This window comes from Kitasatospora sp. NPDC057015, assembly GCF_042673745.1.
Lineage (GTDB): Bacteria > Actinomycetota > Actinomycetes > Streptomycetales > Streptomycetaceae > Kitasatospora.
Genome location: NZ_JBHUSG010000012.1, coordinates 1 through 56656, shown reverse-complemented (window position 1 = coordinate 56656; position 56656 = coordinate 1). Strand labels below are relative to the sequence as shown.

The window sequence follows — 56656 nt, the reverse complement described above, 5'->3', positions numbered from 1 at the left end:
CTCGGGGGTGGGGAAGCGCGCGGCGAGCGCGTCCTCGGCCTGTTGCCAGCAGCGGTGGACGACGCCGGGCGCCTCGCGTCCGGCGCGTCCGGCGCGCTGCCGGGCGGCGGCCAGCGAGGCCCGGACCGTCACCAGGGCGGAGAGGCCGCGGGCGTGGTCGGTGCGCGGTTCGCGGGCGAGGCCGGAGTCGACGACGATCCGCACCCCGGGGACGGTCAGGGAGGATTCGGCGACCGAGGTGGCCAGGATGACGCGGCGTCCGCCGCCCGCGGTGAGCGCGGCGTCCTGGACGGCCTGCGGGGCCCGGCCGTGCAGTTGCAGCACCTCGGCGCCGAGCTGCGGGCCGCCGCCGAGCAGTCCGGCGACCCTGGTGATCTCGCCGGTGCCGGGCAGGAAGCAGAGCAGGTCGCCGGGCCGCTCCGCGAGGGCGTGCCGGACGGTGGCGGCCACGTGGTCGAGCAGCAGCGGGTCCGTCCGGGTGCCCTGCGGGGGGCGTACGGCGCGTGGCGGGGGCGCCCAGCGGATGTCGACGGCGTGCGAGCTGCCGTGCGCCTCGATCACCCGCGCAGGTCCCTCCTCACCGCCGAGCAGCCGTGCCCAGGCGTCGGTGTCGGAGGTCGCGGAGGCGCAGAGCACCCGCAGCTCGGGCCGGAGCGTGGCCCGCACGTCGAGCAGGAAGGCCAGCGCGGTGTCCGCGTCCAGGTGCCGCTCGTGGCACTCGTCCAGCATCACCGTGTCCACGCCGGACAGCTCCGGGTCGCGCTGCAGGCGCTGCAGCAGCACGCCGGTGGTCACCACCTCGACCACGGTGTGCGGCCCGGTCCGCCGCTCGCCCCGGATGGTGTGGCCCACCCGGCCGCCCGGCTCCTCGCCGAGCAGCCAGGCCATCCGCCGGGCGGCCGCCCGCACCGCCAGCCGGCGGGGTTCGGCGACCAGCACCCGCCGGCCGGGCCCGGCCGGCCCCGGCCCTCCCGGGCCGTCCAGCAGCCCGGCCAGCGCCAGGGGCACCAGGGTGGTCTTGCCGGTGCCGGGCGGGGCGGCCAGCACCGCCACGCCGCGCCCGGCCAGTGCGCGCCGCAGCTCGGGGACGGCCGCCCGGACGGGCAGGTCGAACCGGGCGTCGGCGGGGTCGGGCGCGGGTGCGGCGGGGCCGGCGGAGTCGGTCACGGCCGGATCAGTCCCGCCGCGAGACGAAGATCGCGGTGCCGGGGATCAGCCGCCCGCGCAGCGGGCTCCAGCCGCCCCACTCCTGCTCCAGACCCGCCGGCCACTCGGGCTCCACCAGGTCGAGCAGCCGGAACCCGGCGGCGGTCAGCTCCCGCACCCGGTCGCCGATCGTGCGGTGGTGCTCGACGTAGGTGGCGCGCCCCTGCTCGTCCTGCTCCACGTACGGGGTGCGGTCGAAGTACGGCGCGGTGGCGGTCAGGCCCTCGGGGCCGGGCTCGTCGGGGAAGGCCCAGCGGATCGGGTGGGTGACCGAGAAGACCCAGCGCCCGCCCGGCCGCAGCACCCGGTGCACCTCGCGCATCAGCTGCTCGGTGTCGGCGCTGAAGGGCACCGCGCCGTAGGCCGAGCAGGCCAGGTCGAAGGAGCCGTCGGCGAACGGCAGCACCGCCGCGTCGGCCTGCACGACGGGGACGACGGGACCGCCGCGCCCGAGGTCGATCCGGCGGGAGTGCTGGAGCTGGCGGTAGGAGATGTCCAGGGCGACCGGCCGCGCGCCGCGGGCGGCGAGCCAGCGCGAGCACTGGGCCGCGCCCGCGCCGATTTCCAGGATGTCCGCGCCGGCCAGCGAGGCGGGGTCGCCGAGCAGTCGCGCGTCGGCCTCGTCCAGGCCCTCGGGGCACCAGGTGAAGCGGTCGTCACCGAGGAACTCGCCGTGCTCGTCCTGGTATTCGTCCGCGTTGCGGTCCCACCAGTGCCGGCTGGCCCGGCTGCTCTCGCCGGCCTCGGCCTCACGTCGCAGGGCGTCGTCGTCGTCCTCGTCCGGCAGCGTTCCGGGTGCCGGTTCGAGCAGAGGATCAGGGGTGGTGGCCAAGGTGGTAGTGCCCGTCGCGTAGGGTGTCGTCTGCGGAAAGCGCCGCTGCTCCGGAACCGCCCTCAGAGGTCGGGTCGGGAGTGGTGGCATCCGGGGAGCGGGCCCCTGCGGCTGCCACCCGGTACACCGGTTCCGACCGGAGTACTCGGGGCGCGATTGCGAGGATATGGCCTGATCCACACCGGCCTCCACCGTCTCGCCTTCGTTGGCGTTGACCGTGCCTGGCTGTCCCCGTATGCTACAAGTTGCGCTGCGGGCCTGCGCGCCTCGGACGGAGCAGGTCGCGCTCGCATCTGTCGAAGACCCCACGGTCGCAAGACGGACACCGGTTCTCGGATTTTCTGGGAAGCACCGGTGCGCCGTGCCTTTGGCTGTCCGGCTTTCGGTGGGAGCGATACGGGCCCTCCGCGTGGCATTACCTACGACTTCATGTCCGTACCGGAGCCCTTTTCCTAATGACGAGCCCCACCGACTCCTCCCTCAGCACCACCCCGCAGGTTGCGGTCAACGACATCGGCGACGCAGAGGCCTTCCTCGCGGCGATCGACGAGACCATCAAGTACTTCAACGATGGCGACATCGTCGAGGGCATCATCGTGAAGGTCGACCGTGACGAGGTCCTCCTCGACATCGGTTACAAGACCGAGGGCGTCATCCCGTCCCGCGAGCTCTCGATCAAGCACGACGTTGACCCGCACGAGGTCGTCAAGGTCGGCGACGAGATCGAGGCCCTGGTTCTCCAGAAGGAGGACAAGGAGGGTCGTCTGATCCTGTCCAAGAAGCGCGCACAGTACGAGCGCGCCTGGGGCACGATCGAGAAGATCAAGGAAGAGGACGGCATCGTCACCGGTACCGTCATCGAGGTCGTCAAGGGTGGTCTCATCCTCGACATCGGCCTCCGTGGCTTCCTGCCGGCCTCGCTCGTCGAGATGCGCCGCGTCCGCGACCTCCAGCCCTACGTGGGCAAGGAGCTCGAGGCCAAGATCATCGAGCTGGACAAGAACCGCAACAACGTGGTCCTGTCCCGCCGTGCCTGGCTGGAGCAGACCCAGAGCGAGGTCCGCCAGACCTTCCTCACCACCCTGCAGAAGGGCCAGGTGCGCTCCGGCGTCGTCTCCTCGATCGTCAACTTCGGTGCCTTCGTGGACCTGGGTGGCGTCGACGGTCTCGTCCACGTCTCCGAGCTGTCCTGGAAGCACATCGACCACCCGTCCGAGGTCGTCGAGGTCGGCCAGGAGGTCACCGTCGAGGTTCTCGACGTGGACATGGACCGCGAGCGCGTCTCCCTGTCGCTGAAGGCGACCCAGGAGGACCCGTGGCAGCAGTTCGCCCGGACCCACCAGATCGGCCAGGTCGTCCCGGGTAAGGTCACCAAGCTGGTTCCGTTCGGTGCGTTCGTCCGCGTGGACGAGGGCATCGAGGGTCTGGTCCACATCTCCGAGCTGGCCGAGCGCCACGTGGAGATCCCGGAGCAGGTCGTCCAGGTCGGCGACGAGATCTTCGTCAAGGTCATCGACATCGACCTCGAGCGTCGTCGCATCAGCCTCTCGCTGAAGCAGGCCAACGAGTCCCTCGGTGCCGACCCGGCGTCGGTCGAGTTCGACCCGACCCTGTACGGCATGGCTGCCTCGTACGACGACCAGGGCAACTACATCTACCCGGAGGGCTTCGACCCCGAGGCGAACGACTGGCTGCCCGGCTTCGAGAAGCAGCGTGAGGAGTGGGAGCGCCAGTACGCCGAGGCGCAGACCCGCTTCGAGCAGCACCAGGCCCAGGTCATCAAGAGCCGCGAGGCCGACGCCGAGGCCGCTGCCGAGGGTGGCGACGCTGTTGCCGCCGCCGCCGGTGGCTCGTACTCCTCCAGCAGCGACGAGGGCTCCGGCGCTCTCGCTTCGGACGAGGCGCTCGCCGCGCTGCGTGAGAAGCTGGCGGGCGGCCAGAGCTGAGCTCTCGCCCCCCACCGCTCTCGGCTCCGCTGAGCTGAGCGACGGCTGACAAGAACCCCCGCCCGGGTCTCCGGGCGGGGGTTCCTGCATGTCCGGGCACGGATCGCGGAGGCCGTGCGGGTCGACCGGCATTCCGTGGCGGGGGTCTTATCTGTTCATTATGTGAATGAATAGTGTGATATGGGGCTCATCGGAACTCTATGGGCCTTTCATGCCGCAACGCCTACCTTGGGGTGAGTTGCCCGATCGGGCCCACCCGCCCCTGACGCAAGGCACCCCCCGCATATGCGCCGAAGCTCCGCAGTGACCACCGACGTTCCTGCGTCAGACGTTCCGGCGTCCGGCGATCCCGCGGTGGGCGGCCGGCTGGCCGCCCTGGGGCGGTTCTGCTTCCGCCGCCGCCGCTGGGTGCTCGGCCTGTGGGCCGTCGTCCTGGTGGTCGGTGTGCTGATCGGCGGACGGGTTTTCGAGGGCACCGTCGCCGGCGCGGCCGGCAGCTCCGAGGCCGACCGCGGCGCCGCGGTGGTCACCGCCGCCGACCCGGCCAAGGGCTCCGTCACCGCCGTCGTGGACGGCGCGCCGGTGGAGGACCGGTCGGTGAAGGACGCGGTCACCCGGGCCACCGCCGAGATCGCGGCCCTGCCCGGGGTCGCCTCGGTCACCGACGCCTACGGCTCGGGCCCGGGCTCCGGACCGGCCCAGCGCTCCGGCGACGGCAACGCGAGCCTGGTCACCGTACGGATGACCGACGCCAGCAGCAACGCCCAGCTCTCCGCCGTCACCCAGCGGCTCTCCGGGATCACCGCCGACGGGGCGCACGTCACCGTCGGCGGCGACCTCGTGCTGCAGCAGGAGGTCAAGAAGCAGACCGAGCGCGACACCCGGTTCGGCGAGATCGTCACCCTGCCGCTGACCCTGGTCGTCATGGTGCTGGTCTTCGGCGGCCTGGCCGCCGCGAGCCTGCCGGTGATCGGCGCGGTCGCCTCGGTCGGCGGGGCCCTGCTGGCCATGTTCGGATTCAGTCGGATCATGGACATCGACACCAGCGTGCTGCCGATCGCCACCGTGCTCGGCCTCGGCCTCTCCATCGACTACGCGCTGCTGATGGTCAACCGCTTCCGCGAGGAACGCGGCCACGGCGCCGCCATCGCCGCCGCCGTGGAGCGCACCGCCGCCACCGCCGGCCGTACCGTCGCCTTCTCCGGGCTGACCGTCGCGGTCGCGCTGGCCGGCCTCTTCGTCTTCACCAGCCCGGTGCTGGCCGCCGTCGCCGCCGCGGGGGTGAGCGTGGTGGTGATCGCCGTCGCGGCCGCCCTCACCCTGATCCCCGCCCTGCTCGGCTTCGCCGGCCACCGCATCAGGACACCGGCCGCGCCCGTCCCCGACGAGGGCTTCTTCAGCCGTACGGTGCGCCGGGTCCGCAGGAAGGCGGTGCCCGTCGCGCTGGTCTGCACCGCTCTGCTGGTCGCGGCCGGCGCCCCGTTCGCGGGCGCCGAGATGCGCAACTCGGGCGCCGCGGTGCTCCCCGCCTCCTCCGCCGGCCGGCAGGTCGCGGAGAGCGTCGAGCAGCGCTTCCCGCAGGTCGCGCCCGCGCCGGTCACCGTGGTGGTCCGCGGCGGCGCCGCGGTGGCCCAGGCCTACGCCGACGACGTGGTGGCCGAGCTGCCGGGCGTCAGCGGGGTCCGCGCGGTGACCCCGGTGGGCGAGCAGCTCAGCACCGTCGACGTGCTGGTGCACGGCGATCCGCAGGGCGCCGCCGCCAAGGACGTGGTGAAGGAGCTGCGCGCGGAGCGGGGCGGCCTGACCACGTACGTGACCGGCGGAGCCGCCTCGGTGGTGGACTTCCAGCACGAGCTGCTGACCCGCGGTCCGGTGGCGCTGGGCCTGGTGGCCCTCGGCACCCTGATCCTGCTCTTCCTGATGACCGGCTCGGTGGTGATGCCGGTCAAGGCCCTGCTGATGAACCTGCTCTCGCTGGGCGCCTCGCTCGGCGCGCTGACCCTCGTCTTCCAGGACGGTTGGTTCAGCGGACTGCTCGGGTTCACCCCGGTCGGCGGTCTGGAGACCTTCATTCCGGTGCTGGTCTTCGCCTTCGCCTTCGGCCTCTCGATGGACTACGAGGTGTTCCTGCTCGCGCGGATCAAGGAGCTGCGGGACCGCGGCCACAGCAGCAGCCGGTCCGTGGAGCTCGGGCTGCAGCGCAGCGGGAAGATCATCACCTCGGCGGCCCTGCTGATGGTGATCGTCTTCGCGGGCTTCGCCGCCGGCGACATGCTGATGGTGAAGCAGATGGGGATCGCGCTCGCCGTCGCGGTCGCGGTGGACGCCACCCTGGTGCGCTGCCTGCTGGTCCCCGCCGCGATGACGCTGTTCGGGGAGTTCAACTGGTGGGCGCCGACCCCGCTGCGCCGGCTGCACCGGCGGTTCGGCCTAAGCGAGCACACCGAGCTGCCGCCGATCGCCGCCGCCCTCGCCCTGCCGGCCCAGCGTCGGCCGGCCGCGGAGCCGGCCGACGGGACCTCCGCCGAGCAGTCCGCGGGTCCGGGTGGGGAGCCGTCGGTCGAGCCGGGCGGGGAGTCGGGCCGGGGCCCGGCCGCGGAGCAGCCCGCCGACCGGGGCCGGGTCGGCCGCGGCCGCCCGGGCCGGGTGGTCGCTCCGGGCGCCGCCACCCCCTGATCCGCCACCCCTGATCCGCCGGGTCGTCCGGTCCGGGCCGTTCGGTCCGGTCCGGCGCCGGTCCGGGACGGGGTGGCCGAGGGCGACGTCGAGGCGGGCGGTCGGGGTGACGTCCCCGACCGCCCGCCTCGACGCAGGTCAGCCGATCCGCCGGAGCAGCTCCACGCTCCGCCGCAGCACCAGCTGCTCCTCGGGGGAGAGCCGCTCGGCGATCGCGGCCGCGATCTCGCCCTCGCGCCGGGCCCGCTGGGCGTGCAGGGCGGCGGTGCCGGCCTCGGTGGCGGCGATCAGCAGCTTCCGGCCGTCGGTGGCGTGGCGCTCCTGGCGGACCAGTCCGGCCTCGGTGAGCAGCGTGATCGTGCGGGCCATCGACTGGTGGCGGACGCGCTGGCGCTCGGCGAGCTCGCTGGTGGTGTGCGGGCCCTCGCGGACGAGCAGGCCGAGGACGCCGGCCTGGTTCTGCGGCAGCTCGTCGCCGACCCGCAGCGCACGGACCAGGTTGCCGAGGGCGGTGCGCAGGTCGGCGGCGAGTTCCAGGGGGTCGACGGCGAGTTCCGGCCGGTCGTCGGGGGAGGCGGGGACGTTCATGGGATCAGCGTACCCGGCAGGTGTACAGCAAAACTGCACAGCATTGCTGTAGGGTTTGCTCCATGAAGCTGACCAAGCTCGGCCACGCCTGTGTCCGCCTGCAGCAGGGCGACACCACCATCGTCATCGACCCCGGGATGTTCACCGAGCCCGAGGCGCTCGCCGGCGCGGACGCCGTCCTGATCACCCACGAGCACTTCGACCACTTCGTCGAGGCGCAGCTGCGCGCCGCCCTGGTGGCCGACCCCGCACTCCGCGTCTGGACCAACGGCTCCGTGGCCGCGCAGCTGGACGGCGTCCGGCAGCGGGTCACCGTGGTCGGCGAGGGCGACGCCTTCGAGGTGGGCGGCCTGCGCGTCACCGTGCACGGCGAGTGGCACGCGGTGATCCACCCGGACATCCCCCGGGTCCACAACATCGGCTTCACGGTCGACGGGCGGCTGTTCCACCCCGGCGACGCGCTGACCGTGCCGCCGCACCCGGTGGACACCCTGCTGGTGCCGACCGGCACGCCCTGGAGCAAGGCCTCCGAGCTGATCGACTACGTGCGGGAGGTCGGGCCCGCGCACGCGATCGGGATCCACGAGGCCGTCCTCAGCGAGGTGGGTCAGCAGCTCTTCGGCCGCCTGCTGGGCGAGGGCGGTCCGGGGACGGGCGCGCCGCTGCGCCGGCTCGCCGCCGGCGAGCAGGTCGACCTCGGCTGAGCCCGTCGGGCGCGGCCCGTCCCGGACCGCCGTCCGCCACCGGGCGGGCGCTGACCGGGCGGGCCGCTGCCGGTAGCCTGGCGCCATGCTGAAGATCGGACTGACCGGCGGGATCGGCGCGGGCAAGAGCGAGGTGTCCCGCCTGCTGGCGTCGTACGGGGCCGTGGTGGTGGACGCCGACCTGATCGCCCGTGAGGTGGTCGCCCCGGGCACCGAGGGGCTGGCCGCCGTGCTGGCCGAGTTCGGCCCCGGGGTGCTCCGGGCGGACGGCGAACTGGACCGGCCCGCTCTCGGGGCGCTGGTCTTCGCCGACCCCGAGCGGCTGCGGGCGCTCAACGCCATCGTCCACCCGCTGGTCCGGGCCCGCTCCGCCGCCCTGGAGGAGGCCGCCGCCCCGGACGCCGTGGTGGTGCACGACGTCCCCCTGCTCGCCGAGAACGGCCTCGGACCGCTCTACGACCTGGTCGTGGTGGTGGACGCCGCCGACGAGGTGCGGCTCGACCGGCTGGTCCGGCTGCGCGGCATGGCCCGGGCGGAGGCCGAGGCCAGGATGGCCGCCCAGGCGACCCGGCAGGACCGGCTCGCCATCGCCGACATCGTGATCGACAACGGCGGGTCGCTGGAGACGCTGGCCCCCCGGGTCCGCGAGGTCTGGGAGGACCTGGCGGGCCGCTGATCCCGCCCGCTGATCCCGCCCGCTGATTCCGGGCCCCGCCCGGTGCACCGGACGGAGCCGGTCCGCGGAGCCGGCGCGGGCGGGGTCGCGTCGTTCAGCGCGGCTGGATCAGGTCCCAGCGGTTGCCGTAGAGGTCCTCGAAGACGGCCACCGAGCCGTACGCCTCGTGCCGGGGCTCCTCCAGGAAGGTGACTCCGGCGGCGGTCATCCGGCGGTGGTCCGCCTCGAAGTCGTCCGAATGGAGGAAGAGGCCGACCCGGCCGCCGGTCTGGTCGCCGATCCGGGCCACCTGCTCGGGCTTGGCGGGCCGGGCCAGCAGCAGCCCGGTCTCCCGCGAGCCGCGGGGGGCGACCACCACCCAGCGGTTGCCGTCCGGGCGCGGGGTGTCCTCGCGCAGCTCGAATCCGACGGCGTCCACGTAGAAGGCGATCGCCTCGTCGTAGTCGCGTACCAGCAGGGTGGTCAGTCCGATGTGGGCCATCAGCCGATCCTGCCACAGCTCCGCCCGGGTGATCACGACCGGCCGTCCCGACGCCCCGCCCACCCCCCGACCCGCCGCGCCGGCGGCCGTCAGGGCTTGCGGCCGACCCCCGCCCAGATCGCGACCTCGGCGTCGGTCGGCGCCGGGTCCCGGTCCGGGCGCCAGAGCGGGGCGGTGACCAGCCCGGGCTCGGCCAGCTCCAGGCCGTCGAAGAACCCCAGCACCTCCTGGCGGGTCCGCATGGTCAGCTGGGCGCTCGCCGCGCGGTAGATCGCGGGGCCCTTGGCGGCGGCCTCCGGGGCGGTGAAGTCGCCGGTGGCGTGCGAGAGCGCCAGGTGGCTCCCGGGCGGCAGGGCGTCGACCAGTCGGCGGACGATCGCGTGCGGGTCGTCCTCGTCGTCGACGAAGTGCAGGACGGCGAAGAGCAGCAGGCCCACCGGCCGGCCGGCGTCCAGCAGCCGGCGCACCTCGGGGGTGGCGAGCACGGCGTCCGGGTCGCGCAGGTCGGCCTGGACCACGGTGGCGCTGCCCTGGCTGGCGGCGGCGAGCAGCGCCCGGCCGTGCACCAGCACGATCGGGTCGTTGTCCAGGTAGGCGACCCGCGCGTCCGGGTGGACCTCCTGGGCGATCTGGTGGGTGTTGCCGGCGGTCGGGATGCCGGTGCCGACGTCCACGAAGTCCCGCACGCCCTGTTCGGCGAGGTGCCGGACGGCCCGCCCCAGGAAGGCCCGGTTGGCGAGCGCGCTGATCCGCACCAGCGGGCTGAGGGCCAGCACCTTCTCGGCGGCCTCCCGGTCCGCGGGGAAGTTGTCCTTGCCGCCGAGGTAGTAGTCGTACATCCGGGCGGGGTGGGGTATCTCCGGCCGCAGGTCGGCGGGCGCGCGATGCACCTCGTCCTCCTCGGCGCAGGCCGGCCCCACGGTGTCCTGATGGTCGGTCACGAAGTTCTCCCCGTCGGTGATCCACTCCTGTTCCGGGCAGCATAGGCAGGTGGCGCGCCGGGGCGCGGGCGTTTCACCGAGTGCGCCCGTCATCGAGCGAGCCGTGCGCCGCGGGCCCGCCGCCACCGGCCCGGCCGCCCGCGGCGCGCGGTCGTCAGGCGTCCGCCGGGCGGGGCTCCGGTCCGCCGCCGCCGGGGTCGCGGGTGAGCAGGTAGCGGGCGCCGGGGCCGGCCGCACCGGCGCGGTCGCCGGCGTTGTAGAGGGCGCAGCGGGAGATGGAGAGGCAGCCGCAGCCGATGCAGCCGGTGAGCTTGGCCTTCAGGCGTTCGAGTTCGGCGATCTGCTGGTCGATCCGGGTCTGCCAGGAGCGGGCGACGCCGCTCCAGTCGGTGGCGCTGGGCGCCCGGTCCTCGGGGAGTCGGTCGAGTGCGGTGCGGGCCTCCTCCAGGGAGAGCCCGACCCGCTGGGCGGCGCGGACGAAGGCGACCCGGCGCAGGGTGGCCCGGGGGTAGCGGCGCTGGCCCCCGGCGGTGCGCTCGGCGTGGATCAGCCCGAGCTTCTCGTAGTAGCGCAGCGCGGAGGTGGCGAGACCGCTGCGCTCCGCCAGTTGGCCGATGGTCAGGAGGTCGTGGCGGTTCGGTCCCATGCCCGCCACTCTAGCGCTTGACTTGAAGTCGACTTCAAGTTGCACGATCCTCTCATGACCGCGACAGAGACCCTCCCCCCGCAGCACCGCCGCCCGGCGCAGCCCGCGCGCCGCAGTGCGTACGGCTTCCAGGACCTGCCCGCCCTGATGGCGCGGATGACCGGCGCCGAGAAGCACGGCCCGGCCGCCACGTCCACGCTGGACGTGCTCTGGGTGCTCTACGACCGGGTGCTGAACGTTGCCCCGGCCACCTTCGGACGGCAGGACCGGGACCGCTTCCTGCTCTCCAAGGGGCACGGCCCGATGGCCTACTACGCGGTGCTGGCCGCGAAGGGCTTCATCCCGCCGGCCGCGCTGTCCGGCTTCGGTGCGTACGACTCCCCGCTCGGCCACCACCCGGACCGGCTGCTGGTGCCCGGGGTGGAGATCAGCTCGGGCTCGCTCGGGCACGGCCTGCCGCTCGCCGTGGGCACCGCGCTCGGGCTGCGCGCCCAGGGGCTGAGCGACCCGGCGGTCTGGGTGCTGCTCGGGGACGCCGAGTTCGACGAGGGGTCCAACCACGAGGCGGTGGCCTTCGCCGGAGCGTCCGGCCTGGACCGGCTGAACGTCGTGGTGATCGACAACTCCTCGGCCACGCACGGCTGGCGCGGCGGTGTCGCGGCCCGCTTCGCCACCGAGGGCTGGTCCACGGCCACCGTCGACGGCCGTGACCACGAGGCGCTGTACGCGGCCTTCACCGCTCCGCACCCGGGCCGCCCGCACGCGGTCGTGGCCCGGGTCGAGCCGAAGAGCTCCTGACCGGCTGCCGGTGAGCCCCCGAAGCCCCGCCCCGCCCCTCCGCTCAGCCCCGCCCGCTCGACCCCGCCCCTCCACCTCCTCGTAAAGGGACCTCCGATGGACCTCGTGACGGACACCATGCGCGACCGCTTCCTCGACGTGACCACCCGCCTGCTCGACGAGGACCCGCGGCTGGCGCTGGTGCTCGCCGACATCAGCGCCGCCGGCTTCGCGCCGGCCGCCGAGCGCCACCCGGACCGGGTGGTCAACGTCGGCATCCGGGAGCAGCTGCTGATCGGCGCGGCCGGCGGGCTGGCGCTCACCGGGATGCGCCCGATCGCGCACACCTTCGCCAGCTTCCTCATCGAACGCCCCTTCGAGCAGGTGAAGTTGGACCTGGTGCACCAGGGCGTCGGGGCGGTGCTGGTCAGTGCGTCCGGCTCCTACGACTGGCCGGCCGGCGGGCGCACCCACATGTCCCCGGGGGACGTCGCGCTGCTGGACACCCTGCCGGACTGGACGGTGCACGTGCCCGGTCACCCGGACGAGGCGGAGACCCTGCTGCGGCACGCCGTGGCGGACGGCGACCGCAACGTCTACGTCCGGCTCTCCACCCACCGCAACGCGCTCGCCCGGCCGATCGAGCCGGGCCGGTTCCTGACCGTCCGTGAGGGCCGGGGCGGGGTGGTGCTGGCGGTCGGGCCGATGCTGGACGCGGTGCTGGAGGCCACCGAGGGCCTGGACGTCACCGTGCTGTACGCCGCCAGCGTGCGGCCGTTCGACGCGGCGGGCCTGCGGGCGGCCGTCGGCGGGACCGGCGGCGTGGTGATCGTCGAGCCGTACCTGGCCGGCACCTCGGACCGGGAGGCGCACGAGGCGCTGAGCCAAGTCCAGCACCGCGTACTGGGGTTGGGCGTGCCCCGCGCGGAGCACCGGCACTACGGCTCGGTCGAGGAGCACCTGACCGCCTACGGGCTGGACGCCCGCTCACTGCGCGAGCGGATCGCCCTGTTCTTCTGGTGAGCCGGCTCCTCCGGCAGGTCCGGTCCCGCAGTGGGCCCGTTCCCGCGGTCACGTCCGCCCCGGCGGCGACGGCGCGGCGGCCGGGCCGCCGGCTCAGCCCGTCCGCACCACCGCGGTGGAGTCGGGGGCCAGCAGCAGCGAGTCCCCGTCCGCCTCACACCCGCCGAACACCGCGAGCGAGCCGGCGTAGGGCGCGCCCAGCGGCACCGAACGCGGGCCCTCCGTACCGAGGTTGACCGCCACCCGGAACGGCCCCCGGTGCACCACCAGCCACCGCGCCTCCTCGTCGAAGACCACCCGCACGGCCTCCAGGTCGGGGTCGCAGAGCTCCGGGTGGGTGCGCCGCAGGCGCAGCAACAGGCGGTACCAGTCCAGGATCTCGGCGTGCGGGGGCTGCGCCGGCTCGCTCCAGTCGAGGGTCGAGGCGAGGACCGTCCCGGCGGCCTGCGGGTCGGGCACCTCCTCCGCGAGCCAGCCGTGCTCGGCGAACTCCCGGCGCCGGCCGCGGCGGACGGCTTCGGCCAGCTCCGGGTCGGTGTGGTCGGTGAAGTACTGCCAGGGGGTGCCGGCGGCCCACTCCTCGCCCATGAACAGCATCGGGGTGAACGGCGAGGTCAGGACGAGCGCGGCTCCGGCGGCCAGCCGGCCGGGGGTGAGGCCGGCGGAGAGCCGGTCGCCGAGGGCCCGGTTCCCGATCTGGTCGTGGGTCTGCAGGTAGCCGAGCAGCCGGTGTCCGTAGGGCGGGGGGAACGGCCGACCGTGGTGCCGGCCGCGGAACGAGGACCAGCTGCCGTCGTGGAACCAGCCGCGGGTGAGCACCTTGGCCAGGGCGGCCAGCGGTTCGGTGGCGAAGTCGGCGTAGTAGCCCTGCGATTCACCGGTCAGCGTGGTGTGCAGGGCGTGGTGGAAGTCGTCGCTCCACTGCGCGGCGAGGCCCTGGCCGCCGGCCCGGCGGGGGTCGGTGGTCCGCGGGTCGTTGCGGTCGGACTCCGCGACCAGGAACAGCTGCCGGTTGCTGGTCACCGCCAACCGGTCGACCTCGGCGGCGAGTTGCTCCAGGAAGTGCAGGGCGCGATCGTCCACCAGGGCGTGCACGGCGTCTAGGCGCAGCCCGTCGATCCGGTAGTCGCGCAGCCAGGCGAGCGCGCTGCCGATCAGGTAGGCGCGCACCTCGTCCGAGCCGGGTGCGTCGAGGTTGACGGCCGAGCCCCAGGGCGTGTGGTGGCGGTCGGTGAAGTACGGCCCGAAGGCGGGCAGGTGGTTGCCCGACGGGCCGAGGTGGTTGTGCACCACGTCCAGCACCACTCCGAGGCCCTTGCGGTGGGCGGTGTCGACAAAGCGCTTCAGCCCCTCGGGGCCGCCGTACGGCTCGTGCACCGCCCAGAGCGAGACCCCGTCGTAGCCCCAGCCGTGCCGGCCGGGGAAGGGGCAGACCGGCATCAGCTCGACGAAGTCGACGCCGAGGTCCACCAGGTGGTCCAGCCGCTCGGCGGCGGCGTCGAAGGTACCGGTCGGAGTGAAGGTGCCGACGTGCAGCTCGTACAGCACCGAGCCGGCCAGCGGGCGGCCGTGCCAGGGGGTGTCGGACCAGCGGAAGGCGCCGTGGTCGACGGTCCGGCTCGGCCCGTCCGGGCCGTGCGGCTGGCGCCGGGAGCGCGGGTCGGGCAGCGCCGGGCCGCCGTCCAGCCGGAAGGCGTACTCCCCGGCGGGAGCCGGGCCGCGCCACCAGCCGGGCCGGGCCGGGGCGGGGGCGAGCCGGAACCTGCTGCCCTCCACCTCGACCTCGACCCGCTCGGCCTGCGGGGCCCAGACCTCGTACTCGCTCACGCGTGCTCCTGGGGGCGGGTCAGCAGGGCGGTGGGGTAGTGGTCGAGCAGCTCGGCCAGCGGGACGGGCCCCGGGTCGAACTCGCGCCCGGTCAGCCGGTCCGTCCACGGGCCGGCCCCGGCGGGCAGGTCGAGGGTGCTGTCCAGCCAGCCGCCGGACTGCTCCAGCCCGTACGGGAGCCGGGTCACCGCGGTGATCACCCCGGCGCCGCGCCGGAAGGCGAGCAGGTGGCCGGCGGCCGGCCCGTGCGCGCCGAGCGGACGGTAGGCGCCGAGCGGGCGCTCGCGGCGCAGGTGCAGGGCGGTGGTGGTCAGGTGCAGCTTCTCCCGGGCGAGGTCCCCGCCCGGCCCGTCCGGCCCGGTGAGGCGCCCGCTGGGCGAGTCGGTCAGCCGGACGGCGAGCGCGCCGAGGTCGACCGGCGCGCGGTTGTCCGGGTCGACCAGGGTGTACAGCGGCTCCTCGCTGCCCTGGTACAGGTCCGGCACGCCGGGGACGGTCAGGTGCAGCAGGGCCCCGCCGAGGGTGTTGGCCCGGGCGTACGGGGCGATCGCCCGCACCAGGCCCTCGATCCGCGGGAGCAGCCCCGGATTGGCGTAGACGCCGCGCGCGTAGTCGGCGAGGGCCTGTTCGAACGCGGGGTCGGGCGCCGTCCACGAGGTCTGCTGCTTGGCCTCGCGGGCCGCCTTCAGCAGTGCGGCGACCAGCCGCTCGGGGGAGAGCGGCCAGGCGGCCACCATCGTCTGCCAGAGCAGCCACGCGCAGTTGCGGTCGGGGCAGGGGCCCGCCGCGGTGGTCCAGGCGGCGGCCTCGTCGGCCCAGAACTGCGGCTGCTCGGCCAGCACGGCCAGCCGGGCCCGGGCGTCGGCGCTGCGCTTGGTGTCGTGGGTGGAGAGCGCCGTCATGGTGTGCGGCCAGTGCCGCTCGACGTGCTCGCACCAGGCGTGGAACTCGGCGGGTGCGACACCGGGACGCGACGGCTCGCCGCCGACCTCGTTCAGCGCGGTCAGCGCGTTGAAGCGGTAGAAGGCGGTGTCCTCGACGCCCTTGGCGGCGACCGCCGAGGCGGTCTGCGCGAACCGGACGCAGAACTCGTCCTTCGCCGGGCTGCTGCCCAGCCGGCCCAGGGTCAGCGCGCCGACCAGCTCCAGCGTCCCGGCGGCCGGCCCCCCGGCCGGTACCCGCTGCTGCTCCAGCGCGGCCCGCAGGTGCTCGGCGGCGATCTCGGGGGCCGGCTCGCCGGGACGCACGTACGGGCGGTAGACGGGGTAGGCGGTCAGTATCCGGTGCAGCGCCTCGCGCAGCTCCCAGGGCGCGTGGTCGGCCAGTTCGGGCTCGGCGGCGCAGATCCGCTCGGCGAGCCGGACCAGCCGGTCCACCTCGGCGGCCAGCTCCCCGCGCTCCGCGGTGAGCTGGGCCCGGCCGCGCTGCCCGGCGACCGCCGCCGGGTGCGGGTCCGCGCAGGGCTGCCCGGCGCCCGCGCCCGGGGTGTCCGAGCCGTCCAGGAACCGCTGGTAGGCGACGGTCAGCCGGCCCGCCCCGGCGTGGTCGGTCAGCACGCCGTCGATCCGGCGCAGGGCGTCGTAGCCGGTGGTGCCGGCGCAGGGCCAGTCGGTCGGCAGCTCCTCGTCGCCGGTCAGGATCTTCTCGACCACGGTGTACGCGCCGCCGGTGGCGTCGGCCAGGCGCCGCAGGTAGCCGCGCGGATCGGCGAGCCCGTCCGGGTGGTCGATCCGGAACCCGTCCAGCACGCCCTCGGCGTGCAGGCGCAGCAGCGTGCCGTGGGTGGCCTCGAAGACCTCGGGCACCTCCACCCGCAGCGCGATCAGGTCGTTCACGGTGAAGAACCGGCGGTAGTTCAGCTCGGTCCTGGCCAGGCGCCACCACGCCAGCCGGTACCACTGGCGTTCCAGCAGCTCCGGCAGGGCTAGCCGCTCGGTACCGGGCCGCAGCGGGAACACGTGGTCGTGGTAGCGCAGCACCTCCCCGTCGACGGTGAGCTCGCCGAGCACGGCGCCGAGCCGGTCGCCGAGCAGCGGGAGCAGCAGCCGGCCGCGCTCGGGCGCGTCCACCGGGCCCGGCTGCGCGGCCCAGTCGATGTCGAACCAGCGCGCGTAGGGGGAGTCAGGACCGTCCCGCAGGACGTGCCAGAGCGGCTGGTTGAGCTGCTCCGGGACGGGGACGGCCATGTGGTTGGGCACGAGGTCGGCGATCAGCCGCAGGCCGTGCCGGCCGGCCTCGGCGGCCAGCTCGCGCAGGGCGCCCTCGCCCCCGAGCTGCTCGCTGACCCGGCCGTGGTCGACGGTGTCGTAGCCGTGGGTGGAGCCGGCGGTCGCCTCCAGCAGCGGCGACAGGTGCAGGTGCGAGACGCCGAGCGCGGCCAGGTACGGGACGGCGGCCGCGGCGTCGCGCAGGGTGAAGGCGGGCTGCAACTGGAGCCGGTAGCTGGCGGTGGGAGGCCGGACGGCCCCGGCCGGGCCGTCACCGGCCGGGCGTGGCTGTGCGGGCTCGGCGGGTGAGGTCATGAGTCCATACCTACCCGCCGTGGCGGGTGCCTATGGCCCGCAGTCGGGCGAACGGGTGAACGGGCCGCCGGCGCTGCCGGTCGTGGTACCGGCCGTGGTGCCGACCGGGCGGGGCCGGGCGGCCGCGCGCCCGGCCCGTACCGCTCAGGCCCGCCGCTGGAGCACCATCAGCGAGCGGTCGGTGAGCCAGAGGGCGTCCCCGGCCTTCACCCGGGCCCCGGTGCCGGGGGCGGGCAGCACCGGCTGGGCGGTGTCCACCACCACGTGCCACTCCTTGCCGTGCCCGGCCGGGACGGTGAACTCCAGCGGCTCGAAGTGGGCGTTGAACATCAGCAGGAAGGAGTCGTCGGTGATCTTCCCGCCGCGCCGGTCGGGCTCGGAGATCGCGTCGCCGTTCAGGAACACCGTGAGTGACTTGGCGTAGCTGGCGCCCCAGTCCCGCTTGGTCATCTCCTCGCCGGCCGGGGTGAACCAGGCGATGTCGGTGAGGTCGTCGTGGGTGCCGGAGACCGGGCGGCCGTGGAAGAAGCGCCGGCGCCGGAAGACCGGGTGGTCGCGGCGCAGCCAGATCATGCCCTGGGTGAACTCCAGCAGCCGGGCGTCCGACCCGGCTCCCGCCGGCTCGGCCGCCGTGCCCTCCGCGCCCGGTGCGTCGTCGGTGCCGTCCGGGCCGGCCTTCGGCTCCGCGGGCCAGTGCACCCAGGAGAGCTCGTTGTCCTGGCAGTAGGCGTTGTTGTTGCCGTGCTGGGTGCGGCCCAGCTCGTCGCCGTGGGAGAGCATCGGCACACCCTGGGAGAGCATCAGGGTGGCGATGTAGTTGCGCTGCTGGCGCGCTCTCAGCTCCTCGACCGCGGGGTCCTCGCTCGGGCCCTCGGCGCCGCAGTTCCAGGAGCGGTTGAAGGACTCGCCGTCCCGGTTGTCCTCGCCGTTGGCCTCGTTGTGCTTCTCGTTGTAGGAGACCAGGTCGCGCAGGGTGAAGCCGTCGTGGCAGGTGACGAAGTTGATGGAGGCGATCGGGCGGCGGCCGTCGTCCTGGTAGAGGTCGGAGGAGCCGGTCAGCCGGGAGCCGAACTCGGCGAGGGTGGCGTTCTCGCCGCGCCACAGGTCGCGGACGGTGTCGCGGTACATGCCGTTCCACTCCGTCCACAGCGGCGGGAAGTTGCCCACCTGGTAGCCGCCCTCGCCGAGGTCCCACGGCTCGGCGATCAGCTTGGCCTGCGAGACCACCGGGTCCTGCTGGACCAGGTCGAAGAAGGAGGAGAGCCGGTCGACCTCGTGGAACTGCCGGGCGAGGGTGGCCGCGAGGTCGAAGCGGAACCCGTCGACGTGCATCTCGGTGACCCAGTAGCGCAGCGAGTCCATGATCATCTGAAGCACGTGCGGACTGCGCATCAACAGGCTGTTGCCGGTGCCGGTGGTGTCCTCGTAGAAGCGCTGGTCCTGCGCCAGGCGGTAGTACGAGACGTTGTCCAGGCCGCGCAGCGAGAGCGTCGGGCCCAGGTGGTTGCCCTCGGCGGTGTGGTTGTAGACGACGTCCAGGATCACCTCGATGCCGGCCGCGTGCAGCGCCTTCACCATCGACTTGAACTCCTGCACCTGCTGGCCGCGGTCCCCGCCCGAGGAGTAGGAGGAGTGCGGGGCGAAGAAGCCGATGGTGTTGTAGCCCCAGTAGTTCGCCAGGCCGAGGTCGCGCAGCCGGTGGTCGCGGACGAACTGGTGCACCGGCATCAGCTCGATCGCCGTCACCCCCAGCTTCGCCAGGTGCTCGATCGCCGCCGGGTGGGCCAGGCCCGCGTAGGTGCCCCGGATCTCCTCGGGGATGCCCGGGTGGAGCTGTGTCAGCCCCTTCACGTGGGCCTCGTAGAGCACCGTGCGGTGGTAGTCGGTGCGCGGCGGCCGGTCGGTGCCCCAGTCGAAGTACGGGTTGATCACCACGGAGTGCATGGTGTGCGGCGCCGAGTCCAGGTCGTTGCGGCGTTCGGGCGCGCCGAAGTGGTACCCGTAGACCGCCTCGTCCCAGTCGATGTTCCCGCTCATCGCCTTGGCGTACGGGTCGAGCAGCAGCTTGGCGCTGTTGTGCCGCTGCCCCAGCCCCGGGTTGTACGGCCCGTGCACCCGGAACCCGTAGCGCTGGCCCGGCTGGACGCCCGGGATGTAGGCGTGCCGGACGAAGGCGTCCGTCTCGCGCAGCTCCACGGCCGTCTCCGAGCCGTCCTCGCCGAACAGGCAGAGCTCGATCCGGTCGGCGCTCTCGGAGAACACCGCGAAGTTGGTGCCGGCCCCGTCGAAGGTGGCGCCCAGGGGGTACGGCTGACCTGGCCAGACCTGCATAAGTCCTCAACTTCTGTATGAATGACGGGAACTGACGATCTCTTCGGCCTCGGCCCAGCTCTTTCCGGCTTCTGCCCGGCCGGGCGGCCGGGCATGTGCGGCTGTCGCGTACCGTGACGCACGGCACAGTCGCCATCCTCCCCGACGCTCCCTCCGACCTGTGCTCCATTCGCCACTTGTTCGCCCGAACGGGTGTCCGTGGGGCTGCTGGGACGAGAGGGACGACCGGCCCGTTTCGCGCCACGGTCGGCCATCCGGCTGCGGACGCCGTCCGGCGGGCAGTACCCTTGATCGTCCGGCGGGTCCCGGAACTCCCGGGCCGCACCGGCGCCGTGCGGGGCGGGCACCGCCACCCCGTGGTCGAGGGCCTCCGGCCCACGGCCCGTCAGTGAACGACCCGTCACTCCCGGCGGCCGAGAGGTGAGGTAGCGCATGGTGTTCCCCGCCGGCGGCAGGGGCGGCGGCACCGACCGGGGCCCCGGGCGCAGCGAGGCGCCGACCGTCGTGATGCGCCCCTCGCTGGCCTCCCGCGCCGCCGTTCCGGCCCAGGGCGGCCCGGTCGAGGTACCCGCCCTGGCCTGGTCCGCCGGCGAATGGGACGACGCCTACCAGCGGGTGCGGCTCGCCGGGCGCGCGTACGTCTGGCTCAACCTGGTCGAACAGCGGCTGCGGGCCCTGGTGGACGAGGTGCTGCGACCGGTCTACGCCCCGGCGCACGGCGAGGACTGGGTGACCGCCGCGGCCGGCCCGGCCGGCGAGGAGTGGGCCCACCGGGCCGGCGCCGTGCGCGAGGTCAGCCGCCGCAAGGGCTACCTGCTCGACCCGGCCGACGACGACCCGCTGGTCTTCCTCACCCTGCCCCAGCTGCGCGAGCTCATGGTCCAGCACTGGCCCTGCTTCGAGCCCTTCCTCGCCGACCGGCGGGAGATCGAGCTCGCACTGGACGAGCTGGAGGTGGCCCGGCACGTCGTCTCGCGCAACCGCACCCTCTCGCAGACCGTCCTGGCGCAGACCGAGCGGGCCGCCGCCAGGCTGCTCGCCGTGCTCGACGGCGGCAGCGGCGGCGTGCCCGCCGACGTGGTCGAGGCCCTGGTGGCCGGCCGGTACGCGGACGTCGTCGCGGTGCACGCCGACCGGGTCCGGCTCCAGCGGGACCTGCCGGTGGAGGACCTGCTGGACGGCGCCCGGCGGCTCGACGCGCTCGGCATCGGCCTGGGGATGCTCTGCCAGAACTACACCGGCCGGCGGCTGGTGCGGCTCGCCTCCGACGGCTGCCGGGTCCGCCTGCTGTTCCTCAACCCGGCCAGCAGCGCGGTGCGCCGGCGCGAACGCGAGCTGGGGCTCGGCCGCGGCGAGCTGGCCCGCTCGATCGAGATGAACATCATGCACGTCCGGCGGGTCCGGGCCCGGCTGCGCGACCCCGGCGGCTTCGAGATCCGGGTGTTCGACGAGACCCCGCGCTTCACCGCCTACCTGGTCGAGGGCCCGCGCCCGTCCGGCCAGGCCGGTGGCCGGCGCCAGTCGACCGACCTCGGCGTCGTCCAGCCCTACCTGCGCAAGGCGCGCGGCATGGAGTCGCCGGCGCTGGTGCTGCGCGGCGGGGCGGGCCAGCAGCCGGGCGCCACCGAGCCGGGCCTGCTGGAGGTCTACCGCGAGGAGTTCGAGGGCGTCTGGGGGGACTCCCGGCCGGTCTCCTGACCCCGAGCCGGGCGCCCGGGGCCGTCCGGGGCCGTCCACCGCTCGACGCCGCGATCCGGTGCCACGGCCCCGGGCAGCGGCACCGGGGCGTGGACCGCTGCCGGGCCTCGACGTCGGGCCTCGACGTCGGGCTTCGACGTCCGGCCTCGAACGCACCGTCGGTTCCCGCCGGTTCCCGTCGGCCCCGGAGCGTTCCACCCCGGCCAGTCGTACGGATAGGCCGGACGGATGGCAACCGACCGGTATTCGGCCGATGGGCGGTCAGCCGGTACGTCCTGCACCGCGCGCCGGGCGGCGCCCCTTGCTAGCGTTTCCATGATCGAACAGCTCGGTGGCCGTCCCCGCCCCGAACCTGCGATCCGCCTGCCTGCCTCCCTGCCTCCCCGCCTGCCCGCCTCCCCGCTTGCCTGCCTGCCCGACCGCCTCGTTCTGCTCCGCCCGCCGGCTGCCGCACCTGCCCCGGCCGCCGTGCCGCCGCCCGCCGCGCCGTCCCGTACGCCCGCTCGCGGGTCGATCCGTGCGCCGTCCTCGCGCGGGTGCGCCGGGCGTGCGCGCGTCGCCGGGCCGTCCGCACGCATCCCCGCCTCGCCCCAGACCGGAAGGCCACCATGACCAGCCAGCACGCCGCCAGTGGTTCCCGCCCCGTCCCGTCCGCCGCCGGCGGGTGCCCGGCCGGTCCCGCGCCCTCGCGGCGCGGCTTCGTCAGAACGGCCCTCGGGGCCGGTACGGCCGGCGCGCTCGCGCTGGGCGCGGGGCCCGCCGCCGCCCGGGCGGGCGCCGCGCAGCGGTCGGACGCCGGCTTCGTCCCCTTCCACGGAGTGCACCAGGCCGGCATCACCACCCCCGCCCCGGCCTACGCCTCCTTCGTGTCCTACCAGGTCACCGCCACCGACCGGCCCGCACTGGAGGCCCTGTTCCGTACCCTGACCGCCCGGATCCGCTTCCTCGCCTCCGGCGGCACCCCGCCGGACTTCGGCCCCGCGGCCCCGCCGTCCGACAGCGGGATCCTCGGCCCGGTGCTGCCCACCGACGACCTCACCGTCACGGTGGGTGTCGGCGCCTCGCTCTTCGACGACCGGTACGGCCTGGGCCCCGCCCGGCCGCTGCGGCTCACCCCGATGCGGGCCTTCCCCAACGACGACCTGCACCCCGGCGAGCTGCACGGGGACCTCTCGCTCCAGGTCTGCGCCGAGAGCCGCGACACCGTCCTGCACACCCTGCGCGACCTGGCCCGGCACACCCGGGGGGCGATGCGGGCGCGCTGGCAGGTCGACGGGTTCCAGAACCGGCCCAGGCCCAGCGGCGCCCAGCGCAACCTGCTCGGCTTCAAGGACGGCATCGTCAACCCCGACACCACCTCGGCCCGCCTGATGGACCGGCTGGTCTGGGTCGTCGACGGCGGCGGCGAACCGGGCTGGGCCACCGGCGGCAGCTACCAGGTGATCCGGGTGATCCGCACGCTGGCCGACGCCTGGGACGGCCTGCTGCTCGGCGAGCAGGAGCGGATCATCGGCCGGAACAAGGCCACCGGCGCGCCGCTCGGGTACGGCTCCGAGACCGACGCCCCCAACTACGGCAAGGACCCGGAGGGGGCCGGCATCGCGCTCGACGCCCACATCCGGCTGGCCAACCCGCGCGACCAGCGCAGCGCCGACAGCCGCATCCTGCGACGCGGGTTCAACTACGACCGGGGGATCGACGCGGCGGGCGACCCCGACCTGGGGCTGGCCTTCTGCTGCTACCAGCAGGACCTGGTCCGGCAGTTCGAGGCGGTCCAGACCCGGCTGGCCGACGAGCCGCTGGCCCGGTTCCTGCGGCCGACCGGTGGCGGCTACTTCTTCGCCCTGCCGGGCGTCCGGGACGCCTCCGACTGGCTCGCCCGGAGCCTGTTCGCCGCCGTCTGACCGGCGCCGTCCCGGCGCCGTTTCGCCGTCGGCGTCCGTGCCGTCCGAGGGTCGCCCGGCCCGCCGTCCGAGGGTCGTCCGGCCCGGGCTCCGGCCGCTCTCCCCGGGCCGGCCGGGCCGGGCTCCGTACCTGTTCCGGGGCCTGTGCCGGGGCCTGCTCCCGTGACCTGCGCCGGCCAGGCTCCGGCAGGTCCGGGACGGCTCCGGCACCGGCCCGGGGCGCGCGCCGACCAGGCCCGGGAGGGGCCCGGGAGCGGTCCGGGTGGGGGCCGACCGGCCGGGTTGTCGGTGGCCCGGGCGATGATAGGGGACGTCAGAGCGGCCGGACGGAAGGACACACCCCTATGAGCTGGTGGCATGAGCCACTGGTCGGTTTCGATCTGGAGACCACGGGCACCGACCCGGCCGAGTCCCGGATCGTCACGGCCGCCCTCGTGGACACGGTCGGCAGCCGCCGGGAGAGCGCCACCAGTTGGCTGCTCGACCCCGGTGTCCCGATCCCCGCCGACGCCGAGGCCATCCACCGCATCGGCGACGACCTGGCCCGCAGCAAGGGGCGCCCGGCCAAGGAGGGCGTCGAGGAGATAGCCGCCGCCCTGTGCGAGCGGATCCGGGCCGGGCGGCCGGTGGTCGCCTTCAACGCCCCCTTCGACCTCTCCCTCCTCGACGCCGAGCTGCGCCGGTACGGCCTGCCCGACCTGGCCGAGCGGCTCGGCGGCCCGGTCACCCCGGTGCTGGACGCCCTGGTGATCGACCGCGCGGTCGACAAGTACCGCAAGGGCTCGCGCACCCTCCAGCGGGTCTGCGAGGTCTACGGCGTGGAGCTGACCGACGCCCACGAGGCCGGCAGCGACGCGCTGGCCGCCGTCCTCGTCGCGGTGGCCCTCGGGGAGCGCTACCCGGCGCAGGTGGGGGACGTCGCGCTGGCCGAGCTGCACCACCGTCAGGTGGGCTGGTACCGGGAGTGGGCCGAGGGGCTGCAGGCCTGGCTGCGCAAGGGCAAGGACCCGGAGGCCGTGATCGACCCGCGCTGGCCGCTGCGCTGAGACCTCCGGGGCTCCTGACCTGCCCCGGTCCGGTACCGCCGCCGGGGCCAGGCGTCCTGCCCCGGCCGTCGGCGCGGGTGGTCGGCGGGCGGCCGGCGGGTCAGACGGCCGGAAAGTCGAAGGCGTACCCCTGGGCCGTCAGCCAGGGCAGCAGCTGGCGCAGCGCCGCGACGGTCTGGGTGCGGTCGCCGCCGCCGTCGTGCATCAGCACCACGCCGCCCGGGCGCAGCGCGCGCTGGACGCTCGCCACGATGGCCGGTGCCCCCGGCCTGGTCCAGTCCCGGGTGTCCACCGTCCAGGTGAGCGGGCGCATCCCGTAGGAGGCCGCGACCTGCTGGTTGGCGGCGGTGAAGCCGCCGCCCGGCGCGCGGAACCAGGGGACTTCGGTGCCCGCCCCGCCGGCCCGGACGATCATGTCCTTGGCGGTCGCGATCTCCTGGACCTGCCGGTCGTGGGAGAGCGCGGCGAACGGCTGCGGGTGGTGCACGCTGTGGTCGCAGAGGCGGTGCCCGGCCGCGAGGATGCGCTTCACCACCGCCGGGTTCGCGGCGGCCTGCGGTCCGATCTGGCAGAACGTCGCCTTCGCGCCGTACTGCGCCAGCACGTCGAGCACCTGCCCGGTGGCGGGGCCGGGGCCGTCGTCGAAGGTGAGCGCGACGGTACGGCCGCCGTGCGCGGTGGTGGCGACGAGCGCGGCGGAGACGCCCGTGCCGGCGGGCGGCTGCACCGGCGCCGCGGTGGCCGGCGGCGGAGCCGGGGTGGCGGTGGGCGCGGGTTTCGGCACGGCGGGTACGGACGGGCCGTTCGACGGGCCGGGCGAGGTGGGCGGTGCGGAGCCGGGGGCGGCCGGACCGGAGCCGCTCGCGGTGGGGGAGGCCGACGCCCGGGAGGGGGCCGGTGCGGTGGGCGTAGCGGGAGCAGCCGTCGGGCTCGGCGCCGTCGGCCAGGACGGGCCCGGTGTCACCTCGGCCCGGAGCGCGCCCTGTGCGGTGCCGCAGCCGGTGACCACGGCGGCGACGAGCAGGGCGGCGCAGGCCGCCCGGAGGGCGCGCCGCAGGGCGAGGTCAGAGCGGGCCTGGTTCGGGCGGGTCCGGTCAGCGTGGGCGCGGTCCGACCGGGCCTGGTCGGAGCGAGTTCGGTTCGGGCCGTGCGGGCCGGACCGGGTGACGGTGTGTTCCGAGGACATGGCAGCGCCTCCTGACGTCCCACCGGTCGCCCGACCGGGATGACTGTCGGACAAGACGCCCGGTCCGCCGTCCCGGTTCCCCCGATCGAGGGCCCGGTCCGGCCTCCGCCCCACCGAGCCGTCGGACCGTCAGAACGGGTACCAGCGAACGGTGGTGGCCGCGTCCCGCAGGGAGTCGACCCGGCGCCGGAACTCGGCGGCGGCGGCCGGGTTGCCCGGCACCTGCTGTGCGACCCAGGAGGCGCTGGCCGTCTCACGGGCCCCGCGCAGGACGGCGAAGCCCGGCCAGTCCCGGACGTCCCAGCCGTACCCGTCGGTGAAGGCCTCGTAGTCCTCGGCGGACACCCCGTAGCGGTCGTGGCTCAGCGCCAGTACCACCAGGTCGTGCTCGCGCAGATCCGCCGACACGGTCTCCAGGTCCAGCAGCACCGGACCGTCCGGGCCGACATGGACGTTGCGCGGCAGCGCGTCCCCGTGGATGACGCCCGGAGCGAGGTGCGGCGTCAGGTCCGCCGTCGCGGCGGCGAACGACGCCTCGCGGTCCCGCAGGAAGGCCACGTCCGCCGGATCGACCTGCCCCTCGGCCGAGGCCAGCCAGCGACCGACCGGCGCCAGCAGATCCCGCCGCCCCAGCGCGAACGGCGGCGCCTCCAGGGCGTGCAGGGCGCGCAGCAGCGGCGCCAGGTCGGCCGGGCGCGCCGGGCGCACGGCCGGTGCGAGGCGGTGCCAGAAGGTGACGGGGTGTCCGTCGGCCAACTGCGGCCCGGGCACCGCACCCTCGTACGGACGCACCACCGGGATCCCCTGTCCGGCCAGCCAGTGCGCCACCTCGGACTCCCGCCGCGCCCGCTCCGACAGTTCCGGTCCGCGCCCCACCTTCGCCACCACGGCCGGGTCGCCGAGGTCGAACACCGCGTTCTCGCTCAGCGCCAGCAGCCGCGCGCCGACCGGCTCCGGCAGTCCGGCCGCCGAGCAGGCCCGGGCGAGCAGCGCCCGCGCGCGGCCCTCGTCGAAGGGGGTCATGGGCTGCTCCGATCTGCGGTGGAGTCCCTCATCATGACCCATGGCCAGGGCCGGGCCGTGCGCACACCCCCCTGGCAGGTGTGTCAGTGGCATCCGCTTGACTGACCGCATGACCGTCTACGACGTGGCCCGCCGGCTGCCCTCCCTGCCCGAGCTGCGCGACCACTGCCGTGCGCTCGCCACCCTCGACGCCATCCTGTCCCCGGACTGGGAGAGCAGGTACCACTCCTTCGACAGCACCTGGGCCGAGGCGGAGGAGATGGCCTCGATGCGCAACGGCCAGGGCGACGACTACTCCGTCGTCCTCACGGCCGCCGGCGCGTACGTCCGGGGCTTCGCCCACGAGGCCGAGCTGAGCCCGTACGCGCTCGGCCGGGGCGGCGCCCCCTGGCCCGGACTGCTCGACGACGTGCCCCCGGTGTTCCGCCCCCAGGTCGAGGAGCCCGCGTTCTCGGACGAGGACGGCATCCCGGCCGTCACCGTCTGCCTGTGGCGGGAGAACACGGACGACCACTGGCGGCACGGCACCATCGAGTTCCCGGCCGGCACCTCGGACCCCGACGGCGCGGAGGGCCTGTTCGAGCTGCTGGCCGACCGCTCGCCCGAGGCCTACCAGCGCTGGGCCGAGGAGTACTACGAGGTCTCCGTGGACCTCGCGGCCGTCCGGCACGTGTACGCGCTGCGCCCGCTCACCGCCGACGTCGTCGCCGCCCTGAACGACGAGCTGGACCTGGCCGACCTGGCCGAGGACCTCACCGAGATCGGCTACCCGCAGGCGGACTGACCGGGTGCCTGCCCGGGCGCCGCTCGTACCCCGCGGTCCGCGGTTCGACCGGGAATCCGCCGGACCGACGGCTACCGGCCGGTACCGTGGCGGGCGTGACGAACAAGGACGAGGTGCGCGAGCGACCCAAGCCGGGGAACCTCGACGTCAGCTGGCACGCCGGCTGGCCGTCGGCCAAGCACGACCCGGCGCCGGAGATCCAGGTGCACGCCTACGACGAGCACACGGTGATCCTGCGGCAGAACAAGTCGGTGCACTACGAGGCGCCGTTCATGTTCCTGCTGTTCGGCGCCGAGCGGGCGCTGCTGCTGGACACCGGCGCGACCGCGGAGGCGCAGTGGTTCCCGCTGCGCCGGACGGTGGACGGCCTGGTCGCGGACTGGCTGGAGCGGCACCCGCAGGCGCTCGGGCGCGGGCGGTACGACCTGCTGGTCGCGCACACCCACGGGCACGGCGACCACGTCGCGGGGGACGCCCAGTTCGCGGGGCGACCGGGGACGACGGTGGTCGGCCGGAGCCTGGCGGAGGTCGTCGAGGCGTTCGGACTAAAGGAGTGGCCGGAGGGGCTCGGTGAGCTGGACCTCGGCGGCCGGGTGCTCGACCTGATCCCGGGGCCGGGGCACCAGCAGGCGGCGCTGGTGTTCCACGACCGGAACACCGGGCTGCTGTTCACCGGGGACTCGTTCTACCCCGGGCTGCTCCACGTCCAGGACGCGGCGGCCTTCTCGGCGACCGTCGACCGGCTGCTGGCCTTCTGCGAGGCCAACCCGGTCACCCACGTCCTGGGCTGCCACGTCGAGCGGTCGACCGTCCCCGGTGAGGAGTACCCGCGCGGGACGACGTACCAGCCGGACGAGCCGCCGCTGCAGCTGACGGTCGGCCTGCTGCGGACCCTGCGGGAGGTCCTGGACGCGGCGCAGGGCCGGCCCGGGACGTACCCGAGTGACGAGTTCACCGTGCTGATCGCCGACTGAGCGAGCCGACTGGGCGAGCCGGCACGGCGATGCCGGGCCCCGCGGATCGCGGGGCCCGGCCCGGTGCCGAGCAGGGTCAGACGCCGACCCGGCGGTGGCGCGCACCGTCCGGCTCCGACCGCGTCCCGGCGGCGGAGGCCGCGGAGGCCGTCGAGGCAGCGGCGGCGAGCGGGGCGTGCTCGGTGTGCTCGGTGTGCGAGAAGTCGGGGAGCCAGCCGAGCCAGCGCGGCAGGTACCAGTTGCGCTCGCCGAGCAGGCTCATCACGGCGGGCAGCAGCACCCCGCGGATGACGGTCGCGTCGATCAGCACGGCGACCGCGAGGCCGACGCCCATCTGCTTCATGGACTGCATGGACAGCGTCCCGAAGACCCCGAACACCGCGACCATGATGACCGCCGCGCTGGTGACGACCCCGGCGGTGGAGCGGATCCCGTGCGCGATCGCCGCCTGGGTGGACAGGCCGCGGTCGTGGCCCTCCTTGATCCGGGAGACCACGAAGACGTGGTAGTCCATCGAGAGCCCGAAGAGGATCACGAAGAGGAACAGCGGCACCCAGCTGTCGATCGCGCCGACCCCGGCGGTGTCGAGCAGCGAGGCGCCGACGCCGTGCTGGAAGACCAGCGTCAGCACGCCGTACGCGGCGCCGACCGAGAGCAGGTTGAGCGCCACCGCGGTGATCGCGACGGCCAGCGAGCGGAACGAGGTGAGCATCAGCAGGAAGGCGAAGGCCACCACGAACCCGAACACCGGCAGCATGCTGCCGGTCATCTGCTCGTTGAAGTCGTGCGAGCCGGCGGTGGAGCCGGTGACCGGCGCCTCGGTGCCGGGCACCTTGAGCAGGGTGGCCGGGATGATGTCCTCCCGCAGCGCCCGCAGGGCCGCGGTGCTGGTGCTGTCGTTCCCGGAGCCCATCAGCGGGATGTCGACGGTGGCGACGTTCTGCCCGGCGTGCACCGTGACGTCGATCGGGCCGTGCATCCGGCGGTCGGCCAGTACCCGGGTCTTGAGGTCGTCGATGGCGGCGGTCATCGCGGGGGAGTCGATGTCGGCGGCCCGGACCACGACGGTCGCGGGGGAGGGGCTGCCGGGGAAGGCGGCCTGGATCCGCTCGGAGGTGGCGACCAGGGCGTTGCCCGCCGGCAGTTGCTGCCGGAAGGTCAGGTTGGCGGTGTGCATGGTGGTCAGCGGGGCGGCGATCGCGAGCAGCAGGCCGCCGGCCAGCACGGTGGCCGCCAGCGGGCGGCGCAGCACCGGGGTCAGGACGGCGTTCCAGAACCGGCCGCCGGTCGCGGCGGCCCCGGGGCGGCGCAGGCGGTGCAGCAGCGGCACCCGGCCCTTGTCGACCCGGTCGCCGAGCATCGAGAGCAGGGCGGGCAGCACGGTGAGCGAGCCGAGCACGGCGGTGACCACCACCACGATGGTGGCGTACGACATGGCCTGGAAGGTGGCGATGCCGGTCAGGAACATCCCGGCCATCGCGACGACCACGGTGACGCCGGAGACCAGCACGGCCCGGCCGCTGGTGGCGGCGGCGATCCGCAGGGCGGTCTCGGCGTCGTGGCCGGCGGCGCGCTCCTCGCGTTCGCGGCGCAGGTAGAAGAGGCAGTAGTCGACGCCGACGGCGAGGCCGACCAGCAGCATCACCGAGCTGGCGTCGTTGCTGGTGTGCAGCAGGCCGCTGCTCAGCGCGACCAGGCCGCCGGCGGCGACGAAGGCGGTCAGCGCGAGGACCACCGGCAGGACGGCGGCGACCAGGGCGCCGAAGGCGATCAGCAGGATGCCGAGGGCGAGCGGTACGGCCGTCCACTCGGCGCGCTGGAAGTCGTCGGCGAACTGGTCGTCGAACCACTTGCCGGAGCTGGCCTCGCCGAGCTCCTCGACGGTCAGGTCGCGGTGCTGCGCCTGCACCTTCGCCACCGCGTCCAGGACGGCGGGGATGTTCTCGACGGCCTTCTCACGGTCGCCGGTGACGGTGAACTGGAGCAGCGCGGAGTGCCGGTCGGCGGAGAAGGCCTGGGTGTCGTACGGGGAGCGCAGGTCCGCGGTCCGGCCGGTGCCGGTGACGGCGGTCCGGACCTGGTCGACGACGTCGCGGAAGGCCGGGTCGTCGGCGGTCAGGGTCGGACTCTGGATCAGCACGCTCTCGGAGGCCGGTGCCTTGATCCCGGCCTCGTCGAGGATCCTGGCGGCGCGGGCGACCTGACCGGGCATCGACTCGGACTCGGTGACCTGGTCGCTGCCGTGCACCCCGCCGAGGTAGGCGGTGAGGACGACGAAGAGCAGCCAGCCGAAGACGGCGGTCTTGCGGTGGCGGGCGCTCCAGGCGCCCATGGCCGCGGCGAGTCCCGGGCGGGGCGGTCGCGGCGAGCGGGAGCGGGCAGGGCCTGGTGTCACGGTGTGGTTCCCCCCGGGGAGTGCGGCGGTGCGGGGCCGCCGGATCGTGCTGCGGATGGCGTTGTCGGATGCGCGGTGGAGTCGTGTTGCCGGTGTGGTTCGGCGTCGCAACTGAATCTAGAAAACCGGGAGTTCGACCGGTATCCGGCTGACGGGGGAGTCGACCCGGGGGTCCGCCTGGGGGGTGGGGTGGGGTTTTCCCTACCCGTGACCCTGATGCCCTCGGGGGGCGCGGGGCGGGAATCTCCACCCTGAGGGGGAGGGCTCTCCACCCCGAGCACGAGGTCAAGGTGGTGGCGGCCGGGGGAGGATGGTCCGGGGCGACGGGGTCTGCGCCCCTGAGAGCGGTTCGACGGGGGTTGACTGCCGGGCGGCAGGCAAGTGCTCGTAGGATGATGCCCTCAATCACTTACCTGCCGACCGGCTAAGGAACTCCCCCCAGGGCTTCCGTCGCCGGTCCTCAGCCGTCGCCCGGCGTCCCGTCCCCCAGGGCTGCGGTGAACCATGCCCAGGAGGCATTGCGAGCATGTTCCACCGAATCGGACAATTCGTGGTTCGTCGTGCGTGGTGGGTGATCGCGACGTGGCTCGTCGCGGCCATCGCGATCGCCATCACGGCGCCGACCATCAGCGCCCAGACGGACGAGGCGGCGTTCCTCCCCAAGCACTACGAGTCCATCCAGGCCTCGGAGGTGCAGGAGAAGGCCTTCCCCGCCAGCTTCACCCCCGGCGCGCTGCTGCTCTTCGAGCGCGGTGACGGCGGCAAGCTCGACGCCGCCGACAAGGCCGGCATCGACAAGGTGGTCAAGGGCCTCTCCGACGCCGGCATCAAGTCGGTCGAGCAGGTGCTGCCGGTCGGCGAGAAGTCGTTCTCCGAGGACGGCAAGTACGCGCTGACCATGGTCTCGATCGACAAGACCAAGCAGCAGAGCCCCGAGTACCTGGAAGCGGCCAAGAAGCTGCGCGAGAAGGGCGCCGAGCTGGCCTCCGGCACCTCGCTGAAGTACCAGGTCGGCGGCCAGGCCGCGAGCGCCCTGGACCAGGAGGAGGCCTCCGGGGCGGCGGACGCGATCATCGCCCTCGGCACCGTCGTCCTGGTGATGCTGATCGTCGGCATCATCTTCCGCAGCCTGCTGGCCGGCCTGCTGCCGGTGCTGCTCTCCCTCGGTGTCGCCATGCCGGCGGCCACCGGCCTGATCGCGGACGCCACCAAGCTGTTCGACCTGAAGAGCTCGCCGATCACCTCGGCGATCCTGATCGTCGTGGTGCTCGGTGTCGGCACCGACTACTTCCTGTTCCTGGCCTTCCGCTACCGCGAGCGGCTGCGGGCCGGCGACGAGCGCAAGGAGGCGGTGGTCAACGCCGTCGGCCGGGTCGGCGAGGCGATCGCCTCGGCGGCCGGCGCGGTCGCGGTGGCCTTCGCGGTGCTGGTGCTCTCCAGCCTCGGCATGTTCAAGGCGCTCGGCCCGGCGCTGGCGATCGCGGTGGTCGTCACGGCCCTCGTCTCGCTCACCCTGGCCCCGGCCGTGCTCTCCGTCATCCCGTCCCGCGGGGTGTTCTGGCCGGGCAAGAAGTGGATGAACGAGCCCTCGAACGCCCGGTTCGCGGCGCTCGGGCGGATGACCGGCAAGCGTCCCGGCCTGGTGGCGCTGGTCTCCGGCGGCGTGCTGGCCGTGCTGGCCCTCGGCGGCATCGGCTACAACGGCACCTTCGACCTCGCCGCCAGCTCCATGCCGAAGGACAAGGAGTCGCTGGTCGTCCAGGACAAGCTGATGACCGCCTTCTCGGCGGGCGCCGCCGACCCCAGTCACGTCTTCCTCACCAGCACCAGGGACGGCGCCAAGCTCGACCCCGCCGCGCTGAGCGGCTTCGCCGCCAAGCTCGGCGAGGTCAAGGGCGTGGCGCAGGTCCCGGCGGAGCCGGAGCTGAGCAAGGACGGCGGCACGGCGGACTTCACCGTCCTGCTCAAGGACGCCCCGGCCAGCAACCAGGCGATCGACGCCGTCGCCCGGGTGCGCGACGTGGCCCACAGCGCGGCGCCGGCCGACACCAAGGCCTACGTCGGCGGCATCAGCGCGGTGTACAAGGACATCAACACCGCGATGGTGCACGACTACACGCTGGTCTTCCCGGTCGCCGGGCTGCTGATCATGATCATCCTGGGGCTGCAGTTGCGCAGCCTGGTCGCCCCCTGGTACCTGATGGCCTCGGTGGGCCTCGGCTTCGCCGCCACCCTGGGGGCCACCACGCTGATCTTCCAGAACGTCAAGGGCGAGGCCGGCCTGATGTTCATGCTGCCGATCTTCATCTACTTGTTTGTGGTGGCGCTCGGCACCGACTACAACATCCTGATCATCGCCCGGCTGCGGGAGGAGGTCCGGGCGGGCCGCACCCCGCGCGAGGCGGCCCGTGAGGCCATCCGGCACGGCGGTCCGACGGTCGCGTCGGCCGGCTTCATCCTGGCGGCCTCGTTCGCGACCTTCATGCTCGCGGGCAACGTGCTCCTCATGGAGATCGGCTTCTCGCTGGCCTTCGGCATCGTGCTGGCGGCCTTCGTGATGGCGATGTTCTTCACCCCGGCGCTGACCGCGCTGCTGGGCCACGCGGCCTGGTGGCCCGGCCACGGCGACTCGGCCGGCCACGACGAGGGGGTCGCGGTCGCCGAGGCGCACGGCGCCCCGGAGCCGGCCGGACGGCACTGACACCCGCCCCCGACCGCGCCCGGCCGACCGCGCTCGACCGGTCGGACGCGGGCGGGGAGTCCCAGGTCACAGGGCACGCGGCGACCGCTTCGGCGGGCGCCGCGTGCCCTGCTGTCGGGGGCCGCAAACGTGACGTGTCCGGCAAAAATCACTCGATCATTCCGGTGGCGGCCGTGCTACAGTCGACGCAGTTGCAGTTTTGGTTCCCATGAACGTATGTGTGCGCCTGCTGGTACCAACCAACAGGCGCATTTGTTTTGTCCGGTGTTTCAGTCTCCGGATGGGGATCGCGGCTACTTTGGGGCCCACGAGGTGTGGGTCCTGATGCCCCAGTATGAGGAGACGGTTATGGCTACCGGCACCGTGAAGTGGTTCAACAGCGAAAAGGGCTTCGGCTTCATCGAGCAGGACGGTGGCGGCGCTGACGTGTTCGCCCACTACTCGAACATCCAGGCGAACGGTTTCCGTGAGCTGGTCGAGGGCCAGAAGGTCGAGTTCGACGTCACCCAGGGCCAGAAGGGCCCGCAGGCCGAGAACATCCGCGTCATCTGAGTCCAGCCTCCGAGCTGACTCAACGTCGCGAAGCGAGGGCCCGTACCGCACGGTGCGGGCCCTCGTGCATGCCGCCGAACGGCCGGGGCGGCAGTGGTTCATTCCTCTCCTGACGGCCGACCTTCCCCAGCTCCCCGCTGGGGGCCCTACCCCCAGCCTCCGCGGGGGGTACCCCCAAGGTCCGCCACCACGGCACAGCCGTGGCCGTCGGCCGCATCAGGACGGAAAATCACTCCATGACCGATCAGTCACGCCCGCAGCGCAACCGCAGCACCGGCGGCCGCACCCAGGGCGCCGCAGCGGGCCAGGCCGGCCGCGGCCGCCCCCGCACCGGTGGCAACGCCAGCAGCAGCGGCGGCTTCAGCGACGCCCAGCGCCGCAGCGGCACCAGCGGCGGCGGCCTGCGCAGCGCCGGCGGTGCCGGTGGCGCCGGCGGCCGCGGTCGCGGCCGGGGCGCCGCGCCCCGCGAGCGCGCCGTCGAGGCGCCCGCCGACTTCGCCATCCCCGAGGGCACCCCGGCCCGCCCGCCGGCGGCGACCTTCGCCGAGCTGGAGATGCCCAAGGGCCTGCTCTCCGCGCTGACCCGCGAGGGCGTCACCGAGCCCTTCCCGATCCAGTCCGCCACGCTGCCCGACGCGATCGCCGGCCGTGACGTGCTGGGCCGCGGCCGCACCGGCTCCGGCAAGACCCTCGCCTTCGGCCTCTCGATCCTCGCCCGGACCGCCGGCAAGCGCGCCGACGCGCGCCGCCCGCTGGCCCTGGTGCTGGTGCCGACCCGCGAGCTCGCCCAGCAGGTCACCGACGCCCTCACCCCGTACGCGACGGCCGTGAACCTGCGGATCGCCACCGTGGTCGGCGGCATGTCGATCACCCGGCAGGCCAACGCGCTGCGCCGCGGCGCCGAGGTGCTGGTCGCGACCCCCGGCCGGCTCGACGACCTGATCAACCGGCAGGACGTCCGGCTCGACGAGGTCGCCGTCACCGTCCTCGACGAGGCCGACCAGATGGCCGACATGGGCTTCCTGCCGCAGGTCACCAAGCTGCTGGAGCAGGTCGCCGAGGGCGGGCAGCGGATGCTGTTCTCCGCCACCCTCGACCGCAACGTGGACCGCCTGGTCCGCCGCTTCCTGACCGACCCGGTGACGCACTCCGTCGACCCGTCGGCCGGCGCGGTGACCACCATGGACCACCACGTGCTGCAGATCGACACGGCCGACAAGGCCTCGGCCACCGCGCACATCGCCTCCCGCGAGGGCCGGGTGATCATGTTCGTGCACACCAAGCACGGCGCCGACCGCCTCGCCAAGCAGCTGCTGGCCACCGGCGTGAAGGCGGCCGCCCTGCACGGCGGCAAGTCCCAGCCGCAGCGCAACCGGACGCTGGACCAGTTCCGCGAGGGCCACGTCTCCGCGCTGATCGCCACCAACGTCGCCGCCCGCGGCATCCACATCGACGGCCTCGACCTGGTCGTCAACGTGGACCCGCCGATCGACCACAAGGACTACCTGCACCGCGGCGGCCGCACCGCCCGCGCCGGCGAGTCCGGCACCGTCGTCACCCTGGTGCTGCCCGAGCAGCGCCGCGAGGTCACCCGGCTGATGACCACCGCCGGGATCCGCCCCACCACCACCAAGGTCCGCCCCGGCGACGCCGAGCTGGCCCGGATCACCGGTGCCCGGACGCCCTCCGGCGTCGCGGTCACGCTGGCCGTGCCGATCAGCCAGGCCCCGGCGGCGAGCACCACCAGCGCCCCGCGCCGCCGCACCTCCGGCCCGCGCTCCTCGCTGCCCACCGACGTCGACATCAACGGCAACGCCCGCCGTCGCCGCCCCAAGCAGCGGATGGGCACCACCGGCGGCGGCGCCACCCACACCGCGGCCGGCTTCTCCGGCAAGGCGAGCAGCGGCTCCAAGCCCGGCTCCGGCTCCAAGAGCGGCGGCAACTACGGCACCGGCCGCCAGCGCCGCCAGGCCAACTGACGCACCCCGCCGGCCCGTCCGGCGGGTACACGAAAGCGGGCACCGCCTCCGGGCGGTGCCCGCTTTCGTCGTTGCGTCCCGCCGCCGGGGCGCGGCGGGGATCAGCCCTCCGCGTGCCCGTACGCCGGCTCCCGGCCCCACTCCGGCTCCTGATCCGACGCCCGCTCCGGCGCCAGTCGGCGCAGCCGCTCCGCGGTCTCGTCGTCCCGCGGCGCGAGCACCACCAGCTCCAACTGCGGCTCGGCCTGCGCCCGCAGGATCAACTGGTCGATCCGCAGCAGGCCCAGCGCCTCGTGCCGCAGCTCCTTCTCGGTGCCCGAACGCTCCTGCACCTGGTGCTCGTCCAGCCAGCGGTCCGCCTCGGGGAAGTTCGCCCGCAGCCGCGCGATCAGCGCCGCCATCCGCCGCGCCCCGGGCGAGCCGTCGCCGCCCCGCTCGCCGTAGGCGGCCCGCAGCTGCGCCAGGGCCCGACGGGCATGACGCTCCCAGTCCACCGTCCGCGCCCGGTGCGCGTGGTTGGCGAAGATCACCCAGCCGAGGTTGCGCTCCCGCGCCGGCCACCGGGAGAACTCGAACAGCGCGTCCGCCTGCGGGTTCCAGCCCCGGACGTCCCAGTCGGCGTCGATCAGGAAGGCGGGGGACGGCGACTGCGCGTGCAGCAGGCGCAGCAGCGCGGCGGGCACCCGCTCAGGCACCGAGCCCTCGGTCGGCAGCGGGTGGCTGCCCGCGAGCCGGAACAGGTACTCCGTCTCCGCCTGGTCCAGCCGCAGCGTGCGGGCCAGGCTCGCCAGCACCTCGGGGGAGGGGTTGATCGCCCGCCCCTGCTCGAGCCAGGTGTACCAGGTCACCCCGACGCCCGCGAGCACCGCGAGCTCCTCCCGCCGCAGGCCGGGGGTGCGGCGGCGCAGCCCGGGCGCCATCCCCACGTCCTCGGGCGTCAGCCGGGCCCGCCGGCTGCGCAGGAAGTTGGACAGCGCCGTCCGCCGCGGTGTGCCGCCCGCCCCCGCCGTGCTCGCCGCCGTTCCGGTCGTCGTCATGATCCGCCCCCGCCGTCGCGTCCCTGGTAGCCGTACTACCAGTATCGCCACGCACTGCCGCGTCCCCGCGCCCCGCACGAGGCTTGACCCGTCAGCACGTTGAAGATCCCTTACCCGAGGAGCATCCGATGAGGCGTCAGCTTCGCCGCGCCCTGGTGGCCGCCGCGGCCACCACCCTGCTCACCGTCGTCGCGGTCCCGGCCGCCGGCGCCGCGACCACCGCCCCGGCCGCGGGGGCGCAGCACGCCCCCGCCCGCTATCCGGCCGTGGTCGACGGCCACGCGCCCAGCCTGCACCCCGAGGGCGTGACCTGGGACGCGGCCCACCAGCGGTTCCTGGTGGGCTCCCTCCGCCACGGTACGGTCTCGGTCGTCCGGCCCGACGGCAGCGTCCGCACCCTGGTCGACGATCCGTCGGCGCTCGTCTCGGTGATCGGCCTGCACGCGGACCCCGCGCGCGGTCGCGTCCTGCTGGCCAACGGGGACAACGGCGTGGGCCTGCGCAGCTCGGCGGCCACCACGGGCCTGCTGGCCGGGATCGGCGCGTACGACCTGGAGACCGGCCGCCGGATCTTCTACACCGACCTCGCCGCGGTGGCGGGCGACGGCGGTCCGCACTTCGCCAACGACATCGCCTTCGGCCCGGACGGCACCGCGTACGTCACGGACTCGCGCGCGCCGATCGTCTACCGGGTGGGGGTGGACGGCCGGGCCTCCGTGCTGCTGCGGGACGAGCGGCTCGCCGCCGCACCGGGCGGCTACGGGCTGAACGGGATCGTGTACCAGGACGGCGCGCTGCTGCTCGGCAAGTACGACGACGGCACGCTCTGGCGGGTCGCCCTGCGGCACCCGTCCGAGGTCCGGCCGGTGCCGGTCGGCGGGGCGGGCGGGGCCCTGGTCGGGCTCGACGGGCTGGCCGCCGGCCGCGGCGGCGCCGTGCTGGGGATCACCAACGCGCTGGGTGCACCGGGCCGGGACGCGCAGGTGGAGCTGCGCTCCTCCGACGGCTGGCGCACCGCCCGGCTGGCCGCCGTCCACCCCTCCGCGGACCCGGCGCCGACCGCCGTGACGGCGGGCCCCGGCGGTCACCACTACCAGCTCGCCGGCCGGATGGACCTGCTGTTCGCGGGCACCACGTCCGACACCTTCGTGCTGCGCCGGGTCTGAGACCGGGTGATCTGAGACCCCGCCGCACCGGTTCGCCCGCTCGTCCGGCCGGCCGACGGCTGCTGGCCGTACCGCCGCCCGGGTGACCGGCGTCGGTACGGCCCGCCGGCGCGCCCGGGCGGGCCGGCCGGATGGCAGGCTGGCCGGGTGCTGTGGGTTCCGGCGGAGCGGAGTGAGCTGTGCAGAGCGTCTGGGCCGTCGCGTTCGCCCTGCTCGCCGCGGCCAGCAACGCGACGGCCACCGTGCTCCAGCGCAAGGCGGCCGCCACGGTGCCGCTGTCGGCCGGGTTCCGGCTGCGGCTGATCGTCGAGCTGCTGCACCGGCCGGTGTGGCTGGCCGGGTTCGGGGCGATCGTGCTGGCGGCCTGCTTCCAGGCGCTGGCGCTGTCCGAGGGCGCGCTCTCACTGGTGCAGCCGCTGTTCGTGCTGGAACTGCCGATGGCCATGCTGATCGCCGGCGTCGTCCTCGGGCGGCGGCTGACCCGGGGGAGCTGGCTGGCGGTGCTGGCCGTGGTCGCCGGTCTGGGGGTGGCCCTGGCGGCGGCCGACCCGCAGGGCGGGATCACGCAGCCGCCGGACGGGCGCTGGGCGGTGGCGGTCGGCTGCTGCACCGGGGCGGTGGCGTTGCTGGTCCTGGTCGCGCGGCGGCACCCGCCGGGCCGGCTGCGGGCGGGCGCCCTGGCGGCGGGGGCGGCGATCGGGAACGCGCTGACGGCGGCGCTGATGAAGGCGGCCACCCATGCCTGGCAGAGCGACGGGGTCGCGGGGTTCTTCGAGGCCTGGCAGACCTACGGCTTCGCGCTGGCGGGCGCCGGTGCGGTGTTCCTGCTGGAGAACGCGATGCAGTCCGGTCCGCTGGTGGCCTCGCAGCCGGCCCTGACCCTCACGGACGCGCTGGTGAGCCTGGTGCTCGGGGTCGCGCTGTACGAGGAGACGGTCCGGACGGGCTGGTGGCTGGTGCCGGAGATCGCGGGTGCGCTGGCGATCCTGGCGGGCGCGGTGGTGCTGGCGCGCACTCCGCTCGCGCAGCTGCTGGCGGAGTCCGGGAGCGGGGACGCGGTGGCGGGCGAGGTCACGGGCTGACCGCCGTACGGCGGCCGCTCGGCACCGGGCACTCAGGGGCCGGGCACACGGGCGCCGGGCACTCAGGGGCCGGTCAATCAGGCGCTGAGGACCGCTGCCTGCTGCCGGGCGCCCACCGTGACGGCCGTCCGGGCCTCGTCGTAGCGGCGCAGGATCAGCTCGGCGACCTCCGGGGCGGCGCCCAGCACGGTCGCGGTGAGGTCGGCCCGGGCCCGCGCGGCGGCGTCCGCGATCCGGTCGGGCAGCAGCCCGGGGGCGAGCAGGTAGGGGGCGACGGCGATCCGGCGGGCGCCGCCCGCGCGCAGGGCGTCGGCCGCGTCGGGCACCCGGGGGCCGGCGGCGGACGCGTAGGCGACCTCCACACCGGCCCAGCCGCGGCCGCGGTGCCAGTCGGCGGCCAGGGCCCTGGTGGCGGCGTCGGCCGCCGGGTCGGAGGAGCCGGCCGCGGCGAGCACCACGCCCGTCCGGGCCCGGACGGCGGCCGAGCCGACGTCCAGCCCGGCCTCGGCCAGCCGGCGCTCCAGCGCGGCGAGCAGCAGCGGCGACGGGCCGAGGACTCCGGCCAGCGGGAGGTCCGAGCCCGCCTCCCGCAGGGCGGCCGGGATGTCGCTCTTGGCGTGGAAGGCCCGGCCCAGCAGCAGCGGCACGGCGACCGCCGGTGCGCCGGCCAGCCGGCCGGTGACCTGCGGGATCCGGGGAGCGCAGTGGTCCAGGTACGCGGTGGCGACGTCCAGTGCGGGCCGCAGCCCGCGGATCCGCCCGACCAGGGCGTCCACGGTGGCGGCGTGCCGCGGGTCCCGGCTGCCGTGGGCGATCAGCAGCAGGGCAGGGCTGCCCGCCGGCGGAGCAGCGGGCAGCCGAGTGAGGAACATGACCTTCGACCTTACCGGGCGGCGGCGAGCAGGCCGCGGTTGCGCAGCACCCGGCGCTCGATCGGGGCGAACACCAACAGCTCGATGGCGATGCCGACGAACAGGATGAGGATGATGCCGAGCAGCACGCCGGACATCTCGGAGAACTCGCGCTGGTTCTCCAGGTAGCGGCCGAGGCCCTGGCCGAGGTCGGGCGAGCTGGCGACGAGCTCGGCGGCCATCAGCGAGCGCCAGGAGAACGCCCAGCCCTGCTTGAGACCGGCCAGGTAGCCGGGCAGCGCGCCGGGGAGCAGCACGTGCCGGGCGTTGGAGAGGCCGCTGGCGCCGAGGGTGCGACCGGCCCGCAGGAACAGCGGCGGCACCTGGTCGATGCCGGCCACCAGGCCGTTGGCGATGGAGGGGACGGCGCCGAGCAGGATGACGGCGTACATCATCTGGTTGTTGATGCCGAGCCAGATGACGGCGGCGGGAACCCAGGCGACCGAGGGCAGCGACTGCAGGCCGGACAGGATCGGGCCGACGGCCGCCCGGACCGGCTTGACCTGGGCGACCAGCAGGCCGATCGGGGTGCCGATGACGACGGCGATGACGAAGCCGGACAGGCCGCGCCAGACGCTGGTCCAGATGATCTCGAAGAGGGTGCCGGCGTTCCACAGGTCCCCGGCGGCGTCCCAGACGTCGGCCGGGCTGGGCAGCTTGTAGGAGCTGGTCAGCTCCAGGCTGTACGCGCCTTGCCAGAGGGCGAGCACCAGGAGCACACCGAGCAGCGGGGGGAGGGCCTTCTGCCGCAGGGTCTGGGCGAAGGACTGGCCCGGGGCGGCGACGGTCTCCAGCGCGTCGAGGCCGGCCTCGACGCTGACGGAGTCCGGCACCGAGTCCTTGACGAGGCCGGGGGCGGTGTCAGTGCTGGCCATGGCGGCGGATCTCCCCACGCAGTTCTTCGGTGATCTCGATGGACAGGTCCGCGACGCCGGCGGACTCGATGCGGCGCGGCTGCGGCAGGTCGATCCGCCACTCACGGGCGACCCGGCCGGGGCGGGAGGAGAGCAGCACCACGCGCTGGGCCAGCCGGACGGCCTCGCGCACGTTGTGGGTGACGAACAGGACGGTGAGCTTCTGCTCGGCCCAGATCCGGGTGATCTCGTCGTGCAGGACGTCCCGGGTGATCGCGTCGAGCGCGGCGAACGGCTCGTCCATGAGCAGGACGGAGCTGCCCTGGGCGAGCGCGCGGGCCATCGCGACGCGCTGGCGCATGCCGCCGGAGAGCTCGTGCACGCGCTTGCCGTAGGAGCCCTTGAGGCGGACGAGCTCCAGCAGCCGCTCGGCCTCGGGGCGGCGCTCGGGGCGGGCCACGCCGTTGAGCCGCAGCGCGAGTTCGATGTTCTTGCCGGCCGTGAGCCAGGGGAAGAGCGCGTGCTCCTGGAACATCAGCGAGGGGCGCCCGCCGGGGACCTCGATGGTGCCCGAGGAGGGCTTGTCGAGGCCGGCGACCAGGTTGAGCAGGGTGGACTTGCCGCAGCCCGAGGCGCCGAGCAGCGTGACGAACTCGCCGGGGGCGACGTCGAGGGTGATGTCGTCCAGCACGTGGGTCGCGGCGCCGGGGCGGCCGAAGGACTTGTGGACGTGCGAGATCCGGACGGCGGGGGAGCCGTCCAGGACCCCGGCGCCGGGGGCGTCTTCCGAGGTGGTCAGTGCCGGGCTCATCCGGGCACCTCCTGCATGAGTGGACTGGCGGACTGGCTGAGTGGGAGCCGGGGTCCGGCCCCGCCCGGCCCTGTGACTGGGCATCGACCGGGTGGGCGGGGTTCCGGACCGCGGAGCTTGTGCGGGTCGCGCTGCGGGTGCCGCGGCCGGCGGTGGGCCGGCCGCGGCATACCGGCTACTTGGTGCCGAGCCCGGCGTCCGCCACGGCGCTCTGACCGGCGGCCTTGAGCACCTTGTTGAGCAGGGTCAGGTCGTAGATCCCGTTCAGGTCGGGCTTCTTGAGCAGGCCCGCGGTCACCGCGTGGTCCGCCTCCGACTGCAGGGTGCCGGCCAGCGGGTCGTCCAGGAAGTCGATGTCCTGCCAGGCCGGGTCGAGGACGGCGGGCTCCAGCGCGTTGCCCGCGGCCTCCTTGATGGCGGCGTTGGCGGAGGCCTTGGCCTTCTCCGGGTTGGCCTTGATGAAGGCGTTGGTGTTCACCGAGCCGCGCAGTACGGCCTCCACCACGTCCGGGTGCTCCTTGAGGAACTTCTGGGACACGATGATGTTGGTGATCACGAACTTGTTGTCCGGCCAGATGGACTTCTCGTTCAGCAGGACCTTCGCGCCGAGCGTGACCAGCTTGGAGGCGGTCGGCTCGGGCACCCAGGCGCCGTCGATCGCACCGGACTTGTAGGCGTCCGGGGTGACCTTGTTGTCGGTGCGGACGACCGACACGTCGCCGGCGCCGGTGTTGGCGTCGACCTTGAAGCCCTTGGTGGAGAGGTAGTTGAGCAGCGCCACGTCCTGGGTGTTGCCCAGCTGCGGGGTGGCTATCTTCTTGCCCTTGAGGTCGTCCAGCGAGGTGACCTTGTCGGGGTTGACGACCAGCTTGACGCCGCCGGAGGCCGAACCGCTGATGATCTTCAGCGACTTGCCGTCCGACTTGGTGAAGCCGTTGATGGCCGGGGAGGGGCCGATCCAGCCGATGTCGATCGAGCCGGCGTTCAGCGCCTCGATCTCCGCCGGGCCGGCGTTGAAGATCTGCGGCTTGATCTGGGTGGTGCCCAGCTCCTTCTGGAAGATGCCTTCCTTCAGGCCGACCAGCGGGGTGCCGTGGGTCAGGTTGGCGAAGTAGCCGATCTTGACCGTGTCGGTGGAGAGCTTCACGTCGCCCGCGGGGGAGGCCGCCGCCGGCGAGCCGGCCGCCTTGTTGTCGGTGCTCTTCGAGCCGTAGCCGCAAGCGGTCAGCAGGGTGACGGCGGTGAGGCCGGCGACGACCGCCACGGCGGACCGTCTGATCCGGCCGGCCGGGGTGCGGGCAGCATTATGGGGGAACTGGTTCGAAGCCATGAGAAGTCGTCCTGTTCATGGACGGGCCGTCAACTGACGTCCCTGGTACGGAGGCTGGGGGTATCGCTCGCGGCATCGTGATGCCGGGCAAGCCGGGCGGTGCCTGCTGTGCCAACTGTGGGATGGCACAGGGCAGCCGGCCCGGTGACAGGGGATCAGTGCCCCTGTCCGCCCACACATCGCGTCAGTCCGCCCTGGCCGCTGCCGAGGACGCCGCTGCCGATGCGGCCGCCTTCCTTGTCCATGCCCGAGAACGCCTCGTGGGGCATCAGACCCAGTCCTCCTCGTCCGTCGCGTCCGGCGCGATCGTGTCGAAGGCCTCGCCCGCCATGCCGGCGGTGAGGGTGGTGCCGTCGGCCGGGTCGATCAGCAGGAAGGACCCGGTCCGGCGGTTGTCGGAGTAGTCGTCGAGCGACAGCGGCTCGGCGGTGCGCAGCACCACGTGGCCGATGTCGTTGACCGACAGGCCCTCGGCGCCGGAGCGCTGTTCGAGGGTGTCGATGTCGATCCGGTAGCCGATCTCCTTGACCAGCGCGCGCACCGTGCGGGTGGTGTGCTTGAGCAGCACCTTGTCCCCGACCCGCAGCGGGCGCTCGTGCAGGTGGCAGACGGTCGCCGCGACGTCCTTGGTGGGCGTCGGGACGTCGCCGGCCGCGATCAGGTCGCCGCGCGAGACGTCGATGTCCTCGGCGAGGCGGACGGTGACCGACTGGGGGGCCCAGGCGATGTCCGTCTCCTTGCCGAGCGCGTCGATGCCGGCCACCGTGGTGACGTGTCCGGACGGCAGCACGGTGACGGTGTCACCGGTGCGCAGCACGCCGGAGGCGAGCTGGCCGGCGTAGCCGCGGTAGTCCGGGAACTCGGCGTTCTGCGGGCGGATCACGTACTGGACGGGGAACCGGGCGGGCTCCTCGCTGGGGTCGCTGCCGACCGGCACGGTCTCCAGGTGCTCCAGCAGGGTCGGGCCGCCGTACCAGTCCATGTGGGCGGACGGCTCGACCACGTTGTCGCCGGCCAGCGCCGAGATCGGCACCGCCACCACGTCCCGGACGCCGAGCGAGGCGGCGTACGCGGTGAACTCCGCGGCGATGGCCGCGAAGACCGGCTCCGCGTACTCGACCAGGTCCATCTTGTTGACCGCGAGCACCACGTGCGGCACCCGCAGCAGCGCGGCCACGGCGGCGTGCCGGCGGGTCTGCTCGACCACGCCGTTGCGGGCGTCGACCAGCACGACGGCGAGCTCCGCGGTGGAGGCGCCGGTCACCATGTTGCGGGTGTACTGCACGTGGCCGGGCGTGTCGGCGAGGATGAAGCGCCGGCGCGGGGTCGCGAAGTAGCGGTACGCGACGTCGATGGTGATGCCCTGCTCGCGCTCGGCGCGCAGGCCGTCGGTGAGCAGCGCGAGGTCCGGGGTCTCCTGGCCGCGGCCGAGCGAGACGCGCTCGACGGCCTCCAGCTGGTCGGCCAGTACGGACTTGGAGTCGTGCAGCAGCCGTCCCACCAGGGTGGACTTGCCGTCGTCGACGGAGCCGGCGGTGGCGAAGCGCAGCAGCGCGGTGGCCGACGCCTCCTCGCCGAACGGGTTCTCGGAGGGGGCCTGGGTGTTGTGCAGGTCGGTCGGCATGGTTAGAAGTACCCCTCGCGCTTACGGTCTTCCATGGCGGCCTCGGACATCTTGTCGTCCGCCCGGGTCGCTCCTCGCTCGGTCAGCCGGCTGGCCGCGATCTCGGCGATCACGTCGCCGATGGTGGCCGCGTCCGAGTCGACCGCGCCGGTGCAGGACATGTCCCCGACCGTGCGGTAGCGCACCAGGCGCCGCTCGACGGTCTCGGTCTCCTTGGGGCCGCCCCACTCGCCGGCGGTGAGCCACATGCCGTTGCGGGCGAAGACCTCGCGCTCGTGGGCGTAGTAGATCTCGGGGAGCTCGATCTTCTCCCGCTCGATGTACTGCCAGACGTCCAGCTCGGTCCAGTTGGAGAGCGGGAAGACGCGCACGTGCTCGCCGACCGCGTGCTTGCCGTTGTAGAGGCTCCAGAGCTCGGGGCGCTGGCGGCGCGGGTCCCAGGCGCCGAACTCGTCGCGCAGGGAGAAGACGCGCTCCTTGGCGCGGGCCTTCTCCTCGTCGCGGCGTCCGCCGCCGAAGACGGCGTCGAACTTGTTGGACTCGATGCCGTCCAGCAGCGGGACGGTCTGCAGCGGGTTGCGCAGGCCGTCCGGGCGCTCGCGCAGCCGGCCGTCGTCGATGAAGTCCTGGACGTGGGCGACGTGCAGCCGCAGGTTGTGCTCGGCCACCGCGCGGTCGCGGTAGGCCAGCACCTCGGGGAAGTTGTGGCCCGTGTCGACGTGCAGCAGGGCGAACGGCACCGCCGCCGGCCAGAAGGCCTTCAGCGCCAGGTGCAGCATGACGATGGAGTCCTTGCCGCCGGAGAAGAGGATCACCGGGCGCTCGAACTCGCCTGCCACCTCGCGGAAGATGTGCACCGACTCCGCTTCGAGGGCGTCCAGGTGCGACAGGGCGAACGGTCCGCCGGGGTTCTCTCCTGCGGTACCGGGCAGGGTGTGGGTCGCGGTCGTCATGCCAGTCCCCTCGTGGTCAGGAAGGTGTGCAGCTCGGCGGCGGACTCGGTGACGGCGCGGCCCTGCGTCTGCAGCCGCAGCTCCGGGTTCTCCGGTGCCTCGTACGGGTCGTCCACTCCGGTGAGGCCGGAGATCTCGCCGGCCGCCTGCTTGGCGTACAGGCCCTTGACGTCCCGCTCCGAGCAGACCTCGACCGGGGTGGCCACGTGGACCTCCAGGAACTCCGTGCCCTGCGCGCCGTGGCGCTCGCGGACGGCGGCGCGCGAGGCGGCGTACGGCGCGATGACCGGGGCCAGCACCTTGACGCCGTTCGCGGCGAGCTTCTCGGCGACGAAGCCGATCCGGGTCACGTTGGTGTGCCGGTCCTCCCGGCTGAACCCGAGGCCCTTGGAGAGGAATTCGCGGATCTCGTCACCGTCCAGGACCTCCACCCTGTGGCCCTCGGAGCGCAGGCGCTCGGCGAGGGCGAAGGCGAGGGTGGTCTTGCCCGCGCTGGGCAGCCCGGTCAGCCACACCGTGGCGCCGCGCTCGCAGGGGGCAGCCGAAGGGGCCGCCTCTGCGGCTCCGTCGACGGCCGACGTGTCTGTGGTCACGGTGGGATCTCCTGGTGGTACGGGTCGGTGGGGCGGGGTCAGAGGTGGATGCCGCACTCGGTCTTGCCCGAGTCGGCCCAGCGGCCGGCGCGGCCCTCCTCGCCCTCGGCGGGCTTGCGGGTGCAGGACAGCGGCGAGCAGCCGACCGAGGTGTAGCCCTCCCACAGCAGCGGGTTGAGCAGGACGCCGTTGGCGGCGACGTAGGCGTCCACGTCCTCCTGGGTCCAGCGGGCGATCGGCGCGATCTTGACCTTGCGGCGCTTCGCGTCCCAGGCCACCACCGGGGTGCCGGCGCGGCTCGGCGACTCGTCGCGGCGCAGTCCGGTGGCCCAGGCGTCGTAGCCGCCGAGGCCGCGGTTCAGCGGCTCGACCTTGCGCAGCGAGCAGCAGAGGTCCGGGTCGCGGTCGTGCAGGTTCGGCCCGTACTCGGCGTCCTGCTCGGCCACGCTCCGCAGCGGCGTCAGGGTGATGACGTTGACCGGCATCACCGCCGCCACCGCGTCCCGGGTGCCGATGGTCTCGGCGAAGTGGTAGCCGGTGTCGAGGAAGACCACGTCCACGCCGGGGAAGACCGAGGAGGCGAGGTGCGCGACGACCGCGTCCTCCATCGAGGAGGTGACGCAGAACCGCTTGCCGAAGGTCTCGGCGGCCCAGCGCAGGACCTCCTGCGCCGGTGCCTCCTCCAGGTCGCGGCCGGCGGCGGTGGCTATCGCCTCGTAATCAACCGTGCTGGTCATCCTGGTTCCCCCCGTTCGCGGGTGTGCTCCGGTGCCCGGTGTTCGACGGCGACAGCAGGCCGAGGAACTTCAGCTGGAACGCCCGGCGGCAGCTCGCGCACTCCCAGGCCCCGTGCCCGCCCTCGGCGGAGGGGCGCAGGTCCTCGTCCCCGCAGTACGGGCAGTGGAAGGGTGCGGCGCGCTCGCTCACGACAGGGCCTCCTCGGACGCCCGGGCGGTCCACTGGGCGAACCGCTCGCCCTCGGTGCGCTCGGCCTGGAAGCGCGTCAGGACCCGCTCCACGTAGTCCGGCAGGCCGTCCTTGGTGACCTTCAGCCCGCGGACCTTGCGGCCGAAGCCGGCCTCCAGGCCCAGCGCGCCGCCCAGGTGCACCTGGTAGCCCTCGACCTGCTCGCCGTTCTCGTCGGTGACGAGCTGGCCCTTGAGGCCGATGTCGGCGACCTGGATGCGGGCGCAGGCGTTCGGGCAGCCGTTGATGTTGATGGTCAGCGGCTCGGCGAACTCCGGCAGGCGCTCCTCCAGCTCGTCGATGAGCGTACGGCCGCGCTCCTTGGTCTCGACGATGGCGAGCTTGCAGTACTCGATGCCGGTGCAGGCCATCGTGCCGCGGCGGAACGGGGAGGGGGTGACCCGCAGGTCCAGTGCCTCCAGGCCGGCCACCAGCGACTCGACGCGGTCCTCGGCGATGTCGAGGACGATCATCTTCTGCTCGGCGGTGGTCCGCAGGCGGTCCGAGCCGTGCGCGGCCGCCAGGTCGGCGATCTGCCCGAGCAGCTTGCCGTCCACCCGGCCGACCCGCGGTGCGAAGCCGACGTAGTAGCGGCCGTCCTGCTGGCGGTGCACGCCGACGTGGTCGCGCCAGGTGCCGCTGGGCTCCTTCGGCGCGGGGCCGTCGACCAGCTTGTACTTGAGGTACTCGTCCTCCAGCACCTGGCGGAACTTGTCCTTGCCCCAGTCGGCGACCAGGAACTTCAGCCGGGCGCGGTTGCGCAGCCGGCGGTAGCCGTAGTCGCGGAAGATGCCGATGACGCCGCCGTAGACGTCCGCGACCTCCTCCAGCGGGACCCAGGCGCCGAGGCGCACGCCGAGCTTGGGGTTGGTGGAGAGGCCGCCGCCGACCCAGAGGTCGAAGCCGGGGCCGTGCTCGGGGTGGACGACGCCGACGAAGGCGATGTCGTTGATCTCGTGCGCGACGTCCAGCAGCGGGGAGCCGGAGACCGCCGACTTGAACTTGCGCGGCAGGTTGGAGAACTCCGGGTTGCCGATGAAGCGGCGCTGGATCTCGTCGATGGCGGGGGTGCCGTCGATGATCTCGTCCTCGGCGATGCCGGCCACCGGGGAGCCGAGGATGACGCGCGGGGTGTCGCCGCAGGCCTCGGTGGTGGAGAGGCCGACGCCCTCCAGCTTCTGCCAGATCGCCGGCATGTCCTCGATGCGGATCCAGTGGTACTGCACGTTCTGCCGGTCGGTCAGGTCGGCGGTGTTGCGGCCGTACAGCTCGGAGACCTCGGCGATGGCCTTCAGCTGGGCGACGGTCAGGCGGCCGCCGTCGATGCGCACCCGGAGCATGAAGTACTCGGCGTCCAGCTCGTGCGGGTCGAGGATCGCGGTCTTGCCGCCGTCGATCCCCTCCTTGCGCTGGGTGTACAGACCCCACCAGCGCATCCGGCCGCGCAGGTCGGCCGGGTCGATCGAGTCGAAGCCGCGCTTGGCGTAGATCGTCTCAATGCGTGTCCGCACGTTGAGACCGTCGTCGTCCTTCTTGAACTGCTCGTTGGCGTTCAGCGGGGTGAAGTGCCCCATGGCCCACTGGCCCTCGCCGCGGTGGCGGGTCACCTTGCGGGCGGCGGCGGGACGGCGCGCGGGGGCGCTCTCTTCCTGGGGCTCGACCGGTTCGGGAGTGGTGGCCATGGTGAATCCTTACGGGCAGGTGGCTCTGACGCTGAGGGGAGGCGCTGGGCGTTGCTCCGGTGCGGCGCTGCTGTGACCTGCGGGCCTGCACGCGGTGACGTGCCGGACCAGGGGACAGTGACCGGGGCCGGGTGGGCGCCCGCGCATCCGCTTCAGCGAGGATGACGAGGAGTGGCGCCGGGTGCGGTGGTGGCGGCGGGGTGGGAGCTCAGGTCACCGGACAGATGGCGCTGGACACACGGAGGAGATCGACGTGGAGTCGACCAACCAGGGTGGTTCCGGCGCTAGGCATGGCAAGAGATTGGCACGCCTGGCGGTTGTCGGTCCACTAACGTCCGAATAGTGGACGTAATGGTTTCGCGATGTGAGACAAGCGGCTCTTTCCCACGCTCGGAAGGTTACGGCCCGTCGCGCGGTCGCACCCGCACCCCCCGCCGAGTCCCCTCCCACGGAGGCGTCCCCGCCGTCCGGCCCCCCGGCGGGGACCCGTGACGTCCGCCCGGGGGCCCGTAGATCCGTCTCCGGGGCCGGGCCCGATACCGTAGGGCTGTGCAACCAGCCGGCGAGATGACGAGACCCAACCCCGACCGCCCCTCCCGGCGGCGGGGCAAGGGCTCCCGACGCGCCGCCAAGCGCGTCACCTGGCGGAGTACGGCCTGGGCGCTGATCAAGGACACCACCAACACCTGCGTCGAGTACCGGGTCACCGGCCTCGCCGCCGAGGCGGCCTTCTTCACCCTGCTCTCGATCCCGCCCCTGCTGCTCTGCCTGGCGGGGACGCTCGGCTACCTCGACGAGTTCCTCGGCGCCGGCACCATCGACAAGCTGAAGCAGGACATCGTCTCAGCGGCTGGGACGGTGCTCTCGCAGTCGTCCGTCCACCAGATCGTCGAACCGCTGCTGCACGGCGTCTTCGACGACAAGCGGCCGGACCTGATCTCGATCGGCTTCCTGCTGTCCCTGTGGTCCGGCTCCCGGGCGCTCTACATCTTCATCGACACCATCACCGTGATGTACGGCCTCGACGGCAAGCGCGGCATCGTCAAGACCCGTCTGATGTCACTCGGCCTCTACCTCGGCGCGCTGGTGATCGGCTCCCTGGTGCTGCCCCTGCTGGTGGCCGGGCCCGGGCTGGTGGTGGCCGCCCTGCCGAACGCCGCCGGCCTGGTCAGCGCGCTCTACTGGCCGGTGGCGATCCTGCTCCTGGTGGTCTTCCTCACCACCCTCTACCACCTCGCCGTCCCCGTCTCCACGCCCTGGCGCGAGGACATCCCCGGAGCCCTGGTCGCCCTGGTCGTCCTGGTGGTCTGCAGCGTGCTGCTCCGGGTCTACCTGGTCAGCTCCGTCGAGGGCCCCTCGGTGTACGGGTCGCTGGCCGCGCCGGTGGCCGTGCTGCTCTGGATCGGCGTGGTCGCGCTGGCCGTCCTGATCGGCGCCGCGATGAACGCGGCCATAGACCGTCGCTGGCCCACCCTGGAGACCGCCGACGCCCGCGCCGAGAACGAGCGCGCCCACGAGGAGGCCGCCGCCGCGGTCGTCCGCGAGGTCGCCGCCCGGCGGGCCGTGGAGCGGGCCAGGCGGGCCCGCGAGCTCGGCCTCGCCGAGGGCTACGAGGAGGAGTACGAGGGCGAGGAGGGCGACGAGGGCGACGCGCCCTCGGAGTACCCCGAGCGCTGGGCCGACTTCCTGCCGCCCGAGAACGTCAAGGGCCGACTGGCCGCCCGCGGCCCGCACCACCACCGCCCCGGCCCGCCCCCGCCGGACAGCGACCGGCCGGCCGGTCCGCCGCCCGGCGACGAGCCCGGTCCGGAGGACGGCCCCGGCTTCGGCCCGGACTTCGGCGAGCACCGGTTCCCCGGCGCCCAGCCCCCCGGCCGCCCGCCCCGCCCGCCCTGGGAGCAGGGCTGACCGGACGGGCGTCCGGGCACGGCCCGGTTCAGGCCGCCCCGCGCTCCACCGGGATCCACAGCTGGGCGTCGGCCTGCGCACCGTCCGGCGACGGCCGGACGGCGAGGATCTCCGGCCCCGGCCGGCTGCGGTACGGGTTGGACGGGAACCACTGGGTGTAGACGTCCCGCCACAGGTACTGCAGGGCCTGCGGGTACGGGCCGGTGTTCTCGAAGACCGCCCACGTCCCGGCCGGGACGAGCAGGGCGTCCAGGTCCTCCGGCGGGTCCGCCCGGGTCAGCGCGGCGTGGTAGTAGTCGAGCTCGGTGCCCTCGGCCCGGCTCTCGTCGATGTTGTCGGTCACCGAGACGATGCCGGCCGGCTCCTGGTCCGACAGCTGCGCGATCCGCCGGGCCGTCTCCGGCCCGACGGACCTGATGAACTCCGCGATGGCCGGATTGACCCCCTCGTGCACGAGCGGGACCCGGGCCCTGCGCCCCACCACCCGGAACTCCGCCCGCTCCACGATCCGGTACCTCATGCTGCTGCTCCCTTCGACGACGAGCCGGAAGGACATCCGGGGCTGGGAGCGCAGGGCCGCGCCGGTGCGCCTGGCCTCGCCGGGCCCGACGCCGTGCATCGCGCGGAACGCCCGGGCGAACGCCTCGCCCGAGGCGTAGCCGTACCGCACCGCGATCTCCAGCAGGGTCCCCGGCCCGGCCAGCACCTCGGCGCCCGCGACGGTCAGCCGTCGGCGCCGGACGTACTCCGAGAGCGGCATCCCCGCCAGTGCCGAGAACATCCGCCGGAGGTGGTACTCCGAGGTCATCGTGATCCGGGCCAGCTCGGCCACGTCGATCTGCCCGTCCAGCCGGGACTCGATGTGCTCCATGGCCTGATTCAGTCGCTCCAGCACCCGGTGTCCTTCCTTTCCTTGCCTTCACCGTAGGAAGGGGCCACCCTGCCGCACCCGACATCCTGTGCCCGTTCCGGTCGGGCGCCGGGGGCGGTGCCGCGCGGCCGTCCGGCCCGGGCCCGGCCGTCGGGAGCGTCGGTGGCGCCCCCGCCGGTCAGCGCGCCCCGTCGGGCAGCACCAGGCCCTCCAGCACCAGTGCGAGGAACCGCGGGCTGCCGTCGTGGCCGGGCGCGGCGTTCTCGCGCACCCAGGCGGCGCCGCTGAGCAGGTCGAACAACTCGTCCGGGGTGAGGTCGGGGCGGACCCGTCCGGCGCGCTGGGCCGCGCCGAGCAGCTCGGCGCCGGCGTCGTGCATGGCCGTGCACATGGCGTGCGAGGGGGTGCCCTCGTCGTACATGCTCGCGGCCAGGATGCCGACCAGTCCGCGGAAGGTGCTGAAGTGCCGGACGGCCTGCCGCATCCAGTCCGTCAGCGTGTCCAGCGGGTCGTCGCCGGGGGTCGCCCGCCGGGCCTGGGCGACGAGATCGCGCAGGCCGTCCCTGGTGGCGGCCTCGACCAGGGTGGCGCGGGTGGGGAAGTGGCGGTACAGCGTCCCGATCGCGACGCCCGCCCGGGCGGCGATGTCCTCCAGCGAGGCGTTGGAGCCGTCGGCCTCGAAGGCCCCGCGGGCGGCGGTCAGGACGGCGTCGTAGTTGCGCTGCCCGTCGGCCCGCTTGGGCCGCTGCGCGATGTAGGGCTCGGTCTGCGCCACTGGATCCTCCTGCTTGACTACCTGAGGCAGCCTCAGTTTAACTGACGTCACTTAACCTGAGGCTGCCTCAGGATGCAGCCAGGGCCACTGCCACGGAGGACTCATGAGCATTGACGCTGTTGCCGGCGAAGTCCCGGCCCGGGACACCCGGTCACAGGCCCGGGGCCTGCTGCTCGTGGCGATCGTCGGCGCGGAGTTCATGCTCCAGCTGGACGGCACCGTCGTGAACGTCGCCCTGCCGACCCTGCAGTCGGACCTGGGCCTCTCGGCGGCCTCCGGGTCGTGGGTCCCGAACGCCTTCCTGCTCGCCTTCGGCGGACTGCTCCTCCTCGCCGGCCGGCTCGGCGACGTCCTCGGTCACCGCCGGGTCTTCGTCGGCGGCCTCGGCCTGGTCGTGCTGGCCTCCCTGCTGGCCGGCCTGGCCCCGGACATCGAGGTGCTGCTGGCCGGCCGGCTGCTCCAGGGCGCGGGCGCCGCCCTCGCCGGACCCAACGGCCTGGCCCTGCTCGCGGTGGTCTTCGAGGGTGAGTGCCGGCAGCGCGCCTTCGGCCTCTACTCGACCGTGACCGGCCTCGGCGCCTCCGCCGGCATGGTGCTGGGCGGCCTGCTCACCTGGGCCGGCGACTGGCGCTGGAGCCTGCTGGTGAACGTCCCGGTGGGCCTGCTGATCATCGTCGTCTCGCTGAGGACGCTCGGCCTCGCCGGCACCGGCGCCCGTTCGCGCCCGCTCGGCCTGCTCAGCGCGGCCCTGGTCACCGCCGCCGTCACCACCGCCGTGTACGGGCTCGTGCACGCCGCCGAGAAGGGCTGGGGGGACGCCGGAACGCTGGCGCCGCTGGCCGCCTCGGTGGTGCTCTGGCTGCTGCTCGCGGTCGTCGACCCGCGCACCGCGGAGCCCCTGCTGCCGGCCGCCGTCTTCGCCGGCCGCGAGCGCGCCGGCGCCTTCGTGAACCTGCTCCTGCTGGCCGCCGTGCTCACCGGCTTCCTGATCTACCTGGTCCAGTACCTGCAGGGCGTCCTGCACTTCAACGCCCTGCAGAGCGGTCTGGCCGTCCTGCCGTTCGGCCTGGCCCTGCTGGTCTCCACCCAGGTGCTCACCGGGTACGTCTCCGGCGTCGGGCCGAAGACCCGCGCCCTGCTCGGCCTGGGCGTGGTCCTGATCGGGGTGGCCTGGCTGACCCTGCTCGACGCGCACAGCTCGTACGTCACCGGGGTGCTCCCGCAGATCGTGCTCGTCGGCCTCGGCGTCGGGGTGGCGATCATCCCGTTCAACATGATCATCCTCAGCACGGCCCCGCCCGAGCACGCCGGTGTGACCGCCGGGGTGCTCCAGACCGCGCTGACCGTCGGCGGCTCGCTCGGCCTGGCCGTCCTGCTGATCCCGTTCACCGGCGGGAACGGCGAGATCGCCGACACCGTCTCGACGGTGTTCGTCTGGGCCGCCGGAGCCACCGTCCTGGCGATCCTGGCGGCCGTGCTGCTCTGGTACGGGCCCGGCTCCCGGAAGCCCGCCCCTCCGGAGCAGGCGGCGCAGGTCTGACCCCGCCCGGGCGGGGAGGCCAGCCCGGGCCGGGAGGGGCCGGGGCGGGCCTCCCCGCCCGGCCGGTCCGCGAAAAATGACTGGCAGCGCCTGACGCCCTTGGCTACCGTGGGCGTCGTCCGGTACGGCCCGTCGTGGGCCGCGCCGTCGAAGCCGTGTGTGCACCGGGAGGTGAGGATCGTGACGACTGTCGCCGCCGTGGGCGCCGTCCGCGTCCAGAAGGTCATCGCTCTCACCCCCCTGGTCTCCGGCTGACCCGGCGTCACCCCTGCGGGACGTCCGTACCTTCCTGACGCGCCGAGCGCGCGCAGCCGGGGCCACCCCCTGAAGGGTCACCCCGTCTTGTCGTTCTCCACCCTTTCCACCGTCTCCACCTCCTCCGCACCTTCCACCTCCTCCGCACCGTCCACCTCGGTCGCCCACCCGCTCACCGGCTACGGCTGGGACGAGGACTGGGCCGCCGACTTCTCCCTCCACACCGCCGTCGGCCTGCTGCCGGGCCGGGTCGTGCGGGTCGACCGCGGGCTGTGCAGCGTCGTCGTCGCCGACGGTGACGCGGTGCGCCTGCTGCGGGCCGAGATGGCCGACGTGTCCACCCCGGACCCGATGCGCTACGTCTGCACCGGCGACTGGGTCGCCGTCGACGAGGCCCCCGGCGGGCGCCCGGCCGTCCGGGCCCTGCTGCCCCGGCGCACCGCGCTGGTGCGCTCCACCAACAGCAAGCGGTCCGAGGCGCAGGTGCTGGCCACCAACGTCGACCAGATCGCGATCTGCGTCTCGCTCGCCTCCGAGGTCGACCTCGGCCGGATCGAGCGCTTCCTCGCCCTGGTCGCCTCCAGCGGTACGGGCGAGGCCCTGCTGGGCGGCGCCGAGCGGCCCGCCGCCGAGCCGCTGGTCGTCCTGACCAAGGCCGACCTGGTCTCCGACGCCGACTACATCCGCGCCGACGTCGAGGGCATCGCCCCCGGCGTCACGGTGCTGGTGGTCAGCGCCGAGACCGGCGAGGGGATGGACGTGCTGCGCGCCTGCACCCCCGGCAGCACCGCGCTGATCGGGCAGTCCGGCGCCGGCAAGTCCACCCTCACCAACATGCTCGCCGAGGCGGCGGTGATGACGGTCCAGCAGACCCGCTCGGTCGACGAGAAGGGCCGGCACACCACCACCGCGCGCGAGCTGGTGCCGATGGCGCACGGCGGCGTCCTGATCGACACGCCCGGACTGCGCGAGGTCGGCCTGTTCGGCGGCGAGGGCCTGGCCCAGGCCTTCTCCGAGGTCGGCGAGCTGGCCGAGGAGTGCCGGTTCCACGACTGCGGACACCACACCGAGCCCGGCTGCGCGGTCCAGGCCGCGCTGGCGGAGGGCACCCTCTCCCAGCGCCGCTGGGAGAGCTACCTCAAGCTGCAGCGCGAGAACGCCTGGATCGCCTCCCGCACGGACGCCCGGCTCGCCGCCGAGCGGCTGAAGAAGTGGAAGTCGATCACCAAGTCGGTCCGCGGCTCGGGGTTCCCGGTCAAGCGCTGACCGGCGGGCGCCGCGGACGGCGAGAACCGTACGGCCGCCCCGGGGTGTCAGATCCCCGGGGCGGCCGTACGGTCGTGCGGCGCGGGTTCAGCGCTCGGGCAGCTGCCCGGTGCGGATCACCTCCGCGTACCAGCGGGCGCTGTCCTTCGGCGTGCGGCGCTGGCTGGCGAAGTCCACGTGCACGATGCCGAACCGCTTGCTGTAGCCGTACGCCCACTCGAAGTTGTCCAGCAGCGACCAGAGGAAGTAGCCGCGCACCTCGGCGCCGTCGGCCACCGCGCGGCGCACCGCGTCCAGGTGGCCGTGCAGGTAGGCGATCCGCTCGGGGTCGTGCACGGCCCCGGACGGGTCGCTGTAGTCCTCGTACGCGGCGCCGTTCTCGGTGACCAGCAGCGGTACGCCGGGCAGGTCGTCGCGCAGCCGGGTGAGCAGCTCGTACAGGCCGTCCGCGTCCACCGGCCAGTCCATCGCGGTGCGGGTGCCCTCGGCCGGCAGGAAGCGCACGCCCTCGTCGGCCGGCCAGGGGGAGAGCTCGCTGGCGTGGCCGTCCAGGCGCGGTGCGGGCGCGGCCGGGTCGTCGGCGGCGACCACGGTCGGCGTGTAGTAGTTGATCCCGAGCGAGTCGATCGGGCGGGAGATCTCGGCCAGGTCGCCGTCCCGGACGAAGGACCAGTCGGTGAGGTGCGCGGTGTCGGCCAGCACGTCCGCGGGGTAGCTGCCGTGGAAGACCGGGTCGAGGAAGATCCGGTTGGCCAGGCCGTCGATCCGGCGGGCCGCGTCCAGGTCCCCCGGGGTGTCCGAGAGCGGGCGCACGGCCGCCAGGTTGAGGGTCAGCGACACCTGGGCCGCGGCCGGCAGTTCGGCGCGCAGCGCGGCGGTGCCCAGGCCGTGGGCGAGCAGCAGGTGGTGGTGCGCGGTCAGGGCCTCGGCCTGGTCGGTGCGGCCGGGGGCGTGGATGCCGGCTCCGTAGCCGAGGAAGGCGCTGCACCAGGGCTCGTTCAGGGTGGTCCAGGCGGGGATCCGGTCGCCGAGCCGGCGGGCGGCCAGGGCGGCGTACTCGGCGAACCGGTACGCGGTGCCGCGGTCGGTCCAGCCGCCCCGGTCCTCCAGGACCTGCGGGAGGTCCCAGTGGTAGAGCGTGGCGACCGGGGTGATGCCGTGGGCCAGCAGCTCGTCCACCAGCCGGTCGTAGAAGTCCAGGCCGGCCTCGTTGGCGGGGCCCTCGCCGGCCGGCTGGATCCGCGGCCAGGCGAGCGAGAACCGGTAGGCGCCCAGGCCGAGTTCGGACATCAGGGCGACGTCCTCGCGGAACCGGTGGTAGTGGTCGGCGGCGATCTCCCCGGTGTCGCCGTTGCGGACCTTGCCGGGGGTGCGGCTGAAGGTGTCCCAGATCGACGGCGACCGGCCGTCCTCGCTCGCGGCGCCCTCGATCTGGTAGGCGGCGGTGGCCGCGCCCCAGAGGAAGCCGGGCGGGAAGGCCGGTCCGGCCGCTTGCGCGGGGCCGGCGGCCCGCGCGGGCCGGGCCTGGGGGGGGGTGGGTAGGGCTTCGACGGACATATCGCCTTCCAGATGGGTGAGTTGGGGTGGGGGCGGGGGGGGCCGGCCGGCGCCCGC

At 74.0% G+C, this 56656-nt stretch carries 46 protein-coding genes (1 of these 46 cut by a window edge); 19 read left to right on the top strand and 27 right to left on the bottom strand.

From position 1 onward, the window contains the following. Positions 1–1167 carry the beginning of an ATP-dependent helicase HrpB gene (gene hrpB / locus ACFTWP_RS14480; protein ID WP_380264839.1) on the bottom strand. The gene continues 1443 nt to the left of window position 1, outside the view, so 1167 of the gene's 2610 nt are visible here — the first part of the coding sequence; its start codon is at positions 1165–1167; its stop codon lies beyond the left edge, outside the window. Positions 1168–1174: 7 nt separating this feature from the next. Further along, positions 1175–2128, bottom strand: a complete 954-nt coding sequence (locus tag ACFTWP_RS14475; RefSeq protein ID WP_380264838.1) for a class I SAM-dependent methyltransferase — start codon at positions 2126–2128, stop codon at positions 1175–1177. Positions 2129–2493: 365 nt separating this feature from the next. On the opposite strand from ACFTWP_RS14475, the gene rpsA reads away from it, so the two are divergent. Then, positions 2494–3984, top strand: coding sequence for a 30S ribosomal protein S1 (gene rpsA / locus ACFTWP_RS14470; RefSeq protein WP_073921975.1), 1491 nt, complete (start codon positions 2494–2496; stop codon positions 3982–3984). 303 nt (positions 3985–4287) lie between these two features. Then, on the top strand, positions 4288–6660 hold the full coding sequence (locus ACFTWP_RS14465) for an MMPL family transporter (protein WP_380264837.1): 2373 nt from the start codon (positions 4288–4290) through the stop codon (positions 6658–6660). Positions 6661–6798: 138 nt separating this feature from the next. Here ACFTWP_RS14465 and ACFTWP_RS14460 read toward each other — a convergent pair whose 3' ends face one another. Continuing rightward, a complete protein-coding gene (locus tag ACFTWP_RS14460) occupies positions 6799–7248 on the bottom strand; it encodes a MarR family winged helix-turn-helix transcriptional regulator (protein ID WP_380264836.1) in 450 nt (149 codons plus the stop codon). Between the two features lie 62 nt (positions 7249–7310). On the opposite strand from ACFTWP_RS14460, the gene ACFTWP_RS14455 reads away from it, so the two are divergent. Further along, a complete protein-coding gene (locus tag ACFTWP_RS14455; protein ID WP_380264835.1) occupies positions 7311–7952 on the top strand; it encodes an MBL fold metallo-hydrolase in 642 nt (213 codons plus the stop codon). Positions 7953–8037: 85 nt separating this feature from the next. Further along, a complete protein-coding gene (gene coaE, locus ACFTWP_RS14450; protein WP_380264834.1) occupies positions 8038–8628 on the top strand; it encodes a dephospho-CoA kinase in 591 nt (196 codons plus the stop codon). Between the two features lie 94 nt (positions 8629–8722). Here coaE and ACFTWP_RS14445 read toward each other — a convergent pair whose 3' ends face one another. The 3 genes from ACFTWP_RS14445 to soxR form a co-directional block, all read right to left on the bottom strand. Further along, complete coding sequence (locus tag ACFTWP_RS14445; protein ID WP_380264833.1) at positions 8723–9109, bottom strand: VOC family protein; 387 nt, start codon at positions 9107–9109, stop codon at positions 8723–8725. Between the two features lie 89 nt (positions 9110–9198). After that, positions 9199–10050 (bottom strand): SAM-dependent methyltransferase, encoded by an 852-nt coding sequence (locus ACFTWP_RS14440; protein ID WP_380264832.1) that lies wholly within the window; start codon positions 10048–10050, stop codon positions 9199–9201. Positions 10051–10204: 154 nt separating this feature from the next. Next, positions 10205–10696: a redox-sensitive transcriptional activator SoxR gene (gene soxR, locus ACFTWP_RS14435; protein ID WP_380264831.1), complete on the bottom strand. Its 492-nt coding sequence runs from the start codon at positions 10694–10696 to the stop codon at positions 10205–10207. Positions 10697–10750: 54 nt separating this feature from the next. Between soxR and ACFTWP_RS14430 the strand changes: the two genes are divergently transcribed. Further along, a complete protein-coding gene (locus ACFTWP_RS14430) occupies positions 10751–11494 on the top strand; it encodes a transketolase (RefSeq protein WP_380264830.1) in 744 nt (247 codons plus the stop codon). 96 nt (positions 11495–11590) lie between these two features. Next, a complete protein-coding gene (locus ACFTWP_RS14425; protein WP_380264829.1) occupies positions 11591–12496 on the top strand; it encodes a transketolase family protein in 906 nt (301 codons plus the stop codon). Between the two features lie 93 nt (positions 12497–12589). On the opposite strand, the gene treZ is transcribed toward ACFTWP_RS14425, so the two are convergent. From treZ to glgX, 3 genes are all read right to left on the bottom strand, one after another. Then, entirely contained in the window at positions 12590–14323 is a 1734-nt protein-coding gene (treZ, locus tag ACFTWP_RS14420; protein ID WP_380264828.1) for a malto-oligosyltrehalose trehalohydrolase, read from the bottom strand. Beyond that, complete coding sequence (gene treY, locus ACFTWP_RS14415; RefSeq protein WP_380264827.1) at positions 14320–16845, bottom strand: malto-oligosyltrehalose synthase; 2526 nt, start codon at positions 16843–16845, stop codon at positions 14320–14322. Before treY ends, treZ begins: the two co-directional genes overlap by 4 nt. A gap of 144 nt (positions 16846–16989) precedes the next feature. Further along, on the bottom strand, positions 16990–19176 hold the full coding sequence (gene glgX, locus ACFTWP_RS14410) for a glycogen debranching protein GlgX (RefSeq protein WP_380264826.1): 2187 nt from the start codon (positions 19174–19176) through the stop codon (positions 16990–16992). A 507-nt stretch (positions 19177–19683) separates the two neighbouring features. Here glgX and ACFTWP_RS14405 point away from each other — a divergent pair. The 3 genes from ACFTWP_RS14405 to ACFTWP_RS14395 all read left to right on the top strand — a co-directional run bounded on the left by ACFTWP_RS14405 (position 19684) and on the right by ACFTWP_RS14395 (position 23824). After that, on the top strand, positions 19684–20874 hold the full coding sequence (locus ACFTWP_RS14405; protein ID WP_380264970.1) for an SAV2148 family HEPN domain-containing protein: 1191 nt from the start codon (positions 19684–19686) through the stop codon (positions 20872–20874). Between the two features lie 608 nt (positions 20875–21482). Beyond that, on the top strand, positions 21483–22778 hold the full coding sequence (locus ACFTWP_RS14400) for a Dyp-type peroxidase (protein ID WP_380264825.1): 1296 nt from the start codon (positions 21483–21485) through the stop codon (positions 22776–22778). 344 nt (positions 22779–23122) lie between these two features. Then, positions 23123–23824 carry an exonuclease domain-containing protein gene (locus ACFTWP_RS14395; protein WP_380264824.1) on the top strand — a complete coding sequence of 234 codons (702 nt, stop codon included), beginning with the start codon at positions 23123–23125 and terminating at the stop codon, positions 23822–23824. A gap of 100 nt (positions 23825–23924) precedes the next feature. On the opposite strand, the gene ACFTWP_RS14390 is transcribed toward ACFTWP_RS14395, so the two are convergent. Next, positions 23925–25010, bottom strand: a complete 1086-nt coding sequence (locus ACFTWP_RS14390) for a polysaccharide deacetylase family protein (protein WP_380264823.1) — start codon at positions 25008–25010, stop codon at positions 23925–23927. Between the two features lie 129 nt (positions 25011–25139). Further along, entirely contained in the window at positions 25140–26033 is an 894-nt protein-coding gene (locus tag ACFTWP_RS14385; protein WP_380264822.1) for a phosphotransferase enzyme family protein, read from the bottom strand. A gap of 109 nt (positions 26034–26142) precedes the next feature. On the opposite strand from ACFTWP_RS14385, the gene ACFTWP_RS14380 reads away from it, so the two are divergent. Together ACFTWP_RS14380 and ACFTWP_RS14375 are read left to right on the top strand one after the other, a co-directional pair. Then, positions 26143–26817 carry a hypothetical protein gene (locus ACFTWP_RS14380; RefSeq protein ID WP_380264821.1) on the top strand — a complete coding sequence of 225 codons (675 nt, stop codon included), beginning with the start codon at positions 26143–26145 and terminating at the stop codon, positions 26815–26817. A gap of 95 nt (positions 26818–26912) precedes the next feature. Next, positions 26913–27791, top strand: coding sequence for an MBL fold metallo-hydrolase (locus ACFTWP_RS14375; protein ID WP_380264820.1), 879 nt, complete (start codon positions 26913–26915; stop codon positions 27789–27791). A 76-nt stretch (positions 27792–27867) separates the two neighbouring features. On the opposite strand, the gene ACFTWP_RS14370 is transcribed toward ACFTWP_RS14375, so the two are convergent. Further along, positions 27868–30123 (bottom strand): MMPL family transporter, encoded by a 2256-nt coding sequence (locus ACFTWP_RS14370; protein WP_380264819.1) that lies wholly within the window; start codon positions 30121–30123, stop codon positions 27868–27870. 589 nt (positions 30124–30712) lie between these two features. Between ACFTWP_RS14370 and ACFTWP_RS14365 the strand changes: the two genes are divergently transcribed. The 3 genes from ACFTWP_RS14365 to ACFTWP_RS14355 all read left to right on the top strand — a co-directional run bounded on the left by ACFTWP_RS14365 (position 30713) and on the right by ACFTWP_RS14355 (position 35418). Continuing rightward, a complete protein-coding gene (locus ACFTWP_RS14365; protein ID WP_380264818.1) occupies positions 30713–32887 on the top strand; it encodes an MMPL family transporter in 2175 nt (724 codons plus the stop codon). Between the two features lie 348 nt (positions 32888–33235). Continuing rightward, a complete protein-coding gene (locus ACFTWP_RS14360) occupies positions 33236–33439 on the top strand; it encodes a cold-shock protein (protein WP_073922031.1) in 204 nt (67 codons plus the stop codon). Between the two features lie 236 nt (positions 33440–33675). Continuing rightward, positions 33676–35418, top strand: a complete 1743-nt coding sequence (locus ACFTWP_RS14355) for a DEAD/DEAH box helicase (protein WP_380264817.1) — start codon at positions 33676–33678, stop codon at positions 35416–35418. A gap of 101 nt (positions 35419–35519) precedes the next feature. On the opposite strand, the gene ACFTWP_RS14350 is transcribed toward ACFTWP_RS14355, so the two are convergent. Beyond that, positions 35520–36455 (bottom strand): helix-turn-helix transcriptional regulator, encoded by a 936-nt coding sequence (locus ACFTWP_RS14350; RefSeq protein ID WP_380264816.1) that lies wholly within the window; start codon positions 36453–36455, stop codon positions 35520–35522. 128 nt (positions 36456–36583) lie between these two features. On the opposite strand from ACFTWP_RS14350, the gene ACFTWP_RS14345 reads away from it, so the two are divergent. Together ACFTWP_RS14345 and ACFTWP_RS14340 are read left to right on the top strand one after the other, a co-directional pair. Further along, the gene (locus ACFTWP_RS14345; protein ID WP_380264815.1) at positions 36584–37621 is read left to right on the top strand and encodes a gluconolaconase; all 1038 of its coding nucleotides are present in this window, start codon (positions 36584–36586) and stop codon (positions 37619–37621) included. A 179-nt stretch (positions 37622–37800) separates the two neighbouring features. After that, positions 37801–38703, top strand: coding sequence for a DMT family transporter (locus tag ACFTWP_RS14340; protein WP_380264813.1), 903 nt, complete (start codon positions 37801–37803; stop codon positions 38701–38703). Positions 38704–38780: 77 nt separating this feature from the next. Here the strand turns inward: ACFTWP_RS14340 and ACFTWP_RS14335 are convergent, their stop codons facing one another. The 11 genes from ACFTWP_RS14335 to ACFTWP_RS14285 form a co-directional block, all read right to left on the bottom strand. Next, on the bottom strand, positions 38781–39575 hold the full coding sequence (locus ACFTWP_RS14335; RefSeq protein ID WP_380264812.1) for a sirohydrochlorin chelatase: 795 nt from the start codon (positions 39573–39575) through the stop codon (positions 38781–38783). Positions 39576–39586: 11 nt separating this feature from the next. After that, positions 39587–40489, bottom strand: coding sequence for an ABC transporter permease (locus tag ACFTWP_RS14330; protein ID WP_380264811.1), 903 nt, complete (start codon positions 40487–40489; stop codon positions 39587–39589). Then, positions 40476–41279 (bottom strand): ABC transporter ATP-binding protein, encoded by an 804-nt coding sequence (locus ACFTWP_RS14325; protein WP_073922040.1) that lies wholly within the window; start codon positions 41277–41279, stop codon positions 40476–40478. The genes ACFTWP_RS14330 and ACFTWP_RS14325 overlap by 14 nt, the downstream gene beginning before the upstream one ends. Before the next feature lie 175 nt (positions 41280–41454). Then, positions 41455–42609, bottom strand: coding sequence for an aliphatic sulfonate ABC transporter substrate-binding protein (locus ACFTWP_RS14320; RefSeq protein ID WP_380264810.1), 1155 nt, complete (start codon positions 42607–42609; stop codon positions 41455–41457). Between the two features lie 268 nt (positions 42610–42877). Then, positions 42878–44233, bottom strand: a complete 1356-nt coding sequence (locus ACFTWP_RS14315; protein WP_380264809.1) for a sulfate adenylyltransferase subunit 1 — start codon at positions 44231–44233, stop codon at positions 42878–42880. Between the two features lie 2 nt (positions 44234–44235). After that, the gene (gene cysD / locus ACFTWP_RS14310; protein ID WP_380264808.1) at positions 44236–45186 is read right to left on the bottom strand and encodes a sulfate adenylyltransferase subunit CysD; all 951 of its coding nucleotides are present in this window, start codon (positions 45184–45186) and stop codon (positions 44236–44238) included. Beyond that, positions 45183–45779 (bottom strand): adenylyl-sulfate kinase, encoded by a 597-nt coding sequence (gene cysC / locus ACFTWP_RS14305; RefSeq protein ID WP_380264807.1) that lies wholly within the window; start codon positions 45777–45779, stop codon positions 45183–45185. The genes cysD and cysC overlap by 4 nt, the downstream gene beginning before the upstream one ends. Before the next feature lie 38 nt (positions 45780–45817). Then, positions 45818–46516, bottom strand: a complete 699-nt coding sequence (locus ACFTWP_RS14300) for a phosphoadenylyl-sulfate reductase (protein ID WP_380264806.1) — start codon at positions 46514–46516, stop codon at positions 45818–45820. Continuing rightward, positions 46500–46706 carry a hypothetical protein gene (locus tag ACFTWP_RS14295; RefSeq protein ID WP_380264805.1) on the bottom strand — a complete coding sequence of 69 codons (207 nt, stop codon included), beginning with the start codon at positions 46704–46706 and terminating at the stop codon, positions 46500–46502. The genes ACFTWP_RS14300 and ACFTWP_RS14295 overlap by 17 nt, the downstream gene beginning before the upstream one ends. Next, positions 46703–48427, bottom strand: coding sequence for a nitrite/sulfite reductase (locus ACFTWP_RS14290; RefSeq protein WP_380264804.1), 1725 nt, complete (start codon positions 48425–48427; stop codon positions 46703–46705). Before ACFTWP_RS14290 ends, ACFTWP_RS14295 begins: the two co-directional genes overlap by 4 nt. A 208-nt stretch (positions 48428–48635) precedes the next feature. Beyond that, the gene (locus tag ACFTWP_RS14285; protein WP_310593185.1) at positions 48636–48719 is read right to left on the bottom strand and encodes a putative leader peptide; all 84 of its coding nucleotides are present in this window, start codon (positions 48717–48719) and stop codon (positions 48636–48638) included. A 275-nt stretch (positions 48720–48994) separates the two neighbouring features. Here ACFTWP_RS14285 and ACFTWP_RS14280 point away from each other — a divergent pair, with 275 nt between their 5' ends. Then, a complete protein-coding gene (locus tag ACFTWP_RS14280; RefSeq protein ID WP_380264803.1) occupies positions 48995–50335 on the top strand; it encodes a YihY/virulence factor BrkB family protein in 1341 nt (446 codons plus the stop codon). A gap of 28 nt (positions 50336–50363) precedes the next feature. On the opposite strand, the gene ACFTWP_RS14275 is transcribed toward ACFTWP_RS14280, so the two are convergent. Then, positions 50364–51230 carry a GyrI-like domain-containing protein gene (locus ACFTWP_RS14275; RefSeq protein ID WP_380264802.1) on the bottom strand — a complete coding sequence of 289 codons (867 nt, stop codon included), beginning with the start codon at positions 51228–51230 and terminating at the stop codon, positions 50364–50366. Positions 51231–51384: 154 nt separating this feature from the next. Continuing rightward, positions 51385–51981 (bottom strand): TetR/AcrR family transcriptional regulator, encoded by a 597-nt coding sequence (locus tag ACFTWP_RS14270; protein WP_380264801.1) that lies wholly within the window; start codon positions 51979–51981, stop codon positions 51385–51387. Positions 51982–52084: 103 nt separating this feature from the next. On the opposite strand from ACFTWP_RS14270, the gene ACFTWP_RS14265 reads away from it, so the two are divergent. Beyond that, positions 52085–53521 (top strand): MFS transporter, encoded by a 1437-nt coding sequence (locus ACFTWP_RS14265; protein ID WP_380264800.1) that lies wholly within the window; start codon positions 52085–52087, stop codon positions 53519–53521. A 342-nt stretch (positions 53522–53863) separates the two neighbouring features. Next, the gene (gene rsgA / locus ACFTWP_RS14260; RefSeq protein ID WP_380264799.1) at positions 53864–55042 is read left to right on the top strand and encodes a ribosome small subunit-dependent GTPase A; all 1179 of its coding nucleotides are present in this window, start codon (positions 53864–53866) and stop codon (positions 55040–55042) included. Between the two features lie 87 nt (positions 55043–55129). Here rsgA and ACFTWP_RS14255 read toward each other — a convergent pair whose 3' ends face one another. Continuing rightward, positions 55130–56599 carry a GH1 family beta-glucosidase gene (locus ACFTWP_RS14255; protein ID WP_380264797.1) on the bottom strand — a complete coding sequence of 490 codons (1470 nt, stop codon included), beginning with the start codon at positions 56597–56599 and terminating at the stop codon, positions 55130–55132. Positions 56600–56656 lie beyond the last annotated feature (57 nt).

Bases quoted from the DNA above. Each gene is read 5' to 3' on its own strand.
- ACFTWP_RS14475 (WP_380264838.1), bottom strand. From the start codon at position 2,128: ATGCCACCACTCCCGACCCGACCTCTGAGGGCGGTTCCGGAGCAGCGG.
- rpsA (WP_073921975.1), top strand. From the start codon at position 2,494: ATGACGAGCCCCACCGACTCCTCCCTCAGCACCACCCCGCAGGTTGCG.
- ACFTWP_RS14460 (WP_380264836.1), bottom strand. From the start codon at position 7,248: ATGAACGTCCCCGCCTCCCCCGACGACCGGCCGGAACTCGCCGTCGAC.
- ACFTWP_RS14455 (WP_380264835.1), top strand. From the start codon at position 7,311: ATGAAGCTGACCAAGCTCGGCCACGCCTGTGTCCGCCTGCAGCAGGGC.
- coaE (WP_380264834.1), top strand. From the start codon at position 8,038: ATGCTGAAGATCGGACTGACCGGCGGGATCGGCGCGGGCAAGAGCGAG.
- ACFTWP_RS14445 (WP_380264833.1), bottom strand. From the start codon at position 9,109: ATGGCCCACATCGGACTGACCACCCTGCTGGTACGCGACTACGACGAG.
- soxR (WP_380264831.1), bottom strand. From the start codon at position 10,696: ATGGGACCGAACCGCCACGACCTCCTGACCATCGGCCAACTGGCGGAG.
- ACFTWP_RS14430 (WP_380264830.1), top strand. From the start codon at position 10,751: ATGACCGCGACAGAGACCCTCCCCCCGCAGCACCGCCGCCCGGCGCAG.
- ACFTWP_RS14425 (WP_380264829.1), top strand. From the start codon at position 11,591: ATGGACCTCGTGACGGACACCATGCGCGACCGCTTCCTCGACGTGACC.
- treY (WP_380264827.1), bottom strand. From the start codon at position 16,845: ATGACCTCACCCGCCGAGCCCGCACAGCCACGCCCGGCCGGTGACGGC.
- glgX (WP_380264826.1), bottom strand. From the start codon at position 19,176: ATGCAGGTCTGGCCAGGTCAGCCGTACCCCCTGGGCGCCACCTTCGAC.
- ACFTWP_RS14405 (WP_380264970.1), top strand. From the start codon at position 19,684: ATGCGCCCCTCGCTGGCCTCCCGCGCCGCCGTTCCGGCCCAGGGCGGC.
- ACFTWP_RS14400 (WP_380264825.1), top strand. From the start codon at position 21,483: ATGACCAGCCAGCACGCCGCCAGTGGTTCCCGCCCCGTCCCGTCCGCC.
- ACFTWP_RS14395 (WP_380264824.1), top strand. From the start codon at position 23,123: ATGAGCTGGTGGCATGAGCCACTGGTCGGTTTCGATCTGGAGACCACG.
- ACFTWP_RS14390 (WP_380264823.1), bottom strand. From the start codon at position 25,010: ATGTCCTCGGAACACACCGTCACCCGGTCCGGCCCGCACGGCCCGAAC.
- ACFTWP_RS14385 (WP_380264822.1), bottom strand. From the start codon at position 26,033: ATGACCCCCTTCGACGAGGGCCGCGCGCGGGCGCTGCTCGCCCGGGCC.
- ACFTWP_RS14380 (WP_380264821.1), top strand. From the start codon at position 26,143: ATGACCGTCTACGACGTGGCCCGCCGGCTGCCCTCCCTGCCCGAGCTG.
- ACFTWP_RS14370 (WP_380264819.1), bottom strand. From the start codon at position 30,123: ATGGGCGCCTGGAGCGCCCGCCACCGCAAGACCGCCGTCTTCGGCTGG.
- ACFTWP_RS14365 (WP_380264818.1), top strand. From the start codon at position 30,713: ATGTTCCACCGAATCGGACAATTCGTGGTTCGTCGTGCGTGGTGGGTG.
- ACFTWP_RS14360 (WP_073922031.1), top strand. From the start codon at position 33,236: ATGGCTACCGGCACCGTGAAGTGGTTCAACAGCGAAAAGGGCTTCGGC.
- ACFTWP_RS14355 (WP_380264817.1), top strand. From the start codon at position 33,676: ATGACCGATCAGTCACGCCCGCAGCGCAACCGCAGCACCGGCGGCCGC.
- ACFTWP_RS14350 (WP_380264816.1), bottom strand. From the start codon at position 36,455: ATGACGACGACCGGAACGGCGGCGAGCACGGCGGGGGCGGGCGGCACA.
- ACFTWP_RS14345 (WP_380264815.1), top strand. From the start codon at position 36,584: ATGAGGCGTCAGCTTCGCCGCGCCCTGGTGGCCGCCGCGGCCACCACC.
- ACFTWP_RS14335 (WP_380264812.1), bottom strand. From the start codon at position 39,575: ATGTTCCTCACTCGGCTGCCCGCTGCTCCGCCGGCGGGCAGCCCTGCC.
- ACFTWP_RS14330 (WP_380264811.1), bottom strand. From the start codon at position 40,489: ATGGCCAGCACTGACACCGCCCCCGGCCTCGTCAAGGACTCGGTGCCG.
- ACFTWP_RS14325 (WP_073922040.1), bottom strand. From the start codon at position 41,279: ATGAGCCCGGCACTGACCACCTCGGAAGACGCCCCCGGCGCCGGGGTC.
- ACFTWP_RS14320 (WP_380264810.1), bottom strand. From the start codon at position 42,609: ATGGCTTCGAACCAGTTCCCCCATAATGCTGCCCGCACCCCGGCCGGC.
- ACFTWP_RS14315 (WP_380264809.1), bottom strand. From the start codon at position 44,233: ATGCCGACCGACCTGCACAACACCCAGGCCCCCTCCGAGAACCCGTTC.
- cysD (WP_380264808.1), bottom strand. From the start codon at position 45,186: ATGACGACCGCGACCCACACCCTGCCCGGTACCGCAGGAGAGAACCCC.
- ACFTWP_RS14300 (WP_380264806.1), bottom strand. From the start codon at position 46,516: ATGACCAGCACGGTTGATTACGAGGCGATAGCCACCGCCGCCGGCCGC.
- ACFTWP_RS14290 (WP_380264804.1), bottom strand. From the start codon at position 48,427: ATGGCCACCACTCCCGAACCGGTCGAGCCCCAGGAAGAGAGCGCCCCC.
- ACFTWP_RS14285 (WP_310593185.1), bottom strand. From the start codon at position 48,719: ATGCCTAGCGCCGGAACCACCCTGGTTGGTCGACTCCACGTCGATCTC.
- ACFTWP_RS14280 (WP_380264803.1), top strand. From the start codon at position 48,995: ATGACGAGACCCAACCCCGACCGCCCCTCCCGGCGGCGGGGCAAGGGC.
- ACFTWP_RS14265 (WP_380264800.1), top strand. From the start codon at position 52,085: ATGAGCATTGACGCTGTTGCCGGCGAAGTCCCGGCCCGGGACACCCGG.
- ACFTWP_RS14255 (WP_380264797.1), bottom strand. From the start codon at position 56,599: ATGTCCGTCGAAGCCCTACCCACCCCCCCCCAGGCCCGGCCCGCGCGG.